This window comes from Saccharothrix lopnurensis (assembly GCF_042658445.1).
Classification (GTDB): Bacteria; Actinomycetota; Actinomycetes; order Mycobacteriales; family Pseudonocardiaceae; genus Actinosynnema; species Actinosynnema lopnurensis.
On the sequence record NZ_JBHSQO010000026.1, the window covers coordinates 57,672 to 102,802 of the forward strand.

At 73.8% G+C, this 45,131-nt stretch carries 41 protein-coding genes (1 of these 41 only partly in view); 10 read left to right on the forward strand and 31 right to left on the reverse strand.

All coding sequences use genetic code 11. From position 1 onward, the window contains the following. The 3 genes from ACFP3R_RS23470 to ACFP3R_RS23480 form a co-directional block, all read right to left on the reverse strand. Positions 1-565: the 5' portion of an alpha/beta fold hydrolase gene (locus tag ACFP3R_RS23470; protein WP_380638533.1), read on the reverse strand. 293 nt of this gene lie to the left of the window's left edge; the window shows 565 of its 858 coding nt (coding positions 1-565); the start codon lies at positions 563-565; its stop codon lies off the left edge, out of view. 105 nt (positions 566-670) lie between these two features. Further along, positions 671-1,876, reverse strand: a complete 1,206-nt coding sequence (locus ACFP3R_RS23475; protein ID WP_380638534.1) for a glycoside hydrolase family 3 N-terminal domain-containing protein — start codon at positions 1,874-1,876, stop codon at positions 671-673. A gap of 68 nt (positions 1,877-1,944) precedes the next feature. After that, a complete protein-coding gene (locus ACFP3R_RS23480; RefSeq protein WP_380638535.1) occupies positions 1,945-2,766 on the reverse strand; it encodes a peptidoglycan DD-metalloendopeptidase family protein in 822 nt (273 codons plus the stop codon). Positions 2,767-2,919: 153 nt separating this feature from the next. On the opposite strand from ACFP3R_RS23480, the gene ACFP3R_RS23485 reads away from it, so the two are divergent. Genes ACFP3R_RS23485 through ACFP3R_RS23495 form a run of 3 tightly spaced genes read left to right on the forward strand, consistent with a single transcriptional unit; the run spans position 2,920 to position 6,128 of the window. After that, positions 2,920-4,830, forward strand: coding sequence for an MFS transporter (locus tag ACFP3R_RS23485; RefSeq protein ID WP_380638536.1), 1,911 nt, complete (start codon positions 2,920-2,922; stop codon positions 4,828-4,830). 36 nt (positions 4,831-4,866) lie between these two features. Beyond that, positions 4,867-5,871 (forward strand): LacI family DNA-binding transcriptional regulator, encoded by a 1,005-nt coding sequence (locus ACFP3R_RS23490; RefSeq protein WP_380638537.1) that lies wholly within the window; start codon positions 4,867-4,869, stop codon positions 5,869-5,871. Between the two features lie 53 nt (positions 5,872-5,924). Beyond that, entirely contained in the window at positions 5,925-6,128 is a 204-nt protein-coding gene (locus ACFP3R_RS23495) for a hypothetical protein (RefSeq protein WP_380638538.1), read from the forward strand. 7 nt (positions 6,129-6,135) lie between these two features. On the opposite strand, the gene ACFP3R_RS23500 is transcribed toward ACFP3R_RS23495, so the two are convergent. Both ACFP3R_RS23500 and yicI read right to left on the reverse strand, forming a co-directional pair. Next, complete coding sequence (locus ACFP3R_RS23500; protein ID WP_380638539.1) at positions 6,136-9,003, reverse strand: beta-galactosidase; 2,868 nt, start codon at positions 9,001-9,003, stop codon at positions 6,136-6,138. Continuing rightward, entirely contained in the window at positions 9,000-11,297 is a 2,298-nt protein-coding gene (gene yicI, locus ACFP3R_RS23505) for an alpha-xylosidase (protein ID WP_380638540.1), read from the reverse strand. The genes ACFP3R_RS23500 and yicI overlap by 4 nt, the downstream gene beginning before the upstream one ends. 83 nt (positions 11,298-11,380) lie before the next feature. Here yicI and ACFP3R_RS23510 point away from each other — a divergent pair, with 83 nt between their 5' ends. Next, positions 11,381-12,124, forward strand: a complete 744-nt coding sequence (locus tag ACFP3R_RS23510; RefSeq protein WP_380638541.1) for an RNA-guided endonuclease TnpB family protein — start codon at positions 11,381-11,383, stop codon at positions 12,122-12,124. Positions 12,125-12,216: 92 nt separating this feature from the next. On the opposite strand, the gene ACFP3R_RS23515 is transcribed toward ACFP3R_RS23510, so the two are convergent. The 14 genes from ACFP3R_RS23515 to ACFP3R_RS23580 all read right to left on the reverse strand — a co-directional run bounded on the left by ACFP3R_RS23515 (position 12,217) and on the right by ACFP3R_RS23580 (position 28,160). Next, on the reverse strand, positions 12,217-13,029 hold the full coding sequence (locus ACFP3R_RS23515; RefSeq protein ID WP_380638542.1) for a carbohydrate ABC transporter permease: 813 nt from the start codon (positions 13,027-13,029) through the stop codon (positions 12,217-12,219). Beyond that, positions 13,026-13,931 carry a carbohydrate ABC transporter permease gene (locus ACFP3R_RS23520; RefSeq protein ID WP_380638543.1) on the reverse strand — a complete coding sequence of 302 codons (906 nt, stop codon included), beginning with the start codon at positions 13,929-13,931 and terminating at the stop codon, positions 13,026-13,028. The genes ACFP3R_RS23515 and ACFP3R_RS23520 overlap by 4 nt, the downstream gene beginning before the upstream one ends. Beyond that, entirely contained in the window at positions 13,928-15,205 is a 1,278-nt protein-coding gene (locus ACFP3R_RS23525) for an ABC transporter substrate-binding protein (RefSeq protein ID WP_380638544.1), read from the reverse strand. The genes ACFP3R_RS23520 and ACFP3R_RS23525 overlap by 4 nt, the downstream gene beginning before the upstream one ends. 268 nt (positions 15,206-15,473) lie before the next feature. Next, positions 15,474-16,598 (reverse strand): S1 family peptidase, encoded by a 1,125-nt coding sequence (locus ACFP3R_RS23530; protein WP_380638545.1) that lies wholly within the window; start codon positions 16,596-16,598, stop codon positions 15,474-15,476. Positions 16,599-16,856: 258 nt separating this feature from the next. Beyond that, complete coding sequence (locus ACFP3R_RS23535; protein ID WP_380638546.1) at positions 16,857-17,969, reverse strand: winged helix DNA-binding domain-containing protein; 1,113 nt, start codon at positions 17,967-17,969, stop codon at positions 16,857-16,859. A 594-nt stretch (positions 17,970-18,563) separates the two neighbouring features. After that, positions 18,564-19,889 carry a M20/M25/M40 family metallo-hydrolase gene (locus tag ACFP3R_RS23540; RefSeq protein WP_380638547.1) on the reverse strand — a complete coding sequence of 442 codons (1,326 nt, stop codon included), beginning with the start codon at positions 19,887-19,889 and terminating at the stop codon, positions 18,564-18,566. 250 nt (positions 19,890-20,139) lie between these two features. Further along, positions 20,140-20,790, reverse strand: coding sequence for a winged helix-turn-helix transcriptional regulator (locus ACFP3R_RS23545; protein ID WP_380638548.1), 651 nt, complete (start codon positions 20,788-20,790; stop codon positions 20,140-20,142). A 124-nt stretch (positions 20,791-20,914) separates the two neighbouring features. Continuing rightward, positions 20,915-22,045: a trans-sulfuration enzyme family protein gene (locus ACFP3R_RS23550; protein WP_380638549.1), complete on the reverse strand. Its 1,131-nt coding sequence runs from the start codon at positions 22,043-22,045 to the stop codon at positions 20,915-20,917. Positions 22,046-22,068: 23 nt separating this feature from the next. Then, on the reverse strand, positions 22,069-22,914 hold the full coding sequence (locus ACFP3R_RS23555) for a class I SAM-dependent methyltransferase (protein WP_380638550.1): 846 nt from the start codon (positions 22,912-22,914) through the stop codon (positions 22,069-22,071). 32 nt (positions 22,915-22,946) lie between these two features. Continuing rightward, complete coding sequence (locus tag ACFP3R_RS23560; RefSeq protein WP_380638551.1) at positions 22,947-24,221, reverse strand: aminotransferase class V-fold PLP-dependent enzyme; 1,275 nt, start codon at positions 24,219-24,221, stop codon at positions 22,947-22,949. Next, entirely contained in the window at positions 24,218-24,955 is a 738-nt protein-coding gene (locus tag ACFP3R_RS23565; RefSeq protein WP_380638552.1) for a crotonobetainyl-CoA--carnitine CoA-transferase, read from the reverse strand. The genes ACFP3R_RS23560 and ACFP3R_RS23565 overlap by 4 nt, the downstream gene beginning before the upstream one ends. 344 nt (positions 24,956-25,299) lie before the next feature. Beyond that, positions 25,300-26,019: a winged helix-turn-helix transcriptional regulator gene (locus ACFP3R_RS23570; protein ID WP_380638553.1), complete on the reverse strand. Its 720-nt coding sequence runs from the start codon at positions 26,017-26,019 to the stop codon at positions 25,300-25,302. A gap of 306 nt (positions 26,020-26,325) precedes the next feature. Next, on the reverse strand, positions 26,326-27,264 hold the full coding sequence (locus ACFP3R_RS23575) for a hypothetical protein (protein ID WP_380638554.1): 939 nt from the start codon (positions 27,262-27,264) through the stop codon (positions 26,326-26,328). A gap of 29 nt (positions 27,265-27,293) precedes the next feature. After that, on the reverse strand, positions 27,294-28,160 hold the full coding sequence (locus ACFP3R_RS23580; RefSeq protein WP_380638555.1) for a maleylpyruvate isomerase N-terminal domain-containing protein: 867 nt from the start codon (positions 28,158-28,160) through the stop codon (positions 27,294-27,296). A gap of 224 nt (positions 28,161-28,384) precedes the next feature. On the opposite strand from ACFP3R_RS23580, the gene ACFP3R_RS23585 reads away from it, so the two are divergent. Further along, the gene (locus ACFP3R_RS23585; protein WP_380638556.1) at positions 28,385-29,449 is read left to right on the forward strand and encodes a cobalamin-independent methionine synthase II family protein; all 1,065 of its coding nucleotides are present in this window, start codon (positions 28,385-28,387) and stop codon (positions 29,447-29,449) included. A gap of 70 nt (positions 29,450-29,519) precedes the next feature. Here ACFP3R_RS23585 and ACFP3R_RS23590 read toward each other — a convergent pair whose 3' ends face one another. The 4 genes from ACFP3R_RS23590 to ACFP3R_RS23605 all read right to left on the reverse strand — a co-directional run bounded on the left by ACFP3R_RS23590 (position 29,520) and on the right by ACFP3R_RS23605 (position 32,458). After that, positions 29,520-29,786: a MoaD/ThiS family protein gene (locus tag ACFP3R_RS23590; protein WP_380638557.1), complete on the reverse strand. Its 267-nt coding sequence runs from the start codon at positions 29,784-29,786 to the stop codon at positions 29,520-29,522. A gap of 24 nt (positions 29,787-29,810) precedes the next feature. Next, complete coding sequence (locus ACFP3R_RS23595) at positions 29,811-30,674, reverse strand: formylglycine-generating enzyme family protein (RefSeq protein ID WP_380638558.1); 864 nt, start codon at positions 30,672-30,674, stop codon at positions 29,811-29,813. A 31-nt stretch (positions 30,675-30,705) separates the two neighbouring features. After that, entirely contained in the window at positions 30,706-31,464 is a 759-nt protein-coding gene (locus tag ACFP3R_RS23600) for a class I SAM-dependent DNA methyltransferase (protein WP_380638559.1), read from the reverse strand. A gap of 160 nt (positions 31,465-31,624) precedes the next feature. Continuing rightward, on the reverse strand, positions 31,625-32,458 hold the full coding sequence (locus tag ACFP3R_RS23605) for a class I SAM-dependent methyltransferase (RefSeq protein WP_380638560.1): 834 nt from the start codon (positions 32,456-32,458) through the stop codon (positions 31,625-31,627). Between the two features lie 157 nt (positions 32,459-32,615). On the opposite strand from ACFP3R_RS23605, the gene ACFP3R_RS23610 reads away from it, so the two are divergent. Continuing rightward, positions 32,616-32,969, forward strand: a complete 354-nt coding sequence (locus ACFP3R_RS23610) for an ArsR/SmtB family transcription factor (protein WP_380638561.1) — start codon at positions 32,616-32,618, stop codon at positions 32,967-32,969. On the opposite strand, the gene ACFP3R_RS23615 is transcribed toward ACFP3R_RS23610, so the two are convergent. After that, the gene (locus ACFP3R_RS23615; protein WP_380638562.1) at positions 32,954-33,688 is read right to left on the reverse strand and encodes a DUF899 family protein; all 735 of its coding nucleotides are present in this window, start codon (positions 33,686-33,688) and stop codon (positions 32,954-32,956) included. The genes ACFP3R_RS23610 and ACFP3R_RS23615 overlap by 16 nt on opposite strands. 214 nt (positions 33,689-33,902) lie before the next feature. Between ACFP3R_RS23615 and ACFP3R_RS23620 the strand changes: the two genes are divergently transcribed. From ACFP3R_RS23620 to ACFP3R_RS23635, 4 genes are read left to right on the forward strand one after another with little or no spacing between them, the layout of a single operon-like run. Beyond that, a complete protein-coding gene (locus ACFP3R_RS23620; RefSeq protein ID WP_380638563.1) occupies positions 33,903-34,553 on the forward strand; it encodes a winged helix-turn-helix transcriptional regulator in 651 nt (216 codons plus the stop codon). A gap of 58 nt (positions 34,554-34,611) precedes the next feature. Beyond that, on the forward strand, positions 34,612-35,541 hold the full coding sequence (locus ACFP3R_RS23625; protein WP_380638564.1) for a homocysteine S-methyltransferase family protein: 930 nt from the start codon (positions 34,612-34,614) through the stop codon (positions 35,539-35,541). Next, positions 35,538-37,088, forward strand: coding sequence for a TldD/PmbA family protein (locus ACFP3R_RS23630; protein WP_380638565.1), 1,551 nt, complete (start codon positions 35,538-35,540; stop codon positions 37,086-37,088). Before ACFP3R_RS23625 ends, ACFP3R_RS23630 begins: the two co-directional genes overlap by 4 nt. Then, complete coding sequence (locus ACFP3R_RS23635) at positions 37,085-38,479, forward strand: metallopeptidase TldD-related protein (protein WP_380638566.1); 1,395 nt, start codon at positions 37,085-37,087, stop codon at positions 38,477-38,479. Before ACFP3R_RS23630 ends, ACFP3R_RS23635 begins: the two co-directional genes overlap by 4 nt. 213 nt (positions 38,480-38,692) lie before the next feature. Here the strand turns inward: ACFP3R_RS23635 and ACFP3R_RS23640 are convergent, their stop codons facing one another. The 7 genes from ACFP3R_RS23640 to ACFP3R_RS23670 form a co-directional block, all read right to left on the reverse strand. Continuing rightward, entirely contained in the window at positions 38,693-40,060 is a 1,368-nt protein-coding gene (locus ACFP3R_RS23640) for an ABC1 kinase family protein (RefSeq protein WP_380638567.1), read from the reverse strand. Next, a complete protein-coding gene (locus ACFP3R_RS23645) occupies positions 40,057-40,710 on the reverse strand; it encodes an NHL repeat-containing protein (RefSeq protein WP_380638568.1) in 654 nt (217 codons plus the stop codon). Before ACFP3R_RS23645 ends, ACFP3R_RS23640 begins: the two co-directional genes overlap by 4 nt. Further along, positions 40,707-41,603 (reverse strand): 50S ribosomal protein L11 methyltransferase, encoded by an 897-nt coding sequence (locus ACFP3R_RS23650; RefSeq protein WP_380638569.1) that lies wholly within the window; start codon positions 41,601-41,603, stop codon positions 40,707-40,709. Before ACFP3R_RS23650 ends, ACFP3R_RS23645 begins: the two co-directional genes overlap by 4 nt. Before the next feature lie 105 nt (positions 41,604-41,708). Further along, positions 41,709-42,905: a DUF6004 family protein gene (locus ACFP3R_RS23655; RefSeq protein WP_380638570.1), complete on the reverse strand. Its 1,197-nt coding sequence runs from the start codon at positions 42,903-42,905 to the stop codon at positions 41,709-41,711. Between the two features lie 83 nt (positions 42,906-42,988). Continuing rightward, entirely contained in the window at positions 42,989-44,278 is a 1,290-nt protein-coding gene (locus tag ACFP3R_RS23660) for an ATP-grasp domain-containing protein (RefSeq protein WP_380638571.1), read from the reverse strand. Continuing rightward, complete coding sequence (locus ACFP3R_RS23665) at positions 44,275-44,931, reverse strand: NHL repeat-containing protein (RefSeq protein WP_380638572.1); 657 nt, start codon at positions 44,929-44,931, stop codon at positions 44,275-44,277. Before ACFP3R_RS23665 ends, ACFP3R_RS23660 begins: the two co-directional genes overlap by 4 nt. A 5-nt stretch (positions 44,932-44,936) precedes the next feature. After that, positions 44,937-45,131, reverse strand: a 195-nt coding sequence (locus tag ACFP3R_RS23670) for a hypothetical protein (protein WP_380638573.1), incomplete at its 5' end; no start/stop codon positions are given.

Below are 45,131 nucleotides of genomic sequence, written 5' to 3' on the forward strand. Positions count from 1 at the left end.
CCTCGGGCCGCGGCTCGTCGCCGAACAGCCACCAGCGCAGCCCCGCGGTCTTGGCGGGCTCGATCTTCTCCCGGATGGTGCGCACCAGCGGCCCGAACGCCCGCTCCAGCTCGCGCACCAGCTTGCCCAGCGCCTTCGGCCACGCCAGCGACGTCTCGGCCAGCCCGGTCGAGGCGGTGGACACGAACACCACGCCCGCCACCCGCTGCCGGTACAGGCGGGGTCGGCGCTCGGCCAGCGCCATGGCCGCCATCCCGCCCATCGAGTGACCGACGACCACCACCCGGCCGTGCGGCACCAGCCGCTCGATCAGCTGACCGAGGTCGTCGCCCAACTGCTCGATCGTCGCGGTCGACCTGTCGGCGGGCGAGGACTCGCCGTGCCCCCGGTGGTCGTAGGCGATGACCTGCACCGAGCCGGGCAGCGCCGCCACCACGCGGTGCCAGCTGCGGTGGTCCAGCGCGTAGCCGTGCGCCAGCACGGCGGTCAGCTCGGCCTCGGGCGGGCCACCGCGCACCACGTTCAGCTCGGCCCCGTCCTCCAGCAGCAACCGCTCGGTCACCATGCCCAGCCCCTTCCGTCGGCGGTATCGACCTACCAACGAGTAGGTAAGCGGTTCGTCACGCTCCCCGCGAGAGCCGCCCGAGGGGCGTCCGGAACGGCCGGTCGGTCAGCACGCGTCCTTCGCGCCCAGCACCCGCCGCGCGGCCTCGTCGACCCGGGCGAGGGGCAGCGCGCCCGAGGCCACCGACGCCTCCAGGTGGTCGAGCACCTCGCCCGTGCGCCCGCCGGAGGACCACAGGGCGATGTCCGCGCCGGCGGTCAGCGCCTGCCGCACCGCCTCGGGCAGGTCGACCAGGTCGGTCACCGCGCGCATCGCGCCCAGGTCGTCGGTCATCGCCGGGCCGGTGAAGCCGAACTCGCCGCGCAGCAGGGCGTACGCCTCGGCGCTCAGCGTCGCCGGGCGGCCGCCGGTCAGGCCGGGGACGTCGATGTGGCCCAGCATCACCACGACCCGCCCGTAGCGGCCGATGTCCTGGTAGGGCAGCAGGTCCGTGCGCCGCAGCGCCTCCAGCGGCGGGGAGGTGACCGCGCCGCGGTGCGAGTCGCCGTTGGTGTTGCCGTGGCCGGGGAAGTGCTTGAGCACCGGGGTGACGCCCGCCTCGTGCAGCCCCTGGGCGAACGCCTGGGCGTAGGCCGCGGTGACCGCCGGGTCGGGGCTGAAGGAGCGGTCGCCGATGACCGTGCGGTCGGGTTGGCCGCTGGTGTCCACGACGGGCGCGAGGTCCATGCTCACGCCCCGCCCGCGCAGCGCCAGCGCCCGGTCGCGGGCCACCGCGCGCACCTGTTCCGGGGACATGTCCGCGGCCATCCGCCGCGCGCTGGGCAGGGGGCCGTCCAGCGCCTCCACCCGCTGCACCCGGCCGCCCTCGTCGTCCACGGCGACCACCAGCGGCACCGCCGCCGCCGCGCGCACCGCCGCCAGGCCGCCGGTCAGCAGGCCGGTGTCCTCGCCGCCGATGAAGATGCCGCCCACCTGCTCGGCCTGCACGACCCGCAGCGCGTCCGCCGTGCCGCGCGGGTCGACGCCGACCATGAGCAGTTGGGCCAGCCGGGCGCGCAGCGGCAGCGCCGCGGCCCTCACCGCGCACGGGTCGGGGGCGGGGGCGGGCTCGGCGGTGCGCGTCGGGCGCTCCGAAGAGGACGCCGAGGACGCCGCGGACGGCGCGGGCACGGCCACGGGGCGGCCGGTCACCGGGGCGCCGGGGTCGTGCAGCAGGGCCGCGAGCACCGCGCCGACGGCCGTGAACACCAGCAACACCCTGGTCCTGGCGTTCCGGCCGCCGCATCGCCCGTTCGGCCGCTCGTCGCGCACGGCAACCAACGTACTTGACGTGCTCCCCGGTCCGCAGAACGGAGTGGCGTCGGGGGCGCCGCGGCGGCTCAGTCGTACCTGTCCTGGTTGAGGAAGCGGGCGAGGCCGCGCCACGAGTTGGGCCCCATCACCCCGTCGATCGGCCCGGTGTACCCCCACCGGGCGGCCAGGCGCTGCGCGGCGGCCCAGGTGTTCGCGCCCGGCACCCCGTCGATCGGACCGGTGTACCCGTGGGCCCGCAGGGCGCGTTGCAGGGCCGCGTAGGTGTTCGCGCCCGGCGCGCCGTCGATCGGACCGGTGTAGCCGGCCTCCAGCCGCAGCCAGTTCTGCGCCCGCTGCCAGAACACGGTCCCGGGCACGCCGTCCTGCTCGGTGCCGGTCTTGGGCAGGCCGCCGCCGATGCCGGCGAGGTAGGTGAGCGGGTTGATGCGGGTGCCGCCGGGGTCGATCATGTGCCAGTGGACGTGCGGGCCGGTGGACGACCCCGACCCCGGCGCGCCGGGTTGGCCGCCGGACAGGCCGACGACGCCGCCCACGTCCACCCGGGTGCCGTTGGTCAGCAGGAACCGCGACAGGTGCATGTACTGGGTCCGGTAGCCGTTGTCGTGCCGGATGGTCACGGTGTGGCCGCCGGTGCCGTTGTCGGGGGTGTTGGTGACCACGCCGCCGCCCGCGGCGGGCAGGCGGGTGCCCACGGCCATGCCGTAGTCGATGCCGCCGAGCGACCCCCGTGAGCGGTGCTGCTCCCAGGTGCCGGTGATCCGGTAGGCGGTGAACGGGTGGTAGAACGCCGCGGCGCTCGCGTTGCCCGTCGTGACCAGGCCACCGGCGACGGCGAGCCCCGCGCCGGACAGGAGGGTCCTCCTGGTGATGCCACCGCCGTTGTCCATCGGCCGCCTCCCGGGCGAAGTCGTTCCCACGGAAGGTAGTGGTGCGGTGACGCTGCGGGATGGGTCGTTCGACCGACGGCCGTCCGGGGCAGGGGTGCGGCGCGATCGGTCCACCGGCGGCCGAAGTTAGTTCGCTACGCTAATGTTCTCGGCGTGAAACGCCCCGTCGGACTCGTCATCGCCGTGCTCAGCCTGTGCGGGACCGTCGTGTCGCTCATGCAGACGCTCGTCATCCCGCTGCTGCCCGAGCTGCCCACCCTGCTGGGCACCACCGCCGACAACGCCTCGTGGCTCGTCACGATCACGCTGCTGACCAGCGCGGTGGCCACCCCGATCCTGTCCAAGGTCGCCGACATGGTCGGCAAGCGGCTGGTGATGGCCATCGCGCTCGGCGTGCTGATCGTCGGCTCGGTGGTGTGCGCGCTGAGCGGTTCGCTGGGCGGCGTGATGGTCGGCCGGGCCCTCCAGGGCTTCGCCCCCGCCCTCATCCCCGTCGGCATCAGCATCATGCGCGACGAGCTGCCCAAGGAGCGCGTCGGCGCGGCCGTGGCGCTGATGAGCGCCACCCTGGGCATCGGCGCGGCGGCGGGGCTGCCGCTGGGCGGGGTGATCGCCAGCGCGCTGGACTGGCACTCGCTGTTCTGGGTCTCGGCCGGGATGGGCGCGGTGATGCTGGCCGCCGTGCTGCTGGTCGTGCCGGAGTCCGCGGTGCGCAGCCCGGGGCGCTTCGACCTGGTGGGCGCGGTGCTGCTGTCGGTGGCGCTGACCAGCCTGCTGCTGGCCGTCTCGAAGGGCGCGGCGTGGGGCTGGACCAGCCGCGCCACCCTGCTGTGCCTGGCGGTGGCCGTGCTGGGGTTCGCCGCGGCCGCGCCGTGGGAGCTGCGGGTGGGCAACCCGCTGGTCGACCTGCGCACCTCGGCCCGCCGCCCGGTGCTGCTGACCAACGTGGCGTCCCTGCTCGCGGGCTTCGCCATGTACGCCAACCTGCTGGTCGGCACGCAGGAGCTCCAGCTGCCCGAGGCCACCGGCGTCGGCTTCGGCCTGTCGCCCACCGCGGCCGGGCTCGCCATGCTCCCCGGCGGCCTGGTCATGGTGCTGCTGGCGCCGGTCTCGGCCGCGGTCACCCGCCGCCACGGGGCGCGGGTCACGCTGGTGGTCGGGTCGCTGGTGATGGCGGGCGGCTACGCCGTGCGCGCGCTGCTCACCGGGCAGCTGTGGCAGCTCGTCGCCGGGACCACGATCATCTCGATCGGCACGGCCATCGCGTTCGCCGCCATGCCGATCCTGGTGATGCGCTTCGTCCCGATCACCGAGACCGCCGCCGCCAACGGCCTCAACACCCTGGTCCGCTCGATCGGCACGTCCACCTCCAGCGCCGTGGTCGCCGCCGTGCTCACCGCCGGCACGGTCACCGCCGCCGGCCTCGCCGTGCCGACCCCCGCCGCGTTCGCCGCGGTCTCCTGGATCGCCGCCGCGGCGGCGGTGCTGGCCGCCCTGCTCGCCACCGCCCTGCCCGGTCGGGAGGTGACCGAGGTCCCCCTGCCCGCCCGCGACCGGGCCGAGGAGGTCGTGGTGCGCGGCGAGGTCGTCGCACCCGACGGCCACCCCGTGCGCCTGGCCGTGGTCACCGTGCTGACCCTGCGCGGCGAGCGGACCGACTGGGCGCGCACCGACCACACCGGCAGGTGGTCGGCGGTGCTGCCGGGCCAGGGCCGCCACCTGGTGGTGTGCTCGGCCGACGGCTGGTCGCCCCGCTCCGGGGTGCTCGACCTGCGCACCGACCGACCCCAGCGGATCGTGCTGTGCGACCGGCGGGAACTGGTCGGCGTGGTGCGCCACGACGGGATCGCGGTCGCCGACGCCCTGGTCACCCTCACCAGCCCGGCCGGGGAGACCGCCGAGCACGCGCGCACCGACCCGCAGGGCCGCTACGCCCTGCCGCTGCCCCCGCTGGGCGGCTACGTCCTCACCGTGCTGCCGCCGGGCTCCGACGTCGCCCACGCCACCGACGTGGTGGTGACCCCCCAGCGCCGCACCGTGGACCTCGACCTGCCGGTGGCGTGAAGCCGTGCGGCACCATCGGCCACCTATGATCCACAGGTGGTCACCATCGCCGATGTGGCGCGCGCGGCGGGCGTCTCGCCCAGCACCGTGTCCTACGTGCTGTCCGGCAAGCGCACGATCTCGGAGACGACCCGGCGCAAGGTGCACCGCAGCATCCGCAAGCTCGGCTACCGCCCCAACGCGGGCGCGCGGGCGCTGGCCAGCAGCCGCACCAACGTGCTCGCCCTCGTCGCGCCCCTGCGCACCGACCTGAACGTGCCCGTGGTGATGCAGTTCGTCGGCGCCGCCGCCGCCGCGGCCCGCGCCCACGACCACGACGTGCTGCTGCTGACCGCGGACGAGGGCGCGGAGGGGCTCGACCGGGTCGCGGCCTCCGCCCTGGCCGACGCGATCCTGGTGATGGACGTGGAGGCGGGCGAACCGCGGGTGCCGGTGCTGCGCGCGCTGGAGCGGCCCGCGGTGCTCATCGGGGTGCCGGACGACTGCGCCGGCCTGACCTGCGTGGACCTGGACTTCACCGCGGCGGGCGCGGCCTGCGTGGCGCACCTGGCCGACCTCGGTCACCGGCACGTCGCCCTGATCGGCCCCTCCCCCGCCGTCTACCGGCGGGGCACCAGCTACGCGGGGCGGTTCCTGCGCGGCTTCGAGCGGGAGGCGGCCGACCGGGGCGCGCTGACCACCGCGCTGGCCTGCGTGCCCACCTACGACGGGCTGCGCGACTGCCTGGACGACCTGTTCGCCCGCCGACCCCCGGTGACCGGGCTGGTGGTGCACAACGAGGCCGTGCTCGGGCCGCTGCTGTCGGAACTGGCCCGGCGCGACCGGCGGGTGCCGCGCGACGTCTCGGTGCTCGCGGTGTGCCCGCCGGACCTGGCGCGGTCGCACGAGGTGCCGCTGACCTCGGTGGACATCCCCGCGGCCGAGCTGGGCGAGCTGGCGGTGGAGCTGGCGATGCGGCAGCTGGACGGCCACGGCGAGCCGGAGGTGCGGTTGCTGCCGCCGCGGCTGGAGGCGCGTGGCAGCACCGGCCCGCCGCCCTGAGCACGCGCCCCCCACCTATTGACATTCGATAGTTTGCAAGCGATATTCGATGCATGAACGTCGAACCTCGCCGCCGGGGCCTGCCCTGGGGCGGAGACCTCGTGAAGTACGTCCTCGCCCTGCTCACCGTCGTGGTCGGCGTGGCCGCCTTCATCTACGGAGGAGCCGACGACTCACCCGGGCTCCAGCTCATCGGGGCCCTGATCGTCGTCGGCGTCGTCGTCTCCGGGGCGCGGTCCGCCCGGCGCGGCGGGTAGCGGCGCGTCAGCGGCCCCCGCCCGTCCGGTGGTTGCCCAGGGTCACCAGCCGCACGGGTCCGGGCCCGCCCGGCAGCCGCTCGGTGGCGATCACGGCGAAGGTGAGCGCGTTGTGCTCGGCCAGCACCCCCGCCGGGAGCACGAAGTCCCGCTGCGGGCTCGCCCCGCCCAGGTACTGGCCCACGTTCCAGCCGTTGACGAAGATCAGCACCCGGTGGGACCGCTGGGTGGTGTCGTCGAAGCGCAGGCCCAGCGACACGTCGTGCCCGCGCGGCAGGTCCAGCCGGAACGCGGTCCGGTACCAGGACACCCCGGGCGGCGCGGCGGACGGCGGCCGGCCCCAGCCCGTGCCGCCGGGCAGGTGCCAGCCGGCGCGCTCGCCGTGCAGGCCGCCCGCGTTCATCGGGCCGCGTTCGCCGTCGTTCGGGCGTGAGCCGCGCACCTGCCACGAGATCGGCGCGGTCGAGCCCCGCACCACCGCCCCGAACAGGCCGCGGGGCTGCTTGAACCGGGTGTCGTCGGCGGTCCAGTCGTCGTTGTGGCCCATGTTCTCCACCAGAACCGTCAGCGTCGCCCGCCGCCCGGCGACCAGCAGCCCCTCCGGCACCGCGAAGTCGCCGCGGCCGGGGTCGGGGTTCACCGGTTCCGCGTCGGACTCGGTGCCGCCCGCGGCGGAGCCGAGGTACCGGCCGTCGAGCCACACCAGGTACACCCCGCGCCGGCCGGTGATGGCGTTGAGCGAGATCGTCCGCTCCGCGCCGGTGGCGGTGAACCGGCCCCGGTACCAGACGCTGCCCTGGTGGAAGCCGTACTCGTCGGAGTAGAGCACGGGCAGCGCCTTGGGCTTGATCGGGCTGGCGGTGGTCGTCCGGTCCGCCGTAACCCAGCCGGTCTCCCCGGCGCCCGGCGGCTCGGCGCGGTGGCGCCAGTCGGTCAACCCCGGCAGGCGCACCGGCTCCGGTCCGGGCAGCGCGCCCAGCAGCGAGCCGCTCGGCGTGCGGCGCACGTGCACGGTCCGCCCGCCGACGCCGAGCCGGCGGACCGGGGCGAACACCTCCACCTCGCCCGCCCGGTCGGTGTCGGCGCGCAGCACCAGCCGGTCGCCGACCACCGCCGCGGACCGGGCCAGGGCGGTGCCGCGCACCAGCACCGGCCCCTGGTCGGTGTCCAGCCGCCAGAACCGCGCGGCGGTCTCGTCGGTGCCCAGCAGCAGCACCAGCGGTGGCCGCCCGCCGCCGGAGACCAGCACGCGGGCCAGGCCGGAGTGGGTGTAGTCCAACCTCAGGTCGCCGTCGGCGTAGGAGGCGCGCACCGCGCCGTCGAGCACCCGCACGGTCGGCGCGGACGAGTAGCGCAGCACGGTGGAGCCCCGCTCGCCGTCCCGGCCGTAGAGCACGGCCACGTCGCGCCCGGAGACCCCGACGTGGGTGAGGATCTCGGAGCTCGACCACACCAGCCGCTGACCGCCCAGGTCGTAGCCCGCCACCAGCACCTTGGCGTCCCGGCCGTTCACCCGCACGGGAACCCGGTAGCGACCGTCCGGGGTGGACCAGTCCAGCTCGGTGGCCACGTCGGCGGTCGAGCGCCGGTCCGGGTGGCGGACCAGGACGAACTGCGTGCCGGTGTCCGGGTTGGACCGGGCCTGCGCGAACACGGCCGGGTCGGCGGGCACGGGCGCGGGCGCCGGGTCGGTCTTGGTCAGCGGCGCGACCGTGGTCGCGAAGTAGCCCTGGCGCTTGAACTCGTCGTACTTGGCGGTGAGCTGCCGGGACTCGGTGATCGCCGCGCCGTAGTCGTAGGAGGTGTAGACGTCGTTGGGCTGCGGCAGCCAACCCCAGGACGTGCCGCCGTAGGCCATGTAGTAGCCGAACATGGTGGCGCCGCTGCCGATGGCGTTGGACTTGTAGAACACCTTCATGAAGTCCGGCCCGGTCAGCTCGCGGCACGCCCCGTACCCGGCGTCGTGCAGGTCGATGGCCCCCGCCTGGTACTCCGCCGCGTAGACCGGCCCGTCGTCGCGCAGCCTGCGGGTCACGCCCTCGGACTGCCCCCAGGTGTCGGGCGCGCGGCAGTCGAACCCGACCGGGTAGTCGTCCACGCCCGGGATCTGCACCGCGCCCCGCCCCGAGGACCAGTTGGCCAGGTCGCCGTTGCAGCAGTTGTTGTGCGCGATCGGCACGTCGATGCCGTCGGCCCTGGCCTGCTGCTGCAACTGCTCCATGTAGGCGGCGTCGACGTTGACGGCGTACTCGTTCTCCACGTTGTAGGCGATCACCGAGCCGCCCCGGGTGACCTGGTGGCGGGCGATGATCGGGTTGAGGTGGTCGAGCCAGTCCCGGTAGGCGGCGGTGTAGCCGGGGTCGCTGGAGCGCGCCCGGCCGGCCACGGTCTTCAGCCACGCCGGGAACCCGCCGCCGCTGGTCTCGGCGTTGATGTAGGGACCGGGCCGGGCCACCACGTACAGGCCGAGCTCGTCGGCCGTGCGCAGCAGCAGGTCGACGTCGCGCACCCCGGTGAAGTCGTAGGAGCCGGGCGCGGGCGAGTGGTAGCCCCAGTGGAAGTACAGCGACACGCCGTTGAAGCCGGCGGCCCGGATCTTCTCCAGCACGTCCCGCCACAGCTCCTGGCTGGGCAGCCGGAAGTAGTGGAACTCCCCCGACCACAGCAGGACGCGCTCGCCGTCCACGGACAGGGAGTACCGGTCGTAGGTCACCTCGTGGCGGGCGCCCTCCGGGGTGGCCGGGCTGGTCGCCGGCCCGGTCACCGGCCCGGTCGCGGTCGCGGTCGCCTTCGCGGTCACCGGCCCGGTCGCGCCCGCCGCCGCGGGCGAGAGCAACGACGCCAGCAGCACCAGGACGACCCCCACCGCCCTCATCTGATCCCCTCCACCGTCACCGCGCTGCCCCCGGCGTCGACCAGCACCCCGTCCGGGTGCTGGTGCGCGGTCCCGCCCCCGACGGCGTCCACCGACCGGGCGCCGACGAGCAGCAGCCGCCACCGCGACGGCGCGTCCTCCACCTCGACCCACATCCGGTCGCCCCGCTTGACCAGGCGGAAGGCGGAACCGCCGACCACCATCGCGTGCTTGCCGTCCGACAGCCCGTACACCCGCAGCGTGACGCCCTCGGCGTAGTCGTAGTCCGGCCGGTCGTCGACCGCGCCCACCGGCAGCACGGCGCCCGGCCGCACCAGCAGCGGCACGGTCAGGAAGTCGCAGCGCTCCCGCACCCAGCGCGGCCCCTCCACCACCCGCCCGGTCAGCAGGTGCGTCCACGTGCCCCCCGGGACGTAGTAGGACACGTCGCCCTCGTCGGAGAACACCGGCGCGACCAGCAGGTCGTCACCGAGCATGTACTGCCGTTCCAGGTGGGCGCAGCCGGGGTCGTCGGGGAACTCCAGGGCCATCGCCCGCATCACCGGCACGCCCTCCTCCGCGGCCTGCCGCGCGGCCCGGTCCAGGTAGGGCATCAGGCTCAGCTTCAGCCTGGTGAACCGGCGCAGCACCTCCACGGCCTCCTCGTCGAACAGCCACGGCACCCGGTAGGAGCCGCTGCCGTGCAACCTGCTGTGCGAGGACAGCAGGCCGAACGCGGTCCACCGCTTGAACAGCGCCGCCGACGGGGTGCCCTCGAAGCCGCCGATGTCGTGGCTCCAGAAGCCGAAGCCGGACAGCCCCAACGACAGCCCGCCGCGCAGGCTCTCCGCCATCGACTCGTAGGTGGCCTCGCAGTCGCCGCCCCAGTGCACCGGGAACCGCTGCGAACCGACCGTGGCCGACCGGGCGAACACCACGGCGTCACCGTCGCCCCGCCGCTTGCGCAGCACCTCGAACACGGTCTGGTTGTAGAGGTAGGTGTAGTAGTTGTGCATCCGCTCCGGGTCGGAGCCGTCGTGGTAGACGACGTCGGTCGGCACGCGTTCGCCGAAGTCGGTCTTGAAGCAGTCGACGCCCTGGGCGAGCAGGGCGTCCAGCTTGGCCGCGTACCAGGCGCGGGCGGCCGGGTTGGTGAAGTCCACCAGCGCCATGCCGGGCTGCCACAGGTCCCACTGCCACACCTCGCCACCGGGCCGGCGCAGCAGGTAGCCGCCCGCGACGCCCTCGGCGAACAGCGGCGAGCGCTGCGCGATGTAGGGGTTGATCCACAGCGAGACCTTCAGGCCCTTCGCCCGCAGCCGCTCCAGCATCCCGACCGGGTCGGGGAACGTGCGCGGGTCCCACTCGAAATCGCACCAGTGGTACTCGCGCATCCAGAAGCAGTCGAAGTGGAACACGCTCAGCGGCAGGTCGCGCGCCGCCATGCCGTCGATGAACCCCGACACCGTCTCCTCGTCGTAGGAGGTGGTGAACGAGGTGGACAGCCACAGGCCGTAGGACCAGGCGGGCGGCAGCGCGGGCCGGCCGGTGAGCGCGGTGTACTTGCGCAGGACGTCCTTCGGCGTGGGGCCGTAGATCAGGAAGTACTCCAGCGACTGCCCCTCCACGCTGAACTGGACCCGGGACACCGCCTCGGAACCGACCTCGAACGACACGCGGCCGGGGTGGTTGACGAACACCCCGTACCCGGCGTTGGTGAAGAAGAACGGCACGTTCTTGTACGCCTGCTCGCTGCTGGTGCCGCCGTCGGCGTTCCAGACCTCGACCGCCTGGCCGTTGCGCACCAGGGGCCCGAACCGCTCGCCCAGCCCGTAGACCACGTCGCCGACGCCCAGCACCAGCTGCTCGCGCACGTGGTGGCGACCCTCGGCGGTCATGAGACCGATGCCCTTGGCCCGACTGCTGGTCAGGGTGCGCCCGGCCGCGGTGAAGTCGACCTGCCACTCCTCACCGCGCCGCACCCGCACCGACAGCGCGCCGGAGGTCAACTCCACGCCGGCGTCGTCGTCGACGACCTTGGCCTCGTGCGCGGGGTCGGTGGTCACCGCGAACGCCGGCTCCCCGTCCGCGCCGCCCGCGAAGTGCGTGATGGACACGCCGACCACGTCCGGGGCGGGCGCGGTGAGACCCAGGGTGACCAGCGGCCCCTTGAGCGTGTCACCCCGGTGCCGGACGGGGCTGGTCGGCGCGTGCACGACCACCTCGCCGTCGCCCGCGGTGACGTCGTGCACCTGGACCGGGTAGGCGCCCTCGACACCCGGGCGCAGCAGCCAGTAACCGTCGCTGAACTTCACTTGCGCTCCTGTCGGTGGAGGCCCGGCCGCTCCCGGCCGGGAGGAGACCAATACCCCGGAACGGCACCGAGGGGTTCGCGGGGATGCCGGGTGAGGAGGTCCGGGCCCTGTCGGTGCCCTCCGATACGCTGGTGGGCGTGGCAGTGCGGTGGGTGTGGAACCACTGCGTCGCGGACTCCAAGGCGACCCACGCCCACAACCGGGCGCATCCCGGGGAAAAACGGACGTGTGGTGCGGCACGGCTCGACCGTCGGCTCACCTCCTGGCGTGCGGAGCACGGCAGGAAGGCCGCCGCACGACTGGCGCGCTACCACAGCAGGATGGCCCGCCGCCGACCCCCGAGGGGGCAGGCGGCGTCGAAGGGCTACCGCACCGCGAGGCGGCAGGCCGCGCGGCTGCACGCGCGGGTCCGCGCGCAGCGCACGGACACCGCCCGCAAGTGGGCCGAACGGGTCGTGCGCGACCACGACGCGTTGGCGGTGGAGGACTTCCGCCCCGGGTTCCCGGCCAGGACCACCATGGCGCGCAAGGCCGCCGACGCCGCGATCGCCGCCACGAAGCGGGCGTTGGTCGAGATGGGCCGCGAGCACGGGCGTGACGTGCGGCTGGTCAACCCGCAGTACACGACGATGGACTGCGGTGGGTGCGGGGCGAGAGCCAAGCACGCCCTGCCGCTGTCGGAGCGAACGTATTGGTGCACCACGTGCGGGTCGGTCTGCCCGAGAGACCGCAACTCCGCGCGCGTGGTGCTCGTCCGGGCAGGTTTGGACCCGGCCGGTGTCGAGGGCGCAAGACCTGCTCGTCCGCCGGACGAGCAGGCGGTCTGAGCCGGGAATTCCCGCAGGGCCCGTGAACGAACAGGAACCCCGATCGTGCCGCCAGGCGCGGGGGACCCCCCGTTGTTCAGGGCGGGAAGCACTCACTTGCCCGCTCCTGCCGTGATGCCGCGGGTCATCGCCCGCTGGAAGATGAGGAAGAAGGCGATGGCCGGCACGACCCCGAGCAGCGCGGAGGCGCTGGTCGTGGTGGCGTCCATCATCCGCTGGCCCTGGAGCACCCCCAGCGCCACCGGCACGGTCTGGTTCTCGTTGGAGATCAGCAGCACCAGGGGCAGGAAGAACTCGTTCCAGGTCCAGATGAAGAAGAACACGAACAGCACCCCCAGGGTCGGCCTGCTGACCGGCACCACGATCCGCAGCAGGACCTGCCACCTGGTCGCCCCGTCCAGGCGCGCGGCCTCCAGCAGCTCGCGCGGGAACCCGGTCAGCGTCGAGGTGAGCAGGTAGGTGCCGAAGGACGCCTGGATCACCGTGAAGACGATGACCACGGCCGTCCTGGTGTCGTAGAGGCCGATCTCGTTGGCCAGGAAGTACAGCGGGTAGGCCAGGGCCTCCTGCGGCAGCGTGTTGGCGATCAGGAACACCACCAGGATCCACAGCCTGCCGCGCACCCGGCCGATGCCCAGCGCGTAGGCGTTGCACACCGACACCACGACGGCGAGCACGGCCACCGACCCGCTGATCACCACGCTGTTGAGCAGCTTCTCGCCGAAGTCGACGCGGTCCCAGAAGGCGATGATGCCGTCCAGGGAGACCTCGCGGGGCAGGCTGAGGGGGCCGTTGGCGGCGTAGTCGGCGGGTGTCTTGACCGCGTTGACCGCCACGAGGACGAAGGGCACGAGCATCGCCGCGGCCAGCAGGACCACCGACCACAGCACCGCGTGCCGCCTCACCGGTCCTCACCCCGCTGCTGCACGCGCAGGAACACCGCGGTGAGGACCAGCACGAGCACCGTCAGCACGGTGGCGATGGCCGCGCCGTAGCCGACCCTGGTCTTCTCGAAGAAGTTCTGGAACGAGTAGTACGAGGGGACGGTGGTCGCGCCGCCGGGCCCTCCCCTGGTCAGCACGTAGATCGGGGCGAACACCTTGAGCGCGGCGATCGTGCAGGTCAGCAGCACGACGAAGACCTCGGGGCGCAGCTGCGGCACGGTGACGTGCCGGAACCTGCCCCACCAGGACGCGCCGTCGAGCTCGGCCGCCTCGTGCAGCGACGGGTCGATGCGCCGCATCCCGGCCATGAAGATCACCACGGGGTAGCCGACCTGGATCCACAGCAGCACGCCCATGACCGACCACAGCGCCAGGTCCGGGTCGCCCAGCCAGTTGCGCGCCAGCGAGTCCAGCCCGACCGCGCGCAGCACCTCGTTGAGCGCGCCGTCGCGCGGGGCCAGGACCCAGCCCCACACGATCCCGGCGACCGCGACGGGCAGCACCTGCGGCAGGTAGACGCACGCCCGCAGCACGCCCGCGGCACGCGGGCCGAAGTGCCGGGCGACGTGGTCGAACAGCACGGCGGCGATGAGCAGCCCGGCCAGGGTCGGCAGGACCGCCATGGCCAGGACCAGGCCCGCGTTGTGCCGGAACGACGCCCAGAACACCCCGTCGGTCAGCAGCCGCCGGTAGTTCTCCGCCCCGACCCACTCCGGCTCGCCCGCGCCGGACCACTCGGTGAGGCTGAGGCCGACGTTCATGCCGAACGGCACCAGGACCACCGCGAGCAGCAGCAGGGCGCCGGGCAGCAGGAACAGCAGGTAGGACCCGCGGTCGCGGACCGCGGTGACGACCGGGCTCATCCGCCGACGCCCGCCAGGTTCTCCCGGTAGTAGTCGGCCAGCTCGGTGAGCACCTCGTGCGGCCCCAGCTCGCCGGTGATGAGCTTCTGCACCGCGGTGACCTGCGCGTCGTAGAAGCCGGGCACCGGCCAGTCGGGGTAGAACGCCAACCGGTCGCCTGCGCTGAGCTCGCGGAAGTCCTCGTTGAGCCGCGCCACCCCCGGGTCGGTCGCGGGCGCGTCGCCCGGGGCGAGCGCGACGCCGCCGGAGTCGCGCAGCAGGTCCTGGACGGGCTGCGACAGGGTGATGTCGATGAAGTCGAGGGCCAGTTCCTTGTTCTTCGCGCCCTTGGGCACCACCCACAGGTTGCCGCCGGACCCGGCGGTCATGCCCGGCCACGCCGCGGTGGCCCACTCGAAGTCCCGGACCTGGGAGCGCAGCCGGCCGTACCACCAGCTGCCGCTGATCATGATCGGGTGCCGGCCCTGCGCGAACCCCAGGCCCATGTCCTCGGCCTTGAGGCCGGCGGAGTCCTCGTCGAGGTAGCCCTCGCGCAGCCACGCGGCGAAGGTCTCCACGGCGTTCGACCAGGTCCGGTCGTGGAAGTCCACCTCGCCGGTGTAGCGCTGGAACCGGTCGACCCAGTCGCGGTCGGCCCTGGTCAGGGCGAGCTGGTAGAGCAGTTGGGCGGCCGGGTACTCGGCACCGCCCACGGCCAGCGGTGTGATGCCCTCGGCGGCGAACCGCCCCATCGCGGCGGTCAGCTCCTCCAGCGTGGTGGGCGCGGCCAGCCCCCGCTGGTCGAACATGGTCTTGTTGTAGTAGACCAGCACGTACTCGGCGTAGTTGGGGACGCCGTACCACTTGCCGGAGCCCATGACGCCGCGCTCGTCGTAGCGGGCGGTGATGTCGGGGCCGGCCCCCACCTTCCGGTCCCAGCCGCGGTCGGCGGCCTCGACGCTCAGGTCGGTCAGCAGCCCCTGCTTGGAGAGCAGGCCGGTGGTGGCGTTGCCCTTGTTGTACTCCATGAGGTCGGGGGCGTCGGAGGAGTTGAGGACCATGGGGGCGGTCTTCTGGACCTGCTCGAAGCCCTTCTCCTCGAACTCGACCGTCACGCCGGGGTGGGATTCCTCGAACAGCCTGATCGCCTCGGCCCAGGCGATGCCCATCGCGCTGTCGGGTCCCTCGTAGTGCCACAGCGTGAGCGTGTTGAGGTCGCCGGCGTCGTCCGAGCTCCCGCACCCGGCCGCCACCGTCAGGGCCGCCACCAGGGCGACCAGGAGCTTTCCCGGCATCGGACCCCCTCCGCCGCGCGTTCACCATCGAAGCGCTTCGACGAAGACCGTAGGGCGCGCGGGGGTCCGAGGACAACGGCCAGCCGGGTGAAGCTTCGGCCGGCGATGCTTCCGGACCGCCGTTGGCGCAGGTGGTCGGGGCCGTGCGGGTGATCGGGGCGGCGATCCGGCGTGGCGCCGGGGGCCGAGACGACCGCCGGCCGTCGACGCGCACCGGCCGCACGCGCGGTGGGCCCACCCCCTCGGGAGTGGGCCCACCGCGCCGGGATCAGGCCGTGAGCAGCCTCAGCCCGTAGGTGGACAGGATCTCGTTGATCGGCTGGAACCAGGTCCGGCCGCCCGACGAGCAGTTGCCGTAACCGCCGGACGTGACGCCCTGCGCCTGGTCACCCGTGATGAACGAGCCGCCCGAGTCGCCGCCCTCGGCGCACACGCTCGTGCCGGCCATCTGGTGCACGTCGCCCTGCGCGTAGTGGATGGTCTCGTTGCGGGACTGCACGACGCCGCAGTGCCAGCGCGTCGTCGAGCCCGACCGGCACACCGACGTGCCCACCGGCGCCTCCCACGAGCCGCGCACCAGGGCGTCGCTGACGGTGCCCCAGCCGAGCACGACCGGCGCGTTCCACCAGCCGCCGCCGGTGCGGACCCACGCGTAGTCGTTGCCGGGGAACGAGGAGCCCGCGAACTGGCCCTGCCACGACCGGTCCCAGCCGTAGACCTGGGCGCCCGTGCCACCGCAGTGCCCGGCCGTGACGTACCCGCCGTGCACCGAGAACCCGATGGAGCACCGCACGTTGCCCGTGTAGTACGGGTCGCCGCCGACCGTGCCGGCCGCGAACGGCACCGGCCGCGTGACGCCCTCGGTGTTGACCTCGATCGGGCCCAGCCGCGCGGCCCGGTCGAGGAACTCGGCCACCTCGCGCGCCTGCGCCCCCGCCTCGACGTTGACCACCACCGCGCCGCTGCGCGGGTCCGGGTGCCAACTGGCCACCGCGGCGGGCACCCCGCCCGCCCGGGACAGCGCGTCCACCCGGTCCTTCACCCGGTCCAGCTCGGCGGCCGTGTGCGCGACGACCCGGGCTTCGGCCCCGGCGGCGCGCACGCGCTTCGCGGCGGCCTCGTCCGTGACGCCGACGACCAGCGCGCCCGCGTCCGCGTCGAACCAGCTGCCGCCGAACGCCTCGCCGGCGGCCCGCCGCGCGTCCGGGGCCAGGCGGGTCGCGGTCGCCTCCCGGGCGATCCTGGTCCGGGCCTGCTGCTCGGTCAGGCCGAACGCGTCCCGCATCGAGGCCACCAGGCCCGGGGACAGCGGCTCGGCCTGCGCGGGCGCGGCGACGGCCAGGCCGCTCACCAGCAGGGCGGCCACCGCGCCGACCCTCGTCAACGTTGTCATGAGCACGCGATTCCTCCTCGTCCACAGGGAGGGCGCACGGCGAACAGGGATGAGCCGTGCGCCCCGGACAGTTGTGAGAGCGCTCTCACTAGCTGGTTCAGACCATGCCAAATCCGACTCGGCACCGTCAATCCCCTGACGCGAGGCCGGCTCGATTCCTGACGCGTGGCGGGCGCGAGCCCGGCGCGAGTCTCGGCCCGGTTCCCGACGCGAGCCCCGGCCCAATTCTCCGGCTCGCCCCCGGCGCGAACCGGACCGCTACGAGACCCGCACCTCCGGCACGCGGGTGCCGCGCGCCCTGGCGAGGTGCTCGACCTCCGCCCGCAGCGCACCCATCGCGGGCTTCCGCGCACCGGGGAACATCGACACCACCACCGCGTCGTCCACCTGCTCCCACACGCCCTTGATCCGCCCCCCGACCACCACGATCGGCGCGATCCACCCCGCCGCCCGGCTCACCTTCGCCCGGTGCTCGGGCGCGAGGACCTGCGGGTCGTTCGTGCCCGGCCCCAGGACGTACTGGTCGAAGGCCCCCAGCAACCGCACCGACCCGCTCGGCTCCACACCCGCCAGCTCGTCCGCGTGCTCGGCCAGGACGTAAGCCTCCTGCCCCTCGACGTCGACCTCGGTCACCCGGTCGCCCAGGGCGGCGAACCACCCGCGCAGCGGCGTCTTCCTCAGCGCGCCCCGCATCAGCCAGGCGTTGAACGCGTCCGGGGTCGCCGGGCCGTACGCGCCCAGGTACGCCGCGATCGCGCGGGGCGCCGCCTCCTCCGGCTCGGGGAGCCCCCGCCACCCCGGGACCAGGTCGCCCGGCCGGGCGAAGGTGACCTTGGCGCCCTGGCTCGGGCCGTGGCAGAGCGTGCCCTGCCACGGCAGGGGCTTGAGGATCGCGCCCCAGCCGGACCGCAGCTGGGCCTCCATCTTGGCCAGCCCCCGGTCCGCCGCGACTGCGGTGACCAGCTCGTCGCGGGTGAGCACCCGGCCTTCCAGGGCCGCCGAGACCGCGTCCACGAGCGCCTCGACCTCCGCCGGGGTGGCGCCGAACTCGCGCTGCCACGGCGGTGAGTGCCAGGTGCGGGCGGAGGCGATGACCGACAGGAAGTCCCCCGCCTCGTCGCCCTTGAGCAGGTGCAGGGTGCCGCGCATCGCCCAGGTCTTGAGCAGCACCCGGTCGGCGAGGCCGCCCTCGATGTCCTCGGGCCTGGGCTCCGCCTGGCGCAGCAGCGCGGTCAGCGCCGCGGAGGACTTCACCTGGGCCTGCACGCCGCACAACCGGCTGACGACCGCCGCGCCGTCGGCGTCGGTCCGCGGCTCCAGGAACTGCCTCCGCAGGCGCCAGGCCCGGACCTGGTCCCAGGTGATCGTCACACGCCCTCCCCCGTCCCGCGACCCACCAGATCACGGCCCGCCCAGGATAGCGAATTGCGAACGACGCCCTCACCGCGCATTTTCGCGTACACCAGACCACTCGACCAGAAAAGAGTCGAGCAGTGACGCGACACGCACCCGCGGAAGCGAAGCGCGGTGCGCGTCCCGGTGACCCGGCGGGAACCGGTGCGCGCCCCACGGCTGCCCGAACAACCCCGCGTGCACGTGTTCGCGATCAACGCGGAGACGGTCCGTCGAGGTCCGGGGAAACAGAACCGGGCGGCCCGGAAATGTCCAACCGCCCGTTTCGCGCGATTGGACATTTCCGGGTGGGACTTGCCCACCCGGGCAAGTCCCACCCGGCATGAAATCCGGAATCCGGCCGACACCGCCGAATCCGTCGCCTTCTCCCCGGGGAATTCGATGACCACCACCGCGGCCGTCTCCCTCATCCCCCGGTACGACGACCTGTGCGGCGGTCTCCAGGTGGGCGTGGACCTGGTGCTGGAGCACGCCGGGTGGACCCCGTGCAGGCGCTCGGCAGCGGGTGGCGGTTCACCGCGCCCACAGGTCCCGGGCCGGCGCGCCGGAACTTCAGCAGTCGCGCAGGAACCGGTCCAGCACCCGTACGCCGAACCGGAGCGCCTCCACCGGCACCCGCTCGTCGACCCCGTGGAACAGGGCGGAGAAGTCCAGGTCGGCGGGCAGGCGCAGCGGCGCGAACCCGAAGTTGCGGATGCCCAACTGCTGGAACGACTTGGCGTCGGTGCCGCCGGAGAGCATGTAGGGCAGCACCCTCGCGCCCGGGTCCTCGGCCGAGATCGACGCCACCATCGCGTCCACCAGCGCCCCGTCGAACGTGGTCTCCACCGGCGGCAGCCCCAGCCACTCGCGCTCGACCTCCGGGCCGAGCAGCTCGGCCAGCTCCCGGTCGAACGCCTCCTCGCGGCCGGGCAGGATGCGGCAGTCCACAGTGGCCTCGGCCACCGACGGGATCACGTTCGCCTTGTACCCGGCGGAGAGCATGGTGGGGTTGGCGGTGTCGCGCAGCGTCGCCCCGATCATCCGGGACAGCCCGCCGAGCTTGCCGATCGACCCCTCCAGGTCGTCCTCGGGGAACTCCAGCCCGGTGATCTCCGAGACCCCGGCCAGGAACTCCCGCACCGAGGGCGTGAGCACGACCGGGAACCGGTGCTGCCCGAGCTTGGTGACCGCGGCGGCCAGCTTCGCCACCGCGTTGTCGTGGTGGATCATCGACCCGTGGCCGGCGGTGCCCCGAACCCGCAGCTTGAGCCAGCGGATGCCCTTCTCCGCGGTCTCCACCAGGTAGGCGCGGACGTCGTCCTTGAGGGTGATCGAGAACCCGCCGACCTCGCTGATGGCCTCGGTGACGCCCTCGAACAGCTCGGGCCGGTTGTCCACCAGCCACTTGGCGCCCCAGATGCCGCCGGCCTCCTCGTCGGCCAGGAACGCGAACACGATGTCCCGGGGCGGCACGATCCCGTCGCGCTTGAACCGCCGGGCGACGGCCAGCGCCATCGCGCACATGTCCTTCATGTCGACGGCGCCGCGCCCCCACACGTACCCGTCCTGGACGGTGCCGGAGAACGGGTGCACGGACCACTCGGAGGCGTCGGCGGGCACCACGTCGAGGTGGCCGTGCACGAGCAGCGCGCCCCGGCTCGGGTCGGCGCCCGCCAGCCGGGCGATCACGTTGCCGCGGCCGGGCGCCCCGGACTCCACGTAGGTCGTCTCGTAGCCGACCTCGGACAGCTTCTCCGCGACCCACTCCGCGGCGGCGCGTTCACCCACCAGGGTGGCGGCGTCCCCGGTGTTGGTGGTGTCGATCCTGATCAGCTCGCTGGCGAGCGACACGACCTCGTCCTGCGCCAGTTCCAACCCGTCTGCCCTGTTGCTCACCTCGTCTTCCTACCACCACCCGGTGGGCGCGGCGGTGGGCGGACCGGGAGGGAGGGGTCGGCGGACCGCATCAGGTGACGACGCGGGTGGGGCGCCGGGTGGGGCGGCGGACGTCGGGCGACGACGCGGGCGCGGCGGGCGGCGGACATCGGGTGACGGTGCGGGCGCGGCGGGCGGCGAACGGCCGGACCACGACGCGGGTGCCCGTCCCCGGCTCCGGCGACAGACCCCCGTGCCCGGCGCGCGGCGGTCAGGACAGGCCGAGCATCCGCGTGCACCGCTCGGCCACGGCCGGCGAGCCGGTGATCTTCACCTCGCCCGTCGCGATGGCCTGCGCGGGCGACAGCATCCGCGCCCCGATCCGCACGAACGTGTCCGTGTCGCACTCGACCGCCAGGTCCGGCGCGGGCACCGGGCCGCGGCCGAACGCCACCGAACCCCCCGCGACCGAGATGCTGAACACCTGGTCGGCCACCCGGAACTCGTAGACCTCCGCCACCTCCGGGACGAGGTCGTCCCGCACCATCGCCTGCACGGCCAGGAAGCCCCACTTCGCGCGGGTCTCCCCGGACGAGTCGCCCTCGCCCAGGAACTGGAGGCCCCACCCGGCCAGGGCCAGCACCGACGGGCCGAGCTCCTCCCCCACCGCGGTCAGCGCGTACTGGCGGGCCCGCCCGTCGCCCGGCACCGGCTGCTGCGCCACCACACCGCGGTCGACCAGCGCGCGCAGGCGCTCGGTGAGCAGGTTGGGCCCGATGCCCGGCAGGTTGTCGATCAGCTCGGTGAACCGCGTGGGCGCGATCAGCAGCTCGCGGATGATGAGCAGGGTCCAGCGCTCGCCGACCACGTTCAGCGCGCTCGCCAAGCCGCAGAACTGACCGTAGTCGCGTTTCGACGACACCACAGACCCCCCGTCGGTTCGGAGTGGTCATGGTAGACGCCGGCCCCGGCCGGTCCCGGCGATCGCGGCGCCGCAGCGCCGCGCACCGAGCCCGACCAGGGCCGATTACGCCCAGCAACACCCGTCAGGGCGCGTGCAGCGCCTGCCCGAGGTCGTCGAGCAGGTCCTGGGGGTCCTCGATGCCGACCGACATGCGCACCAGGTCGTCGGTGATGCCCAGCCTCGCCCGCACCTCCGGCGGGACCGGGCGGTGCGTGGTGGCGGCCGGGCACTGGGCCAGCGAGCGCACGCCGCCGAGGCTGACCGCGTTGGCGAACAGCTGGAGGCGGCCGAGCAGCTTGTCCACGTCGCCGCGGTACCGGAACGACACCAGCGAGCCGAACCCGGTCATCTGGCGCGCGGCGACCTCGTGCCCGGGGTGCTCCGGCAGGCCCGGGTAGCGCACCTCGGTCACGGCGGGCGACTCGCACAGCGCCGCCACCAGCAGCTCGGTGGAGGCGACCTGGCAGCGGGTGCGCAGCGAGAGCGTCTTGAGCCCTCGGTGGACCAGGAAGCAGTCGAACGGCCCCGGCACGTTGCCCACCGCGGTGCGGTTCGCGGCGAACGCCTCGTGCAGCTCCTCGCGGTCGTGCACCAGCGCCCCGCCCAGCACGTCGAGGTGGCCGGCGATCGACTTGGTGGTGCTGTAGAGCGTCACGTCCGCGCCGAAGCGCAGCGGCTGCTGGAGCACCGGCCCGGCGAGCGTGTTGTCCACCAGCACGACCGCGCCCGCCCGGTGGGCCAGCCTGCTCACCTCGGTCAGGTCGACCACCTTGAGCAGCGGGTTCGTGGGCGTCTCGACCCACACCAGCGTGCCCTCCGCGTCGTCGGCGAACACCCGCGCCACGACCTCCGGGTCCGCCAGGTCCTCGTAGCGGACCTCGACCCCGCGCGCGGCGACGGTCGCCATCAGGGCGTGCGTGCCGCCGTAGACGTCGTCGGACACGATCACCCGCTTCCGGGCGAGCACGGCCAGCGCGGTCGCGCCCGCGGCCTGCCCGGAGGAGAACACCGACGCGAACCGGACGTCCTCCAGCGCCGCCAGGCACCGCTCCAGGCCCTCGCGGGTCGGGTTCTCGCCCCGGGCGTAGAACCAGCGCAGCGGGTCCTGCACGTCGCGCTCGTAGGTGGAGGACAGGTGCAGCGGCGGCACGACGTCGCCGGTACCGGGCGTCGCCTCCTGACCCACGTGCACCAACCTGGTGTCGAACCTCATGCGGGGGCTCCCGGGGAACGGCGTCATGCGACGGCTCGGACGAGCAGGCAGCGGGACGGCAGGCGCACCCCGCCGCCGTCGACGAGGTACCGGCCGGCGGCCTCCACCAGGGCGCGGTGCACGTCCGGGTGGCGCTCGTCGCCGTAGCGGGCGCGCAGGGCGGCGCGCGGCCGGGGCGGCAGCACGTCGAGGGTGAACCCGGCGAACGCGTCCGGCGAGGCCAGCCGGAAGTCCACCGCCAGCTCGGTCACCTCGACGTCGCGGAACCCGGCGGCGGCCGGCTCGGCGCGCAGCGCCTCCGGGTCGGCCAGGCTGAACGGGCCCGGTCCGGGCGGTGGCGGGTCGAGCGCCAGCAGCCGGGACACGACGCCGAAGCCGAGAGCGATCATGGGCACCTCGGCGGGCGGCCCCCACACGGCCGCGGCGAGCACGCCACCGGGCCGCATGGCCGCCCGCAGCGCGCGCAGCAACCCGGGCCGGTCGCCGGCCAGCGGCAGCACCCACCGGCTCAGCACCACGTCGTGGCCGCCCGGCACGACCTCCGCGCCGCCGACCAGGAACCGGACGCCGGGCCGTCCCGCCGCGCGCTCCCGCGCCCGCTCGACCATGCGCGGCGACAGGTCGACGCCCACCACCTCGCCGGTCGGGCCGACCACGTCGGCGGCGGTCAGGGCGGGCTCGCCCAGGCCGGTGCCGTAGTCGAGCACGGACTGCCCCGCGCGCACCCCGCCGAGCCGCACCAGCTCGGCGGAGACCGCGGCGGCGGCCCGTTCGAAGTCCTCGGTCCACGCCAGCCAGCCGTCGCTGACGGCGTCCCAGGTGGCGGTCTGCTCGGCGCGGGTCCGGTCCAGCTCACCGGTGGTGGGCATCGGGGCACCTTCCTCCGTCGGTCGTCGCGCGGTCACAGGAAGCGCGTGGTCGGGTGGTCGGCGGTCCAGGAGCCGGGGCGCGCGGTCGCCAGCGCGTCGACCGCGGCGTCCACGTCGGCCTCGGTGTTGTAGACCGCGAAGGACAGGCGCACCGTGCCGAGCAGGCCGAGGCTGTCGAGGAACGTGCTGGCGCAGTGCACGCCGCAGCGCACCGCGATGTCCCGCCCGTCCAGGTGCGCGCCCACGTCGTAGGGGTGGACGCCGTCGACGACGAGGGAGACGATGCCGCTGGGCGTCTCCTCCGGCGACCCGACCACGCGCACGCCGGGCAGCTCGGCCAGGCGCCGCACCGCGTAGCGCACCAGGTGCTCGTCGTGGGCGCGCACGGCGTCCCGGCCGAGGTCGTCGAGGTAGCGCAGCGCGGCGGCCAGGCCGACCGCGCCCGCGACGTTCGGCGTGCCGGCCTCCAGCCGCGCGGGCAGGGGCACGTAGCGGACCGGCTCGGTCGCGCTCACGCCCTTCACCGTGCCGCCGCCGACGCGGGCCGGGCGCAGCCCGTCGAGCAGGTCGTACCTGCCGTACAGCACGCCGGTGCCCATCGGGCCGTAGACCTTGTGCGCGGAGAAGCAGTAGAAGTCGGCGTCCAGCGCCCGCACGTCCACGGTCCGGTGCGGCACCGCCTGCGCGCCGTCGACCAGGACCAGCGCGCCGTGCCGGTGCGCGGCGGCGATCAGCTCGGCGACCGGGTTGACGGTGCCGAGCACGTTCGACACGTGCGAGACCGCGACCAGCCGCACCCGCGGGCCGAGCAGGGCGGTGAACTTCTCGACGTCCACCCGGCCGTGCCCGTCGACGGGCGCGACGAGCAGTTCGGCGCCGGTCTCCTCCGCCAGCCTGCGCCACGGCAGCAGGTTCGAGTTGTGCTCCATGCCGCTGACCAGCACCGCGCTCCCGGGGCCGAGCAGGCGGCGGCCGAGCCCGTCGGCTACCGCGTTGACCGCGTCGGTGGTGCCCGAGGTGAACACCACCTCCTCGGGCCGTTCCGCGCCCAGAGCCCGCTGCACGTCGTGGCGCGCCTGCTCGAACACGTCCGTGGAGAGGCGGCCCAGCTCGTGGTAGCCGCGGCCGGTGTTGCTGTTGGCCGTGGTGTAGTAGCCGGTGATCGCGTCGAGCACGGCCCGCGGCTTGTGCGTGGTGGCGGCGTTGTCCAGGTAGGCGCCGGGACGCGTGGCGAGGATCGGGAAGTCCGCCCGCACCGAGGCGGGCAGGACGCCCCCGAGGACGCCCTGGTCGGCGGTGTGCGTCATCCGTGCTCCTCCGTGAACAGGCTCGTGAACCGGGCGACGTGGCTCGGCGACAGCGGGAACACCTTCTGCTCGGCGTAGGGCCGCCGGTTCGGCGGCGTGTAGCCGGGCTCGCCCTTGGCGGGCAGGCGGCCGTCCACGCGCAGGTGCGGGCCGAAGAAGAACCAGCAGATCTGGGCGACCTGCTCGACCACCAGCACCGGGTGCACCTCCTCCGGGTACATCGCCAGGTGCGTCCGCGCGGCGCGGAATTCGCCCCTCGGCCCGAAGGCGTTGCCGTGCATGATGTGGCCGAACACGTCGTGCACCACGCGGAAGATGTCGTTGTGGGACAGCTCCACGCCGTGCTCGACGACCCCGGACGGGGTGCGCAGCGGGTGGAAACCGGTCGTCGGGCCGGGCCCGTGGCCCGTGGCGGTGAGGAAGACGTGCAGGACACCGGATTCGCGCACGCGGCGCACCAGGTCCCGGGAGTCGCGGTAGGGCGGGCGGCCCTCGGCCCACGGTCGCACGTCGAGCCCGGACTCCCGGATCACCCGGTACTGCACCAGGTTTTCTCGCTTGAACAACTCATAGCGTTGTGCCAGATCGTCGTTCCAGTCGAGGCGTGGTGCGCGGTCGAAGGAGTCGGCCGTCTCGCGGCAGAAATCCTCGTCGAGGGTGAGCCGCAACCGGGAGAGATCAGCTATTGACGTGCCGGTGAGCCGGGGATGACCCTCGACGTAGGACTGAGCCATGGCAGCGAAGTCCGTTGCCGCTCCGGGTTCAAGCCCCACAGTGCCTCCCGTTCACCACTCAGGATAGCGACCTGTTTTTCAAGCGAACAGTAGCACGATCGGGGGTATGAACAGCCTGGCGTTCCGTGCCGGCGCCTTCGGACCTCCGTCCTGCGGGGAGGGACGTCGAACCCCTCTGAACAGGGTGGACGCGGCGGGTTCCGGGCACGCGGAGATCAGACCCCGCAGGGGTCGGACCGCCGCCGGAGCGGGACACCACAGGGTTGGCACACCACAGGAGCGGGGCGCCACGAGGTCGGCACACCGCGAGGTCACCACACCGCGGGAGCGGGACGCCGCGAGGATCAGCCCGCCGCGGCGGACGACGCCGGCCGGGCCGACACAGCTCGGGACGCCACGGTCCGGGACGACGCCGACTCCAGCCCCAGCAGTTCGCAGCAGCGCAGCACGGCGTCCACGTCCCCCTCCAGCACCAGGTGACCGGTCAGCATGGCCAGCAACGGCGTGAGGTGCCCCGAACCGATCCGCACGAACGTGGCCGCGTCGGTCTTCGCCACCACCACCGGGTCGACCGCGGCGCCCCTCAGGCCCCGCGCCCGACCACCGGAGATCTCGATGTGGAACACCTGGTCGTCCACGCGGAACTCGTACCGCTCGTGCCGGTCGGACACCTTGGCCGGGTCCAGCATCGCCTCCGCGGCGAGGAAACCCCACTGCGGTCGGAGGGTGTCCTCCGACCGCAGGTCGTCGACGAACTCCATGCCCCAGCGCGTCAGGCCCAGGATCAGCGGGCGCAGCTCCTCGCCGGCCGGGGTCAGCTCGTAGGCGAGCTGCGCGCCGGTGCCCCGGAGGTCCACCTGCCGCGCCACACCGCGCTGCACCAGGAACTTCAGGCGCTCGGCCAACAGGTTCGTGCCGATCCCGGGCAGGTTGGCCAGGACGTCGCTGTACCGGGCGGGCCCGAGGAGCAGCTCGCGGATGATCAACAGGGTCCACCGCTCGCCCACCACGTCCAGGGCCGACGCGAGGCCGCAGTACTGCTGGTAGCTCCGCTTGGTCGCCATGACTCCATCCCCCTTCAGCGGCCACGCTATCGCAAAGTATTGCGACCCACTGCGTGAACCGAGGAGTTCCGCCGCTTCGCCAGTCGTGCATCGTCAGGTCGTCCACCGACACCGGCTGATCAACACCGGCGCGACCACATCGTGGGCGTCGGTGCCGGGTGTCCGGGGTGCGGGGAGTTCCTTCGGTGAAGGGTAGCGATGACGGGGTGAAGATCAGCTCCGGGGCGGTGGGAGGGGACGACACCGTCCACCACCGACCCCGGCGCCGCGGTCGGCGGCGCCGGGTGCCACCGGTGTCGGCGGGGCTCAGACCCAGGGTGCGACCGGGTACCAGGGGATGATGTCGCGGCGCTCCAGGATGCGCACGTCCCAGTACAGGACCAGGAACACGCCAGCCGCGACGAACGCCGCCGCGGTCAGCACGGCCCGGCGGCGCGGGTCGGCGGCGAACCACCGGCCCAGGCGGTCGCCCGCCAGCCAGGTCACCAGCAGCAGCACCACCGCCATGATGAGGATGTTGCCGAGGGACTGGAGCACGAAGGCCGCCGCGCCGTAGAAGACGTTGCCGCTCTCGGCGGCGTCCCGGAACATCACGCGGAACAGGGGGAATGGCCGTCCGATGAGGAATGCGCCGATCAGCACGCCCAGCACCACGACCGGCGCGTCCGGCCACCGGCGGGTCAGGCGCGCCAGCGGGTCGGGCACCAGGCCGGCCGCCGCCAGGCCGAGGTAGAGCATGGCGAGGCCGACCAGGCCGAAGACCACCATCGCCTGGAGCAGGCGGGGTGCGAGCCCGCCGGCCGCGGCGGTCTCCTGGAACTGCGGCATCCGGGTGCCGACGAGCGCGACCACCACGCCGTAGGCGGCGGACACGGCGATCATGCCGATGGAGAGCAGGCCCAGCGAGCGCAGCACGTGCCGCACCCGGCGCGAGCCGGAGCCGCCGTCACCGGCCATGGGCGCCATGGCGCCGAACGCGGCGATGTTGCAGGCGGTGAAGGTGCCGGCCAGGCCCGACACGAACGCGAACACCACGCCCGCGCCGACGCCGGCGATGGGGGTCGCGGCGGCGTCGTGGCCGAGGAGCCCGTCGGCGATGGTGCCGCCGATGACCGAGTCGACGAAGTGCGCCGACCACACGACGGTGAACAGGAAACCGACCAGTGCGCTCAGCCCGACGACCAGCCAGGGGCGGCGGGGACGGGTGAGCGCCTCTGCGGGAGGAGTCTCGACACGGGTGGACATGCGACCTCCGGGAGGGGGCTTCGGGGGTGTCAGGGCGTGCGCATCCGCCGCATGTAGGTCAGGGCCGCCCAGGGACGGCGGCCGGAGGCGACGACCCGGCCGGTCGCGACGGCGCGGGCGAGCGGCGTGCGGCGGAAGATGGTGAGCATCAGCGCTGCCGGTTCGAAGCGGATCCGGGCGTCCGCGCCGCCGTCCGGCGGTTCGGCGCCGATGCGGCCCCCGCCGTTGACGAGCACGACCGGGGTGGTGTGCGCGGAGCGGAACTCCACGCGGACGGTGCGGCCCTGCCCGCCGCCGGTGCCGAAGAGCCGGCCCGTCTCGCGGCTGCCGAGCAGGCTGACCAGGAACAGGTCGAAGGCCAGGGCGGCCTCCGCCGAGGGCACCCGCCACGGCAGGGAGTGGGCGCGGGCGATGTCGAAGCCGTGCAGCAGGACCTCGTTGAGCTGGTGGGCCAGCAGGGAGGCGACCGGCAGCCGGGCGTCGCCCAGCCAGTGCGCGGGTTCGCGCGGGTCGCGGTCGGCGCTGCGGTCGAGCAGCAGCGAGACGCCCTCGCGCAGCCACCGCGCGAGCGCCTCCGGGGAGCGGGTCGGGAACTCGCGCAGCGCCACGTCGTTCAGGTGGGCGATGTCGCCGAGCGTGGTGGCCGCGACGAGCGGGTCGACCGCCGGGGCGCCCAGGGGCGTCGCCGGGGCGTGCAGCAGGCCGGCGTTGAGGTGGGCGACGACCGCGGTGTGCGCGGCGGTCTCCGCGGCCGTCCAGCGGACCGCCCGCGGGCGGTCCGGCGCGGGGCGGTCGGGGTCCCGCACGTCGAGCAGCAGGCGGGTGAACCGGTCGGTCGCGCCGTCGAGCGCGGCGCGCAGGTCGTGCCACCGCTGATCGGTCAGTTCCAGTCGCACTCTACCCCCAGGCAAAGATCCACTTTAAATAAACATACTTACTCACCGGTCTCTCCACAATGGCCCTACGCCGAAGCGCGGTGCGGGATCACCTGTTCGGGCCTTCACCGCTTGCCCCTCCCGACGGTTCACTGGGCCGCGGAGTTGACCATGCCGCGGAGCGGCGCCGGGGCGCGGGGGCACTCCCCACGCGCCCCTCGGGGAATCACCGAAGGGGAGCGCACATGACCTTGCCGACCGAACCGATCGGCAGCATCCCGCGTCCGGACTACCTGCTCGCGGGCCTGGCGGACGTGGCCGAGGGCCGGATCGACCGCACCGCGTTCGACGAACTGGTCGACCGCGCCGTGCGGGACACGGTCGAGCGCTTCGAGGCCACCGGCTCGCCCGTGGTGACCGACGGGGAACAGGCCAAGCCCAGCTTCGCCACCTACCCGCTGGACGGCGTCGACGGGCTCGCGCCCGACGGCGTGGTGATCCCGTTCGCGGACGGGCACACCCGCACCCTGCCCCGGTTGACCCAGGGCCCGTTCCGCTACGGCGCGCACGCCGCCGACCACCTGCGCGCGGTGCGGGCGATCACCTCCGCGCCGGTCAAGCAGCCGGTCATCGCGGCCTCCGCGCTGAGCCTGCTCTACCCCGCCGACGGCATCGACGGCTACCCGCGCGAGCAGTTCCTCGCGGACCTCGTGGACGAGGCGGAGCGGGACATCCGCCAGTGCCTGGACGGCGGCGCGGACTCCGTGCAGCTGGACTTCACCGAGGGCAGGCTGTCGCTCAAGCTCGACCCGTCGGGCGGGGTGCTGCGCGACTTCGTGGCGCTGAACAACGCCGTGCTGGACCGGTTCACCGACGAGGAGCGCGCCCGCATCGGCGTCCACACCTGCCCCGGCGGCGACCAGGACTCCGTGCACAGCCTGGACATCGACTACGCCGAGCTGCTGCCGCTGCTGTTCACGCTGCGCGCGGGCCGGTTCTACCTCGCGCTGGCCGGCGAGCCCGACCCGGAGCGCGTGCTCAGCGCCGTGAGCGGGCACCTGTCCCCGGGCCAGCGCGTGTTCGTCGGCGTCACCAACCCGGTCGACCCGCGCGTGGAGACCCCGGAGGAGGTGCGGGACCGGGTGCTGCTGGCGGCCCGGCACATCCCCGTCGACCAGCTGGGCACGTGCGACGACTGCGGGTTCTCGCCGTTCGCGGACGACACCTCGACCTCGCGGGACGTCGCCTTCGCCAAGGTCGAGGCGCGGGTGCGCGGCACCCGGCTGGCGGCCGAGCAGCTGGGGCTCTGACGCCGCTCGACCGGTGTCCCCGTCGGAGGTGGGAGGCCCTCACCCCCGGCGGGGTCCCGGGACGCCGCCGTCAGCCGCCCGCCAGCGGCGGGACGATGTGCACGGTGCTGTCCTCGCCGACCAGCACCGCGTCCCGGCCGCGCCGCGGCACGGCCTCGCCGTCCAGGTAGACGTTGTAGTAGCGGAAGGGCTCGCCGTCCGCCCCGACGATCCGGTGCCGGTAGCGGGGCTCGTCCGCGGCGAACCGCTTCAGCACGTCGCCGAGCGGTCCGGTGGTGCACGCGAAGGACGACCCGGAGCCCTGGGTCCAGGCCGTCGACAGCACGATGGTCGCCATCTCACTCCCTCTTGTGGACTGTTCTCAGGCGTCCGTTGCGCAGCGGAACCCGACCGCGAAGTTCGACCAGCCGTCCGGGTCGCCGTACATCCGCTCGGTGCAGCGGACCTGGTAGCGGAAGTTCATCCACGAACCGCCGCGGATCGCCCGGTACCGGCCCATCACCGAGCGGAGGGTGGCGTCGAGCTCCTGCCCGCCCGCGTAGAGGCTGGCCGTGGACGCCGTCCACTCGTAGACGTTGCCCGCCATGTCGTGGCACCCCGCCGGGCTCACGCCGCCGGGGAACGAGCCCACCGGCGTCGTCTGCGGGACCGGCCCGGACCGGGCGTGCACCCCCCGCCACCAGTCCTTCCACTGCTCCAGCGAGGTCAGCTCGCCGGCGTGGAACTCCGCGGTGTTGGCCAGCGCGCGGTCCCACTCGTCGCCCCACGGCCACAGCCGGCCGGTCACGCCCCGCGCGGCGAGCTCCCACTCGGTCTCGGTGGGCAGCCGCTTGCCCGCCCAGGACGCGTAGGCGTCGGCGTCCGCCCAGGAGATGTGCACGACCGGGTGGTCCTCGCGGTCCCCCACGTCCACCCCGGGGCCCGCGGGCGCCGACCAGCAGGCCCCGTCGAGTTCGGCCCAGTAGCGGTCGTCGTAGACCAGCCCGTAGCCGTTGCGCTCCGCGTCGGTGAGGTAGCCGGTCGCCCGGACGAACTCGCGGAAGCGGGCCACCGTCACCGGGACCGGGTCGATCCGGAAGGGCGGCACGGTGATGGCGCCGGCCGCGGTCTCGTCGGCGAACCACTCCGGCGGGAACGCCTGGCCCTCGGTCTGGAGCCAGTCCAGCTGGTCCGGTGGGGCGCCGGGCACGAACTCAGCGCCGGGGACCACGATCATCTCGGTCATGTCCGCTCCAGGCCGGGTCGGGGGTCGTGGGTCAGCCGGGACGGCGGACGGCGGTGAACAGGCCGCGCCCGGTCAGCCAGCCGGGGTGGTACCGGGCGTCGCAGCCGGCCGCGTCGAAGGCGGCCAGGTACTCCTCGCGGGTGAACAGGCTCATCACCTCCAGCTCGGTGAACCGGCGGATACCCGTCGCGTCGGCCACGGTCCACTCCACGTGCAGGTGGGTGGCGTCGGCGCGGCGCACCGAGTGCGACACCCGGGACACGACGCGGTCCGGCAGCCGGACGAGGTCGCCGCCGAGGTAGCCGTCGAGGAAGGTCTCCGGGAAGTACCACGGTTCCACGACCAGCACGCCGCCGGGCAGCAGGTGCTCGCCCATGCGCCCGATCGCGGTGGTCAGGTCGGCCGGCGTGGGCAGGAAGGCCGCGGAGGTGAACAGGCAGGTGACCGCGTCGAAGCGGCGGTCGAGCCGGAACGTCCGCATGTCGCCCTCGTGCACCACCGTCCCGGCCGGGACGCGGTCGAGCGCCCGCCGCCGCATCGCCGGCGCGATCTCGACGCCCTCGGTGCGGTCGAAGTGCCGGGCGAACTCCGCCAGGTGCGCACCGGTCCCGCAGGCCACGTCGAGCAGCGAGGACGCGGCCGGGCGGTGCTCGCGCACGATCGCGGTGACGTCGCGCGCCTCGGCCTCCCAGTCCTTGCCGCGGTGCCGGTAGGTCAGCTCGTAGACGTCGGCGTGCTCGTCCCCGAACGCCGCCTGCTCGATGACGCCGGGAGGGGCGGGAACCCTCATCGTCGCTCCTCCCTGGGACCGGACCGCCGGGGTTCCCCTCCGGTTCGGGGTGCCGAAGGGTCGCCGTCGTCCGGCCCACCCTCCAAAAACACTATAAACTCCAATAGTGACATTGGCCAGTCGCTTTCGATCTTGCCCGGTCGGGACCGCGGTCGGGGTGTCAACCGTTCCAGATCAGGTAGGCCGGCGCCGGGCGGCCCGGCAGGAGCCGCAGGGCCGCGTGGTCCAGGCCCAGCGCCTCGCGGAACGCCAGGTTCTCCCCCGGCCACTTCGGGTGGTCGATCTCGTCGAAGGCCAGCACGCTGCCCCGGGTCAGGTAGGGGCGCACGGCGCGCAGCGCGGCCACGGTCGGCTCGTAGATGTCGAGGTCGAAGTAGGCCAGCGCGATCACCGTGTGCGGGTTGTCCTCCAGGTAGCGCGGCAGCGTCTCGCGGACGTCGCCCTCCACGACCAGCGTGCGGCCGGTGATGTGGGAGATCGCGTCGCCCTCGGCGTGCGCGTCGACGACCTGGCGCAGGTAGTCGGGGTAGCCGGCGGGCAGGGCGAACCGGCCGGGCACCGCCGACGGGCTGACCCGGTCGACCTCGGCGACGTCCGGGAAACCGGTGAAGGTGTCGAAGCCGATGATCCGCCGGAACGGGTTGTGCGGCTCGCGGAACCCGCGCATGGCGGTGAACGCCGCGAGGTGCCTGCCGTGCCGGACGCCGAACTCCATGATCACGCCCGGCACGTCGAGCACCATCCGGTACAGCTCGTCCATCGACAGCAGGTCGGCCATCTGCTGCCGGCGCAGGAACAGCGGGAGCGCGTCGACCAGGTCCGACGCGGGCAGGGGGGTGTTCTCCAGCAGGTCGGCGAGCCGCGCCTTCATGGACAGCTCGGCCGGGGAGTCGTGCGGGAAGACGCTCATGTCGCGGTCGGCCCCCGGCGGGGTGCCCGGGTCCGAGGGCGCCTGCGGGACCTGGTGGGCGTGGGGCGGGTTGTGCGGGGTCATGACGTCCTCTCCCGGTCGCCGGGGACGGCCACGTGGCGCCACCGGATGACGATCAACGTGTCGAGCAGGCGTGACGACCCGCCGACGCTATCAAATTCTGAACCGACCCACCCTATTAGTGTTGACTTATATTAGAACTTCCCGCATACTGGAGGACATGCAGGCGTTCCAGGTCATCAGCGACCCGGTGCGCCGTCGCATCGTCGAACTGCTGGCGGAGGGCGAGGCGTCGGCCGGCGAAGTGGGGCGGGTCATCGGCGAGGAGTTCCAGCTGTCCCAGCCCGGGGTGTCGCAGCACCTCAAGGTGCTGCGCGACCACGGTTTCGTCGCCGTGCGGGCGGACGGGACCCGTCGGTACTACCGGATCATGCCCGGCCCGCTGCGGGAGATCGACAGCTGGCTGGAGCGGTACCGGGCGCTGTGGGAGCGGCCGCTGTCCGCCCTGGACGAGGAGCTGCGCCGGTCCCGCCCGCGCGCCGACGACGGCCGACCGGGTCAGCCCACCACGTAGTCGTTGCCCGCGTACCAGCCGCCGCGCCCCTGCGGCAGCAGGTCCAGCACCTGCCACACCGGCGAGAGCAGGTCGATGCCGCGCTCGGCGCCGTCCGGCGGGAAGCTGGCGTGCACGGTGTAGCAGAACCGCACGTCCTCGCCCTCGCGCCGGAGCACCGTGAACGCCGGCCTGGGCTCCCCCGCGCCGGTCTCGGCGCCGAGGTCGCGGTTGAACGTGGTCTCGCCGCAGGAGAGCAGGCGCAGGTCGTGCCACCCCCGGGCCCGGCCCCACGCCCGCAGGTCCGCCGGTTCCGCGGCCGCCACGACCACGAGCGCCGTGTGCTGCGCCAGGTGCCGGTGCACGCCCTGGAGGCCGTCCACCCACATCGAGCACATCGGGCACGCCTTGGCCGTCCCGCGCGGGAACATCAGGTGGTAGACCACCAGCGTCCGGTGGTCGCCGAACAGCTCGACCAGGCGCGGCCGGAGGACCCGGCCGTCCGCGGTCTCCTCCGCGAACCGGTAGTCGTCGAGCAGGGGGCCCGGCGGCAGCGCCCGCCGCGCGGCGGCCACCTCCTCCGCGTGCTCCCGCAGGGCCCGCTCCCGGCGCAGCAGGTCGATCCGGGCCGCGCGGTACTCGTCGTCGGCGTGAGCGGGGACCAGCACGTCCGGCGGGATGCCCGCGCCCGGTTCCAGGGTCTCGATCTCTGCCACGAACCCGTCCACTGCGTCCGGCACCGGCGACCTCCCTGTTGGCACTGCTGGGTTGTCAGCCTCGCACCGCCCAAGCCGGTACGCGACTTTGGAGCGAAATTACCGTACACTCGCGATAGATACGCCATCGAGGCCCGGCAACAGCGAGGTAGAACAGTAGTACCGAACGCACAACCGACCACGGGGTGACTGATACACTCAACTATCGTGTAGGTAGTTTCATGCGAGGAGCGCACGGATGACGAAGAAGCGGGACTACGGGCAGTTCTGCGGTCTGGCTTCGGCGATGACCGTCATCGGCGAGCGGTGGACCCTGTTGGTCATCCGTGAACTGCTCATCGGGCCGACCAGGTTCAACGAGCTGGCCGAGAACCTGCCGGGCATCGGTCCGAACCTCCTCTCCGAACGCCTGCGCAACCTCACCGCGGCCGGCGTCGTCGAGCACGCCCCCGTCCCCGGTGACGGTCGTGGCCGGGTCTACCGGCTCACCGCCGTCGGCGAGGAGCTCCGCGGGCCGGTGCTCGAACTGGCGCGCTGGGGCCTCCAGTTCCTGACCGACGCCGACGCGGCCGGCGCGACCCGCGCCGCCTGGGGCTTCCTGGCCGTGCAGGCGATGACGGACCAGGCCAACATCCCGGCCGTCGACGAGGAGTACGAGTTCCGGGTCGACGAAGAGGTCTTCACCATCCACGTCGCCGACGGGGCCGTCCGGTTCCACCGCGGTCCGTCCGCCCACCCCGCGATCGTCATCAACAGCGACTCCGAGATGTTCGTCCGGATCGGGGCACGCATGATCTCGCCGTTCGACGCCATCGTCACCGGCGCGGTCAAGATCGAGGGCGACCCCGAGGCCGTGCACCGCTGCACCAGGTTGCTGCAGCTGGCCTGACCGGCCGTGGCCCTCTCCCGGCCGGCTTCACCACCGCAGACCCAGGGAGGGTTTTCCCATGTCCACGTCCGGTCGCACCCACCGGCTCCCCCCGACCGTCCTCGACGGCGGCCTGTCCACCGGCCTGGAGAACCAGGGCGAGCCGATCGTCGCGCCGTGGTGGTCGACGAAGTGCCTCATCGCGGGACCGCGCCGAGAGCTCGTCCGGCGGGTCCACGCCGCCCACGTCGAGGCCGGGGCCGAGATCGTCACGGCGAACACCTTCCGCTGCAACCTCCGCACCCTGCGCGGGGTCGACCTGGACCCCAGCTCCGGTTACGCCTGGATGGTGCACGCCGCCGTCGGGGTCGCCCAGCGCGTGGCCAAGCCGCGGCTGCGGGTCGCGGGCTCCATCGGCCCGGTGGCCGACGCGTACCGGCCCGAACTGGTGCCGACCGACGAGGAACTGCGCGAGGAGCACCGCTGGCTCGCCGTGGAGCTGTCCCGCGCCAAGGTCGACCTGGTGTTCGTCGAGACCATGAACACCGCCCGCGAGGCCGCGATCGCCGCCGAGGCGGTGCTCGCCACCGGTCTCGAACCGTGGGTGTCCTTCGTCTGCGGCGACGACGCCCGGCTGCTGTCCGGCGAGCCGATCGGCGAGGCCGCCCGCGCGGTGCTCGACCGCGGCGCGACCGTTCTCGGGGTGAACTGCACGACCCCCGAGCGCACCGGCCCGGCGCTGCGCGCGCTGCGCGCGCTGCGCGAGGTCCACGACGGCCCGCTGTTCGTTCAGCCGAACGTGGAGGACCGCACCAACGCCTCCCCCGTCGGCCCGCAGCCGGTCGCGGTCGGCCCAGAGGCCCTGGCCCAGGCCGTCGCCGAGTGGCACGACGAGGTCGGGCTCGCCGCGGTCGGCGGCTGCTGCGGCGCGACCGCCGAGCACGTGGCGGCGCTCGCCGCGCGGTTCGCGCCGCGCGAGGCGGGCGAGCCGGTCCAGACGGGCGTGTGACGTTGCCACCGGTCACCGGGGCGCCCGCACGGGCGCCCCGTCCCGTGCCGGGCGCGTCCGCCCCGGTGCCGCCGTTCGACCCGGGACTGCTGGCGGAGCTGGCCGACACGGCGCTGTCCGTCGCCGTGGCCGGCGGCTGCGCGGAGGCGGAGCTGCGCGCCTCCTGCGTGCGGGCCGGCCTGGTCGAGGTGCACGACGGCCGCCTGGCCGCCTCCACCGACGAGGGTGAGCAGGGCATCGCGGTGCGCGTGCTCTGGCACGGGCGGCGCGGCGTCGCGTCGACGTCGGACCGCACGCCGGACGCCGTCGCGGCGGCCGCCCGCCGCGCGGTCGACCTGGCCCGCCGCTGCGCCGCGGCCGGGATGCCCGAGACCTCGCCGGTGCCCGAGCCGGCGCACCCCGGGGCCGCCTGGCGCGGCGGCCACGAGATCGACCCGCTGGAGGTACCGACCGCGGAGCGGGCCGACCTGCTGGCCGAGTGGAGCGCCGGGCTGCTGCGGGCCGGGGTCGAGCGGGTCCGCGCGCGGCTGCACGCCGTGCGCGAGCGGACCTTCCTCGCCACCCTCACCGGCTCGACGATCACCCAGGAGCGGGTGCGCGTGCACCCGCTCGTGTTCGCCTCGGTGCGGCACCCGCGCTCCGGGGACCTGGTCACGGCGCGTTCGCTGGGACCGCCGACCGCCCGCGGCTTCGAGTACCTGCTCGGCCGCGGCTGGGACTTCGAGGACGAGCTGGCCCGGCTGCCCGAGCAGCTCGCCGAGACCGTGCACGCGCCCCCGGTCGAGAGCGGGCCCACCGACCTGGTGATCGCCCCGTCGAACCTGTGGCTGACCCTGCACGAGACGGTCGGGCACGCCACCGAGGCCGACCGCGTCCGCGGCGAGGAGGCGGCCTTCGCCGGGACCACGTTCGTCCGGGCCGAGGACGTCGGCCGGCTGCGCTACGGGAGCGCGGGCATGGGCATCGTCGCCGACCGCACCCTGGAGCACGGCCTGGCCACCACCGCCTACGACGACGAGGGCGTGGCCACCGGCGCGTGGCCGCTGGTGACGGCGGGCGTGCTGACCGGGCTCCAGACCGACCGGGCGGGCGCGGCCGCGCTCGGCGAGGACCGCTCCCGCGGCTGCGCCTACGCGCAGTACCCGCGCGACGTGCCCCTGTCCCGGATGCCCAACGTCTCGCTGCTGCCCGACCCCGACGGGCCCTCCCTGGAGGAGCTGATCGGCTCCGTGCGGGAGGGCCTGTACGTCGACGGCTCCGACAGCTGGTCGATCGACATGCAGCGGCGCCAGTTCCAGTTCACCGCCCAGCGCTTCCACCGCATCGTCGACGGCCGGCTGGCCGGGCAGGTCCGCCACGCGGCCTACCACGGCACCACCACCCGGTTCTGGAACTCGCTGGAGGCGGTCGGCGGCCCCGGCACGTACGCCGTCTACGGCGCGGACCTGTGCGGGAAGGGGCAGCCGGTGCAGGCGGCCGCGGTCAGCCACGGCGCGCCCGCGACGCTGTTCCGCGGGGTGCCGGTGAGCCGGACGGGGGCGTCGTGAGCACCCACCTCCCCGGGGCGGCGCAGGAGATCGCCGAACGCGCCCTGGCGCTGTCGCGCGCGGACCACACCACGGTCGTCGTCGACGAGCTGGCATCGGCCGACCTGCGGTGGGCCTGCAACGGCGTCACCCTGCTGTCGTCGAACCAGGACCGGTCGGTGACCATCGTCAGCGTCGTGGGACGGGGCCAGCACGGCGCCGCGGGCGTCGTCCACCGGCGCGGAGCCGGCCCGGACGAGCTGGCGGAGCTGGCCGCCGTGGTCGACGACGCCGACCGGCGGCACCCGCACGCCCGCGACGCGACCGCCCCGCCGCCGGCCCGCCGCGACGGGGACCGGGACCTGCCGCCGGAGCGGGCGGCGCCGGAGGTGCTCGACGCGACGATCGACGGGTTGAGCGGCGCGTTCCGCCGGGGCGCCCGCGACGGCCTGGAGCACCACGGCTACGCCTCGCACCGGCACACCACCACCTACCTGGCGTCCTCGTCCGGGCTGCGGCTGCGCCACGCCGGCGCGGCCGGTCACCTCGACGCGCAGCTGCGGTCCGCGGACGGCACGATGTCGTCGTGGGCCGGGACCGGGACCACCGACTTCGGCGATGTCGCCGTCGCGGGCCTGGACGACGAGCTGCGCCGCCGCCTGCACGCCGACCTGCCGCTGATCGAGGTCCCCGCCGGCCGGCACGACACGGTCCTGTCCCCCGCGTGCATGGCCGACCTGATGCTGCACCTGTACTGGTCGGCCGAGGTCGAGCGGGCCGCCGCCGGCGGGAGCCCGCTCGGCGCGTCGGGCCGGCCGCGCCTGGGCGAGCGGCTCGCCCCGCCGGGGTTGTCGCTGCGCAGCGACCCGCACGACCCGGTGCTGCGCTGCGCGCCGTTCACCGTCGCCCGCGAGTCCGGCGCGGCCGGGTCGGTGTTCGACAACGGGGTGCCGCTGGCGCCCACGCGCTGGATCGACGACGGCATGCTCCGCGCCCTGCCCGGTTCGCGCCGGGCGGCGGGGGCCGCCGGGGTCCCGGCGACCGGCCCGGTGGACAACCTGATCCTCGACGGGCCGGCGGCGAGCGCGGCCGGGCCCGACCCGGCGGCCGGGATCGAGCGCGGGCTGCTGGTGACCTCGCTGTGGTACATCCGGGACGTCGACCCGTCCCGGCTGCTGGTCACCGGCGTGTCCCGGGACGGCGTGCACGTGGTGGAGGACGGCCGGGTGGTGGGCCGGGCGGCGAACCTCCGCTTCGAGGAGAGCTCGCTGGAGGTGCTCGCCCGCGCGGTGGCGGTCGGCCCGGCCCGGCGCACCGTGGGCCGGGAGGGCGGTCCGTCGCTGCCGCGCACGGTGATGCCGTCGCTGCGCGTCCCGGACTTCCGCTGGACGGCGACGAGCGACGCGGTCTGAAGCGCCCGCCCTGGGCACCCGCCCCTGCCCGGGGCGGGTGCCCAGGGGCCTGCGGTACGCGGACGGGGAACCCCCGGTGGACCGGACGTGACCGGAGCGCCGCCGGGGTCCTCAGAACCACTTCGTGCGGGTCCCGTCGCCGTTGAGGGGTGAGCCTCCCCGCCGGAGCGCGACCCCGCCCGCCGCCGGTCCCGGCGGCGGGCGGGACCCGCGCTAGTTCCGGCCGGTGCCCGGCCGCTGCGCCGACCAGAGGCCCCGGTTGATCACCGGCTTGGCCGTCTCCTGGAAGTCGATGCCCGGGTGCAGCTCGCGGATCGTGCCCTCGATGACCAGCAGCGACAGCAGCGGGAAGATCAGCTCCGGCGCGGCGTGCACGCCGTGGTTCCGCTGGAGGTCGAACATCTCGGTGGCGAAGCCCATCAGGCTGAACTCCTTGGCGGGCAGGCCGTGGTTGCGCCGCACCAGGTCCGCCATCCGCTCCAGGAACCCGTCGACGTCGGCGGTCGGGCTGAGCCCGGTCGCGCTCTCGACCACGATCTCCGCGCACCGCGTCCCGCGCCCGACCGCCATGTTCATGAAGAACTCGGCGAACAGCCGCCGCAGCCGGTCGGTCAGCTGGACGCTGAACCCGGCGTCCAGCACGACGACCTGGCCGCGCGGGGTGAAGTTCAGGTTGCCGGGGTGCATGTCGCAGTGCACGAAACCGTCCACGAACAGCATGTGGTAGATCGAGATCAGCGCCGACTCGGCGAACTTCTTGCGCATCACCGGCGCGACGGAGCGGGCGTCGCCGTCGAGGTCCTCGATGAACTCCATCGCGATCACGGTGTCGCGGCAGAGCTCCTGCCGGACCGCGGGCACCCACACCCGGGCCACACCGGAGAGGTTGTGCCGCAACCGGTGCAGCGAGTCGGCCTCGGCGCGGAAGTCCACCTGGCCGGCCACCGCGTCGCACATCTGGCCGACGATCTCGGTGACCGGCAGGCCGGCGAACGCGGGCAGGCGGGCCGCGAGCGCCGCGCCGCGCCGCATCAGCCGCAGGTCCCGCGCCATCAGCCGGTCGATGTTCGGCCGCCGGATCTTGAGCGCGACCGTGCGGCCCTGCTGGTCCACCGCCCGGTGCACGCAGGCGATGCTCCCGGCCGCGACCGGGGTCAGCTCGACGTGGGGGAACAGCACGTGGAGGTCGTCGCCGTACGCCTCGCGCAGCATCCTGGCGGTGTGGGCGGCCGAGGTCGCGGGGACGTCGTCGTGCAGGGTGCCCAGCTGGTCGCACAGCGCGGGCGGCAGGATGTCGCGGCGCGTGGCGAGCACCTGGCCCGCCTTGATGAACGTCGCGCCGAGCCGGGCGAGCAGCACCGGCGCGGCGTGGTACAGCGTCCGCGCGGCCTCCTGGCGCCGCCCGGCCACCCGGTGGCGGACGGCGGCCCCGACCGCGGGGCCGGCCACCCGCCCGGTGACCGCGAACAGCCGGGCCACCCGCAGGAGGTCCTGGGCGGCCCGCGCGGCGGGACCACCCGAGCCGGTCCCGCCGCGCCCGCTCCCACCACGCCCGATCCTGACGCGCTCGATGACGGTCATGCCGTGCCACCCCCGGAGTTCGTGATCCCCGGCAGCTCGATCGCCCGCAGCTGGAGGGTCGCGTGGTCGCAGTACCAGAACAGCCTGCCGTCCCAGGTGATCGCCCTGGGCTTGCCCCAGACCATCACCGGGTAGCGCGGCCGCCTGCTGTTGAGGTCGGTCAGCCGGACCCGGGAGGCGTCGCGGTCGGTGTGCACCAGGAACCCGTCGGACACCGTCACGCCCGTGACCTCGTGGCCCACGTCGATGCAGTCCAGCAACCGGAAGTTGTCCAGCTCGCGCAGCTCGACGATGCCGAGGTCCTCGTAGCCGATCCACACCCCGTCCCGGCACGCCTCCAGGCCGGAGATCGGGTGGCCGGGCCGGGGGTTGGGCCACTCGTCGATCTCGCTGCCGGTCGCCGGGTCGAGCAGGCGCAGGTTCCGCTCCTCGCCCACCACCTGGAGCAGCGCGCCGCGCAGGGTGGTGAGGTCGCCGGCGACCTCCTGGCACGGGATCCGCTGCACGATCTCGCCGCTGACGGGGTCGATCGCGCCGATCTGCTTCGAGAAGATCTCGGCGAAGTACAGGTACTCCCCGCTCCAGGTGACCCCGCACAGGTCGAGGGCACGGACGGGGAGGTCTCGGACGATGCCCGCGGATACGGTCACGGCCGCACCGGCGCCCGGGCGAGTCCGACGTCCATCGTCCAGGTCTCGACGAGCCTGGCGGTGTCCCGGGGGCGTTCGAGCGCGACCTTGAGGCTGTCGCCCGCGGCGACCGCGCTGTGGCGGACCGGCCAGACCCAGCAGGCCCAGTTGCAGCCGGTGTAGCCGGGGAAGTTCGCGAGTTCGACACCGGGGGCCAGGACGGCCCGGAACGAGCCGACGACCGCGTGCAGCGTGCCGGCGGTCTCGACCTGCACGGCGTGGTGCTCGCCGCCGATCGGGCGCGCGCGCTCACCGAGCCGGACGTCGGCGGCCACCGCGGGTTCGCCGAGCACCCGGGGCGGGCGCTGGAAGAAGTGCAGCTGGGCGGCCGGCGCGACGTGGTCGAGCACCGCGCCGAAGCGCAGGCCGTACACGTCCTGCGACCAGATGCCCCAGCCCTCGCCGTCGAACTCGACGGGGGCGAGCAGCGTCTGGAGCCGCTCGGGGACGATCCGCCCGCCCTCGGCGAGGTTGCGCCGGGCGAAGGCGGCCAAAACCTCGGCCATCTCCTCCTCCGGCCCGAGGTTGCCCATCAGCTCGGCGACCACCACGTTCGCCTTGCGCGGGAGCCTCGCCACCCGGGCGTCGCCCTGGATGACGGTCACGCGGTCCGCGACCCCGTTGTCCCGCGCGATCATCGTGGCCAGCTCGGCGGTCTCCGGGTCGCCCTCGATCGCGTAGACGTGTTCGGCACCGTGCCGCAACGCCATGAGCCCCAGGACCAGGGTCCCGGCCCCGACGTCGGCCACGACGTCGCCTGGCCGGACGGTGGCGGCGAGCGCCTCGTCGTAGGCGGCCAACCGGGTTCGGTCGGACAGCATGATCTGGTGCATCAACAGCGTGCGTGGGTTCACGGTGCCCCTTCTCTGCGGCCGTCGCGTACGGCGGCGCGGATGGACGGCGGCCGCCCGGGACACCGCTTGCGCAGGTGTCCCGGGCGGGGGTCACGCGTTCGAGACTCAGACGTTGACCGCGGCGTGCTCGCCGACGATCGACTCCCTCATCACGAACTTGGCACCGGTCAGGCGGGCCTTCACGGTGTTGTCCTCGGTCACCAGGGCGGTGTCCGGGCCCTCGAGGGCCAGGTTGGTGCCCAGCGGGTCGAGGTCGTTCAGGCGACCCGCCACGTGCACCGCGTTGGTGGCGTAGAGGGTGCCGTGCGGCGTGCAGATCTCGAACTGCGCGTCGAAGTGCAGGTCGCTCGGGTACCGCACGCGGCTGAGGCTGTCCTCGGAGCCCTCACCCAGCGTCCCGCTCGACGGGCGCGCCCAGCTCGCCCGCAGCATAACCCGGCCACCCAGCTCGGCGCACTCGCCGACCAGGGCGACGCGAGCCAGCTGCGCCAGGACGCCCGTGCCCTCGTCGTGCTTCTCCGGGCCGAACAGCAGGATCTCGGCACCGGCGGCGAGGGAGTGGTCGCCCGCCAGCTCGACGGTGACCGTGCGACCGCCGACCTCCAGGGAGATCTGACCCTCCATGGAGCTCTGCATGATGATGGACGGGTCCATCAGCATCGACATGCAGGCGGCCGGCGCGGCGGCGAAGAACACGGTCGGCGTGATGCCGATCGGGTTGTTCTCGTCGTCGGACGGGTACCACGCCTCGGGCAGCGTCGTGCCACGCACCACGTTCGGCGCCTGCACGAGCTCCTGGTGGTGGTCGCCGCGCGGGAAGCCCAGGTACGGGCTGCTCAGCGGCTTCTTGAACGGCGGCACGTTGTCCACGATGCCGTAGATCGGGATGACGTTGCGGTGGACCAGCCGCAGCGTGCTGGTCTCCAGGATCCCGTACCGACGGATGTGGAACTCCGCCGGGAAGTTGTTCCCGGGCGAGATCTGCTTCACGTGGCCGGTGTTCGGCAGCTTCGGGTTCGACAGGATCTGGATCCGGTCGTTCAGCTCGTAGCTGAAGCCCTTGATGCCGACCTCGGGAGCACTGATCAGCTCGGTGTCGAACGTCGAGTGACCCTGCTCGTCGACCCGGTGCTCGAAGCCCGGCATCGGCCACTTGTTCATCTGGACGAAGCCCGAGAGGTTGATCGTCTCTCGCTTGCCGTTGTAGTAGTCATCGCCGTACACGACCGTCGCGGCAGCAAGAATGTGCGGACGGATCGGCTTGGGCGCCAGACCCAACGACTCGTAGGTCTCCCTGCTCACTTGCTGACCTCCAGCGGAGTTGAGGGTGGGGTGTCGGACAACTTGCGAGCCCGGGGGGCTCTGCCGTGTCCCATGAACTGATACTACGGTTTTATATAGTCATTAGCAAGACCCTGGGCTGAGCCGGTCTCCACGGACCTCGTACGGGCGTGGAGAACGACGGCGGGCTGGGCGGCGTCCAGCGCCGCAGCGCAGCCCTCAGGGGTGTCGGAGACGGCCATCAGGAGGGCGTAGCGCCCCCAGACGTGCCCCTCCGGCGGCGGCGAGATCGTGGTGCCCGGTCGGGGCAGCCCGGTGGCGAGCTCGATCCCGGCCGGGAGCCGGTCGGGATCGACCTCGACGCGGTCCACCTCGCACGGGGCGTCCGGGTAGAGGAACCGGACCGCCGCGACCCGGCCCCGGTCCGGACGCGGGTCCGGTTCCAGGCCGCAGGCCAGCAGGGTCGCCACGGCGCCGGCGTCGACACCGGTGGCGGCCTGGCCCAGCATGGGGATGAGGTCCCCGCCCAGGCGGCAGTTGACCTCGATGACCCGCCAGCCGTCGCGGGCCCGGCGCAGTTCGACGTGCGTCATCCCGTGGTCGAAGCCGAGCGCCTCGTGCGCGGCGGTCACCACGCGGTGCAGCTCCGGGTCGTCCTCCCCCGGCCCGCGGCCGTCGACCACGTGCCCGGTCTCCTCGAAGTACGGCGGGTACCCGGTCGTCTTGCGCGCGGTGAACAGCGGGTGGGTGCGGCCGTCGAGCACCCAGGAGTCGACGCTGACCTCCGGGCCGCCGACGTACTCCTCCACCAGGACCCCGTCGGACCGGTACGGGACCGGGCCGACCCGCGCGGCCCGGGTGTGGGCGTAGCCCGCCGCCAGGTCCCGCGCCGAGTCGACCCGGATGACGCCCATGCTGGCGCCCAGGTCGCGCGGCTTGAGCACGACCGGGTACCCGATCCGATCCGCGGCCGCGCCCGCCTCCTCGGCGCTGGAGACCACCTCGGAGGCGGGCTGGGGCACCCCCGCGACGGCCAGGGCCGTCCGGGTGCGGTGCTTGTCCCGGCAGCGGTCCACCACGTCCGGCGCCACGCCCGGCAGGCCGAGCGCGCGGGCGATGTGGGCGGTGCCGGACATCTTGAGCTCGTCCCAGGACAGCACGCCGGTCACCCGCCGCCGCCCCGCGACCTCCTGGGCGGCGGCGACCAGCGCCGGGATGTCGAAGACGTCGACGAGGGTGTGCCCGACCAGCTTCTCCGCCACCGAGGGGGCGGGTTCGGCCTCGGCGAGCAGCCACACGTCGGCGACGGAGCCGACGCCGTCGAGCAGGTAGCTGCGGTACCCCTCGAAGACGATCCCGACCAGGAGCACCAGGGGCCTCCCGGTCGGCGTCACGAGCGGGCTCCCCGATCCAGCGGTGCGATGGCCCGCAACGCCTTGCCCGGGAAGTCGCAGTACCAGAGGTGGCGACCGTCGTAGGTGAGGCCGGTGGGGCTCCCGGTCGCGGCCTCGGAGAACACCTGCTCGCCGGTCTCGACGTCGTAGCCGCGGATGACCACGTCCTCGAAGTCGGTGTAGTACACGACGCCGTCGACCTCGGTGAGCCCCGAGGGGTTCCCGACCACCGGGAACTCCCTCAGGACCTCCACCGTGTCGACGGACCGCAGCTGGACCACCGGGGGCCGCCGCAGGCAGACCCACACCCCCTCGGGACGGACCTCCGCACCGCAGACCCGGCCGTTCGACGGCTCGATGGCCCGCCGCTCCACGAGTTCGCCGCTCCCCGGGTCGAGCAGGAGGAACCGCTTGGGCCGCATCCCGATCTGCCAGAGCCGCCCGTCGTGGAAGGTCAGGTCCGCCCGCGCGCCGGGGCACGAGAGCGTGTGCCGCACGCTCCCGTCCTCCGGGTCGAGCGCGTACACCTCACCGGCCTGCTGGTCGGAGTGCCACAGCTGCCGCCCGTCCCAGGTGAGACCGCAGAGGTAGGCGCCCGGGGAGGGCAGCGACCGGAGCACGGCGACGTCGGGGTTGACGGTGGGCACGGGCATCGTGGTCACACCCCCGCCACGGGGTCGGCGGCCACGACGCTGCGGTCTTGGCCGCGGAAGGTGAACCGGGCGTCGTCGCCCTCGCCCTCGACGTCGACCAGCGCGACCTGACCGGGGGCCAGGTCGCCGAAGAGGATCTTCTCCGACAGCTGGTCCTCGATCTCGCGCTGGATCGTGCGACGCAGCGGCCGGGCGCCCAG

Coding starts and splice junctions, on each gene's coding strand:
- ACFP3R_RS23560 (WP_380638551.1), bottom strand. CDS start 24,221: ATGACGCACACCGCCGACCAGGGCGTCCTCGGGGGCGTCCTGCCCGCC.
- ACFP3R_RS23585 (WP_380638556.1), top strand. CDS start 28,385: ATGACCTTGCCGACCGAACCGATCGGCAGCATCCCGCGTCCGGACTAC.
- ACFP3R_RS23625 (WP_380638564.1), top strand. CDS start 34,612: ATGTCCACGTCCGGTCGCACCCACCGGCTCCCCCCGACCGTCCTCGAC.
- ACFP3R_RS23565 (WP_380638552.1), bottom strand. CDS start 24,955: ATGGCTCAGTCCTACGTCGAGGGTCATCCCCGGCTCACCGGCACGTCA.
- ACFP3R_RS23555 (WP_380638550.1), bottom strand. CDS start 22,914: ATGCCCACCACCGGTGAGCTGGACCGGACCCGCGCCGAGCAGACCGCC.
- ACFP3R_RS23590 (WP_380638557.1), bottom strand. CDS start 29,786: ATGGCGACCATCGTGCTGTCGACGGCCTGGACCCAGGGCTCCGGGTCG.
- ACFP3R_RS23595 (WP_380638558.1), bottom strand. CDS start 30,674: ATGACCGAGATGATCGTGGTCCCCGGCGCTGAGTTCGTGCCCGGCGCC.
- ACFP3R_RS23495 (WP_380638538.1), top strand. CDS start 5,925: ATGAACGTCGAACCTCGCCGCCGGGGCCTGCCCTGGGGCGGAGACCTC.
- ACFP3R_RS23575 (WP_380638554.1), bottom strand. CDS start 27,264: ATGTCCACCCGTGTCGAGACTCCTCCCGCAGAGGCGCTCACCCGTCCC.
- ACFP3R_RS23510 (WP_380638541.1), top strand. CDS start 11,381: ATGCCGGGTGAGGAGGTCCGGGCCCTGTCGGTGCCCTCCGATACGCTG.
- ACFP3R_RS23530 (WP_380638545.1), bottom strand. CDS start 16,598: ATGACAACGTTGACGAGGGTCGGCGCGGTGGCCGCCCTGCTGGTGAGC.
- ACFP3R_RS23620 (WP_380638563.1), top strand. CDS start 33,903: ATGACGAAGAAGCGGGACTACGGGCAGTTCTGCGGTCTGGCTTCGGCG.
- ACFP3R_RS23640 (WP_380638567.1), bottom strand. CDS start 40,060: ATGACCGTCATCGAGCGCGTCAGGATCGGGCGTGGTGGGAGCGGGCGC.
- ACFP3R_RS23605 (WP_380638560.1), bottom strand. CDS start 32,458: ATGACCCCGCACAACCCGCCCCACGCCCACCAGGTCCCGCAGGCGCCC.
- ACFP3R_RS23525 (WP_380638544.1), bottom strand. CDS start 15,205: ATGCCGGGAAAGCTCCTGGTCGCCCTGGTGGCGGCCCTGACGGTGGCG.
- ACFP3R_RS23600 (WP_380638559.1), bottom strand. CDS start 31,464: ATGAGGGTTCCCGCCCCTCCCGGCGTCATCGAGCAGGCGGCGTTCGGG.
- ACFP3R_RS23570 (WP_380638553.1), bottom strand. CDS start 26,019: ATGGCGACCAAGCGGAGCTACCAGCAGTACTGCGGCCTCGCGTCGGCC.
- ACFP3R_RS23520 (WP_380638543.1), bottom strand. CDS start 13,931: ATGAGCCCGGTCGTCACCGCGGTCCGCGACCGCGGGTCCTACCTGCTG.
- ACFP3R_RS23480 (WP_380638535.1), bottom strand. CDS start 2,766: ATGGACAACGGCGGTGGCATCACCAGGAGGACCCTCCTGTCCGGCGCG.
- ACFP3R_RS23550 (WP_380638549.1), bottom strand. CDS start 22,045: ATGAGGTTCGACACCAGGTTGGTGCACGTGGGTCAGGAGGCGACGCCC.
- ACFP3R_RS23500 (WP_380638539.1), bottom strand. CDS start 9,003: ATGAGGGCGGTGGGGGTCGTCCTGGTGCTGCTGGCGTCGTTGCTCTCG.
- ACFP3R_RS23665 (WP_380638572.1), bottom strand. CDS start 44,931: ATGCCCGTGCCCACCGTCAACCCCGACGTCGCCGTGCTCCGGTCGCTG.
- ACFP3R_RS23610 (WP_380638561.1), top strand. CDS start 32,616: ATGCAGGCGTTCCAGGTCATCAGCGACCCGGTGCGCCGTCGCATCGTC.